Consider the following 57,671-nt stretch of genomic DNA (forward strand, 5'->3'; position numbering starts at 1 on the left):
TTTTTTTTTTTTTTTTTTTTTTTTTTTTTTTTTTGAGTATAATTGCTTATTAATCAGATAAATGGAACCAGGTTCAAAAGTTGGGGATTAACAAAAAAAAAAAAGATAATCTGAATAGAAAAAAATCAATTTTTCGGACTTCTCTAAACTGACTTCTAAAAGCTTTTATTAAACACCTCAATAGCGCTTTTCTTAAAAAATATTCACTAAATATATCAAAAGAAATCATTTTTCTTATATTCTGAAGGAGTCTGCCCTGTATGTTTTTTGAAAAATTTACTGAATACAGACTGATCTGAAAAGTTTAATTCCGATGCGGCATCACTAACTGAGGTATGGTAGTTACGCAATAAAATTTTGGCTTCTGTAATCAATACCTGATTGATAATTTCCCTACTTGTTTTAAACATAGTTTTTTTTATCATTTTGCTTAAATACTTTCTTGTTACAAAAAGACTGTCCGCATAAAACTGTACATCATGATGTTCCTTATAGTTTTCACGAAGTAGCAGGAAAAATTTTGTTGCAAGGTCTTCACCTCTTGGCGAAGTAGGCTGTACTGTTTCAATGCTCTTAAAATAATTGTCTAATTCATAAATAAGGAGGGAAAAAAAATGCCATATCAATTCATTGGAGTAGTAGTTGTCTTTTGTGGTATCATTAAGAGATTGTAATTCAGTAAGATAAAATTTTATTCTTTTGAAAAGATCTGCGTTACCACTTATAATCGAAATAGGATTGTTTGAAAAACTTTTTAGAATGTCATTTGATCTGTAATTAAATCCTGCTTTAGATATAAAGTCGGTGGTGAACACAATATATTTTGCTTTATAATCATCTGAAATACGATCAGTTGTGAAGGTTCCTGAGTTTGGACAAAAGAGGATATCATTGGCCGTAATTTTTGATTGATAATCATTTATAGTATATTCACAAATTCCCTTTTCCAGTATAATTAAGGAGAAAAAATCTGCTCTGTGCGGTATACTCAATTTTATATTGTAATTACTCTTATTAATATCGTTTACCACATATTCTTTCGTAATTAAATCGGTTTTAACCTGACTTATTAGTTCTTCCAGTGTCAGATTATAAATTTGTTTTACCATGTTGAGCAGAAAAAATTAAGTAATTTTAATATTAAATAAGGGTTCAATAAAAATGCTATTCATCAAAATACAAAATTAAAATAAAGCGACAAATAAACTAATCTTGGTAACTAATCAAACCTTTTTTATTAATATAATTTTTAAGCTAGCTAATATATTTTAGATTGGAAATTATTAAAGCTTGGCTTATAATCAACATTGGGTTAAACTACTGATGCATTCATAATTGTGAAGTATGTATAAAAACTGAAAAAAGTGGATTAAATCTAATTTGGATAATCCACTTTTAATTTTAAGTTCTATTATTTAAAATTTGTTTTTCTATGCAGGTAAGGATTAATTAGGAAGAGATAAAAGTGGTATTTCTAGTCCCGTAGCCATAGTTCTTGTTTTACTGATGTGTAAAAGTGAATCCCAAAAACCATATTTCTGAGGAACCATTACTAAAAGATCAGCTTTATAATTTTTGATTTCTAACTTAATTTCATTGACAACGTCACTTGATTTAATCTTTTTGTAAAGATGTTTAATATCGGTAAGATTTGGATCAATTGTAGAGTCGGCATTGTTTTGCTGAAGAAGTAATTTTTCGACTTTATGTTCAACGCTAAAAAATTCTATTTCTGACTTTAGTTTCAAAACTATTTTTGTAAACCATCTAAATCTTTTAACTGTTGACAAACTCGTATCGTCTAATGCAAAAAGTATTTTTTTAACTTGAGAAAAATGTGCTGCTTCAGGAACAGCCAGCACCGGAATATTAATGTTTTTAATTACAGATGTTGTTGAATTACCCATTAAATCTTGCTCTAAAGACTTATCTGCCATACCCATTACAACAAGTTCTATTTTTCTGTTTTCAATTAACTTGTTGAGTTCCTCTTCCAAAGGCGAGTAAATACAATAAATTTCTATTTCAATAGAAAATGTAGTAGAAAGCTCTGTCGCTAAGATTTTAAGTTTCCACAAGGATCTATTTAGTTCCTGATCTAGTCCGGCGCTGGAAACTCTTGAATTCGAACTATGAATAGAAAGTGAAAAGGAATGAAAGAGTAGAAGTTTTGATCCGGTTACTTCTGCTAATGCTGCCGCATAGAAAACGGCATTTTTTGCAATATCAGAAAAATTTGTGGCGGCAATTATTGTTGATTTTGAGCTCATGACTTAACTATTTACGTTATAAAGTTTAGATTAAATTAATTTTTTAAAGTATATTATTTATTATGTCTACAGGCCTGCAGGAAGTCAAATGAATACTGGTTTATTTGATTTTCAATCCGGCTGTTAAGGTGATTTTACTAATGTTTAAGTTTGAAGTGAACATTGCAAAATCAATAAGGGACTAGTATATGCAACAGCTTTCACTTCCGTTTTTTATTTCTTTAAAGAAGATTTATAATTTTTCTTTTCTCGATGTGTCTATGATTCCATGAAGGAATAACATATTGGTACAGTTCAAAATTTCACGTTTATCCGAAAATTCTTTCCTAGTATTTTCTATGATAGTATCAATTTGAAGCATATAAAGATCAACTAACAATTTAGGCTTTAGGGTTTCCCAATAAAAACCATCCTGTATACCACGAACTATATTTAGTAACAAAAAAGGCGTAAATTTATCCTTTTTCGATTTTATAACGATCTGATATACTTTAGGATAATATTCTATAATGTCATTAATAAACACCGATGTAAAAACAGAAATATTATTTTGTATAAAATTAAAAAAAATTAAAAGTTCATCGGGAGGATTGTTGTATTCACTAGCAAGGTTTTCGATATATTTTTCGACTTTAGTTAATTCAATTGTTGTTATTTTTTTTACAATATCTTCTTTATCAATGAAATACTGATAAAATGTTTTTTTAGAAATTCCACATTTTTTACTAATTAAGTCTATAGAAGTTTTTTTAATTCCATTGTTTGGAAATAGCAATAAAGCAGTTTTCATGATTTCTTGCTGTGTATTTTTCATTATTTTAAGTGATAATCATTTTTTGTACTTCATTATATATTTTCCCGGTCTCATGTATTTTAAAGATAGATAATCTCAAATTTTTGATTCAAATCATTGGTAGAATCAGTTCAATAAAAAAAAGCTATACTTACAAAGATATTTCACAAATTGGGCAAAAAAAAGGTTGATTAATCGCCAAGATTGGTTTATTTGTCGCCTTTTAAAGGTTTAAAAAAGTCAGGGTAAGCTGCGTTCTAAAAACGGAGTTCAAGTTTAAATAGTTTTCAAATATTTGTGTATAAGTGTCCGGTGTTGTATAATGCGACTTATAGACATATTTTAGCGACTTTTATTTTAACAGTGATCAGACAGAAAGCGCGAATTTTATAAAAAATTATCATAATTTAAAAAAGTAAAATTTCTAATGCATTCTGAAAAAAACTCCGCTCATACCGAACAGTATTTTAAAATAGTCCGCGAAAAATTACGCTTTAACTCTGTATTTTTTTTAACGGGTTTGCTAACTGTTTCAATGTGTGGCTTTTTCTGGCTTAATACAGATTCATTTTTATCACTTAATAGCATTCCGTTATTTGCAATTGTACTTATTATCAATGGAAGTAGTGAAACTTTTTTTTCAATTATAAATAAAAATAATTTTGAAAGTTGGGGACTGCTCCTTCAATCAGGAATATATGCTGTATTAGTAGGGGTCTTATTTTTACTTATTCCTTTTGAATCAATAAATGTACAGGTGGTTATACTTTTATATCTATTTTTGGCAGCTATTTTCAACTTAATTTTTACTGGGGCTTTAAAACAGTACGGTATGGTTAACTGGAATAGTTTTATAACTTTAAATAAAATAGTCGTTATAGTATCACTCTTTACGTTAATTTTTGAAATTAAAGATTTTGAAGAAACAGATTTATTACTTTACATCACATTAATTTGTTTTGGATTTAGTAAGGTATTACTAGGTCGCGGATTTTCTGAACTCAATACTTTTAATGAAAAAATAAGCTGGTCCATCTATCATAAAATTGATGTGATTAAGAATGAATATTTTAAATCCCTTGAAAGAAACTGGGATGCCGAAAGAGATTTATATATTTAAAAATGTGCACTAATTTTAGGTTTATCGATTTACTTTAAAATAGATTAAAATTCTCATTTTCATCAATTTAACTAAGATGTAAAAAGTTGTTGTCATTTCGTATTAATACATTAAAAAGGATACTCTATTTATAATAGCGTATCCTTTTGTCCTTAGATATTTGTAAATATATTAGTAGAAAAGTATAGTTAGTTGTTCACTGCTAAAGAAACTTCCTCTCGGTAAAGAATAGCCCCTATTTCGGGATGTATCTGAGTGTTTTTGGCAAAACTCTCAATAGGTTTTTTTACAGATTTCAGGAAAGAATTACTCAATAGGATGTAGGAGGGACGTTCGGCAAAACCATTTTTTAGAAGTTGATGTGCCTCCACAATTGTGGCTCCATACAGTTTGCTGAATTTTTTAATCTGGTATTTACTAAACTCTCCATAATGAACGATTAATTTAAGTGATAAGTCAATTTTAATGTTTAGCGATTTACTAAGTAGTATTACTTTATTTTCAAATGCTCGAAGCATATTACGTAAATTTTCCATTGTTTTTTCATAAGATGGTTTCTTGGAATACTTATAAAAAAGAATTGCATCTCCCTCAATTTCTGAAATATTGAAATTTTGGTTGTTGGATATTATGAGTTCAGTCAAAAGTTCTTTCACAATATACTCACCAGTGTAAATTTTAGTGTTGTAGACAAACTCAGTAAAGCCACTAAAATCCGGTATTAGTATTATTCCTTCTTTAATCGTAGTATTTTTCATAACATAGGCTTTGTATTGATTAGTAAAAATCTGTTGCCTGATACCAACAGGCAACAGATTAAATTATACTTATTGCCATCCTCCACCAAGGGAACGGTACAGCATGGTAATTGCATTAAGTTTTTGCGTTTTTATCGCAGCTAAATCCAACTCAGATTTTAATTTATTGGTCTGAGCAATAATTACATCAAGATAATTGGCCTCATTGTATTTGTATAAGGTGACAGAGTTTGTTACTATGGTTTTTGAGCGTTCCACTAAACCTTCAGCAATTTTTTGTTGTTGCTCTAATTTTTGGATTTGAACCATAGCATCAGATACTTCTGCAACAGCTGTTAAAACAGATTGTTTGAAATTAAGTTCAGCTTGTTCTGAACTAATTTTTGATTGTTCATATCTTGTTTTTAGCTGTTTCCCATTTAAAATAGGCTGTAGTAATGAACCTGCAGCAACACCAAATAAAGAGCCAGGTAACTCAAACCAGTTACTTGCTTTAAAAGAATTAATTCCTCCTTGTGCCGTTATGTTTAGTGAAGGATACATACTTGTTTTAGCAACATGTATACTCGCAATGCTTCTTCTAAAATCGAGCTCTCTACTTTTTACATCAGGTCTGAAGGACAGTATTTGAGAAGGATAACCGGTAGATAGTGCTTCGGGTACAATAACTTCATCCAGTCTAAGATTTCTTTCTATCTGATCAGGTAAACTGCCTGTTAATATACTCAGGGCGTTCTCCTGTACATTAATTGCACCTTCTATAACAGGGATATTTTTTAAAATTTGATCTTTAGTAATCTCTTGCTGTTGAACAGCCAAAGAGGTAATCATACCCAGTTCTTGTTGTTTATTTAAAATAGTAAGCGTGCTGTCTGCAAAAGTTAAATTGTTTTGGGTAATTTCCAATTGTTTATCCAACATCAGAAGGTTATAGTAACCGGTAACTACTTCGGAAACCAAGCGTGTTTTAACAGCTTTTGCAGCCTCTTGTGTTTTAAGATAGTCTGCTAAAACTTCTTCTTTTGCACCTTTAATTTTACCCCAGATATCAGCTTCCCAAGAAATATTGACGGAAGTACTATAATCTTCGATGTATTTTTGTCCCAAAAACTGTCCTAATGAAAGTCCGTTTAAACTATTGTCTGATGGACGTGATATGTTGGCAGCAGCGACAGTAGCATTAACAGTGGGCACATTTGCCCATTTTGATTGCTTGTATCCCAAAGAAGCAAATTCTATTTGCTTTAGAGCAATTTGCATATCATAATTGTTTTGTACTGCTTGGTCAATAAGATTGACCAAGACAGGATCTTTAAAAAACTCTTTATAATTAATTAGTGCAATGTTGCTTGCGCTGTCCTTTTGAACTGATGTATCATCATTTCTAAAGGTATCAGGAAGGTCAACTTCAGGTTGCTCGTACTTTTGAACAGAGCACGATAAAATAAATCCTGAAATTGTGGTGATGTATATTATTTTTTTAAATAAATTCATTTCTTAATTTTTGAATTAATATTCCCAATCGGATTCGGATATTTCTTTTCCACTCATTTTTTCCTGTAGGTATTGAAATACAACAAAGAGTACAGGAGTTATGAAAACACCCAATATTGTACCTACAAGCATACCAAAAATTGCGGCATATCCTATAGAATGATTACCCATTGCCGAAGGTCCTACTACGAATACCAGTGGTAATAATCCTGTAATAAATGCTAATGAAGTCATTAAAATTGGACGAAGCCTTGCTTTAGCTCCTTCGACAGCAGCTGCAATCAAACTCTTACCGGCTTGTCTTCTTTGAATAGCAAATTCAACAATCAAGATTCCATTTTTGGCAAGTAAGCCTATAAGCATTACCATTGCAATCTGAACATAAATATTGTTGGAAATGTCTGCCATTGAAATACCTATGAACACTCCGCTAAGTCCCACTGGGATAGCAGTAAGAACAGCTAAAGGCAGGATATAACTTTCGTATTGTGCAGCTAATAAGAAAAATACAAAAATAAAACACAATGCAAAAATGACAGTAGATTGTGAACTGGAAGCATTTTCCTCACGGCTCATGCCTTTATAATCATAGGTATATCCAGCAGGCAGGATTTGCTCACTTACCTCTTTAATTGCAGTCATTGCCTGACCCGAACTGTAACCTGGTTTAGGCATAACGGTTAGGTTAGAAGAATTAAATAAGTTAAATCGATCAACGACTTCAGCTCCGGAGGTATTTTTTAAATGAACAAGCGTATTTATAGGAACCATTTCACCAGCAAAGTTTTTTACAAAAATACTGTTGAGTGATTCTTTATCTTTTCTGTTTTCAGGATTTGCTTGAACCAAAACACGGTAATATTTTCCAAATCTTGTAAAATCAGAAGATTGAATGCTACCATAATACCCTTGCATTGCACTTAATACGTCTGCTACGGTAACCCCTAATTGAGCTGCTTTTGTCTCATCCACTAAAACTTCAAATTGTGGATATTCAACATTAAATGTGGTAAAAGCAACCTCAATTTCAGGACGCTGCATTAACGCACCCATCATACCATAGGAAATGCCTCCTAATTTTTTTAAATCTCCATTAGTACGATCCTGTAATACTAATTCGATACCACTGGTATTTCCAAATCCTTCTACAGTAGGTACATTAAGTACCAGGAAATTAGCTCTTTTGTCGTTAGATAATTCAGCTTGGATCTGTCCCATAACGTCACCTAATTTCTGAACATCACCTCTCTCTTGACTTTTCTTTAATTTAACAAATAAAGTACCTGAAGAAGAAGAAAGCGAACCACTAAAAAGATTTAATCCATCAACGGTAATCACTTTGTCTACAGCAGGATTTGCAATAAGTTTGTCTTGTACACTACCTAAAACTTGTCCCGTTCTATTTTGTGATGCCCCTGCAGAAAGATTTGCAGTTACAATGATAAAATTTTGATCCTCATCAGGAATAAAAGCTTTTGGAGTTGTCATAGACATCCAGGCAAATAGCCCTCCAAAGATTGCAATAAGTAAAAAGGCTACCCATTTTCTTTTTAATAAAAATAAAATTGATTTAGCATATTTAGAGGTCATTTTATCAAACGAAGCATTAAATCCTGCAAAAAAGCGTTCTTTAAATCCTGTTTTTTCATGACTGGGATCATGGGGTTTTAGTAATATGGCACAAAGTGCAGGACTTAGCGTCAATGCATTTACAGCAGAAATTACAATCGCGATGGCTAATGTTATAGCAAATTGCTTGTAGAATAAACCTGTTGAACCTTCCATAAAAGCAACCGGTACAAACACAGCAGACATAATAAGTGTTATCGAAATAATTGCTCCTGAAATCTCACTCATCGCCGACATAGTAGCGGCTTTAGCATTAAGCCCTCTTTTTTCCATTTTGGCATGGACGGCTTCCACAACTACTATGGCATCATCTACCACAATACCAATTGCAAGCACCAATGCAAATAAGGTTAATGTATTTATTGAAAAGCCAAAAAGTTGCATAAAGAAAAACGTACCCACAATAGATACAGGAACCGCAATTGCAGGAATAAGTGTAGATCGGAAATCCTGTAAAAAGATAAATACCACAATAAATACCAATATAAAGGCCTCGATTAGGGTATGAATTACCTGATCGACAGAGGTATCCAATGATTCTTTTGTTGCATAAGGAATGTCATACTTCATACCAGAAGGAAATGATTTTTCGAGTTCTCTCATGCGTTTCTCTATAGCAATTTGAACCTCGTTGGCATTAGATCCAGACATTTGGAAAATTGCCATTACAACTCCTGCATCCTTATTGTATTTAGCAGAAACAGCATAATTGTACGCACCAAATTCTACTTTAGCAACATCTTTCAATCGTAGGATGGAGCCATCATTTTTAGCTCTTATAACTATGTTTTCATATTGAGAAGGTTCTGTAAACTTACCTTTGTATCGCATTACATACTCCATAGATTCTCCAGTCCTTTCTCCGAATCTACCTGGGGCGGCTTCTAAATTTTGGGACTGAATGGCACGTGATATTTCAATAGGAGTAAGTTTATAAGCATTTAATTTAGCAGGATCCAGCCATACACGAATTGAATAATCTTTGTTACCATAAGCCATGGCATCTCCAACACCTTTAATCCTTTTAATTTCAGGAATGATATTTATTTTAGCATAATTTTCTAAAAATAAATCATCAATTTTAGGATCATCACTACTTAAAGTGATCATACCCATCATACTGTTTTGTTTTTTTAGAGTTGTAACTCCAGCTTGTACCACTTCAGCAGGGAGCTGATTGGTTACTTGCGACACTCTGTTTTGCACATTTATCGCAGCTTGATCAGGATCTGTTCCTAATTTAAAAATAACGGTGATTGTTAATGTACCATCATTACTGGATACGGAATTGATATAATCCATATTTTCCACCCCATTAATAGCATTCTCGAGAGGAGGCGCAACCGAACGTCCGATGGTTTCAGCATTTGCACCCGGATAAAGAGCCACAACAGTTACTGTAGGCGGTGCAATATCTGGAAATTTGGTTATAGGAAGTCCAAGCATTCCTACCACACCCAGTATCACTAGTAACAGTGAGATTACCGTTGCTAGAACAGGTCGTTTTATAATTGTTTTTAACATGTTTTTGTTTTTGAGAATAGTTAATTCTTATATTTTAGCAGTTTTTTGTGCAGTAACCGGTGTTCCTGATTGAAGTCTGTCAAATCCGGAAACGATGTAGGTGTCTCCTGGTTTTAAACCTTCCGATATAATGTATTTGGTTCCTGTTTTGCCTGATATTTTTACTTCAATTTGCTTGGCCTTACCTTGTTTGTCTACAATAAATGCGAAGATTTTATCTTGTACGCCCATAGTGGAAGCAATTGGCAGTAAAACAGCATTATTATTTACTTGTTTCATAATAATCTTACCAGTACTTCCACTTCTTAAGATTGTTTTTGGGTTATCAAATTTTGCTCGTAAAGTTATCGCTCCGGTATTTGAATCAAATTGTCCATTTACGGCATCAATTTGACCAGCAATTTCATATTCCTCTCCATTAGATAGCTGAAGATTAACTTTTAGACTATTTTTGAGGATGTTTTTTCCTGGATATTGACTCTGAAAAGTTTGAAAATCATTTTCGCTCATACTGAAATAAGCATTCACTTTGTGAATATCTGAAAGAATAGTTATGGGTGTAGGGTTTGAGGGAGCAATGAGACTTCCCAGACGGTAGCCCACTCGGCCGATGTAACCGCTAACAGGTGCTTTTATCGTGCAAAAATTAAGATTAATTCTTGCTGATCCTACTTGTGCTTGAGCTCCTTTATACGCAGCTTCTGCCTGATCCACCTGAAGACTGGAAACTATTTTACTTTTAGCAAGTTCTTTTTTTCTGTCTAACTCAATTTTTGCAGAACTTAGATTTGCTTGGGCTGTATTATATTGCTCTCTGTAGATGCTACTTTCAATAATGAAAAGCGTTTGACCTGCTTTAACGTAAGCACCGTCGTCAACAAGTATTTTTTGAAGGTATCCGGAGATTTGTGGACGAATTTCAACATCAGCAACACCTTCGATGCTAGTGCTGTATTCTTTTGAAATTGTCGACTGTTCGCTTACAATTGTTGCCATTGGAAGTTCTATTGCTCCTTGCTGCGTGCTTTGATTTTGATCTTTTTTACCGCATCCTTGCAAAAAAAGGAGTAGAGAAAAAAATACTGAAAACTTGAAAATGGAATATCGATTCATTGATCTTTTGTTATATGTTTAATAATCGGGAGCAAAATTCGATTAAAAAAGAGCAAATAAACAAAGCAGAAGTCGCCTATATTTGTTTAAAAGTCGCCTATATTTTTTATCAGCGGAGAGGTTATTATTACGGTTAAATCACAATTTTTTTAGAGAGTAAAAATGCGAATACGAAACCTTTAGGATATAAGAACAATGCTAAATGCAAGGTTTTTTTTTCAATGTTTTATCTACTATTTTGTACCGTTAGCATATTGACACTTTTATCAAATATTTAAAAAAAAATACGTCTTAGAAATGTTCTTAAGGACTTCTAATGAATTAACTAGTCTCCAAGATTTGAATTAGGAGGCTTTTTTGTGTTCGGTGAAAATAGATACAGAAGAAACTAATTTAAAACTGTTCTCTATATTGGGTAGGTGTAATGCCTATTTTTTTTTAATAAATCTTGAGAAATAGGGTGGTGTTCAAAACCTAATCATAGGCTGTTTCGGCTATGGTTTTGTCAGTATTCATCAAAATATTTTTGCTTCAATAATCCAAAGCAATATGAATATTTTCCAATACCGGTTTGCCGGTTTCTTGTTTTAATAAGTCACTTTAAATAAAACAGGTTCTTATCAAACACCAAAAAACTCCTTAAGCAATTAAAGAGTTTTTTTATTCCGAAGAAGTTGATAGAATAATTTAGATTACAATAAGTATGTTGGAAACAAGAGTATTTGCAGATTCTAATCAGCAATTAAACTTCGTTTTATAAATTATTGAGCTCTTCTGCTGCACTCTCGGTACTTCCGTCACCTCCGGATCTTTCATTTGGACTTTTTTCAAATTTATCAGGTGTATAACGTTTTGGGTTAGTTCCGGTTTCATCCGGTTTTTCGCTTTTGCCAGTATCATCATCTTTGTCTTCATTATTTTTTGGACTGCTGTACTGACTGTGAAAAGGACATTTCTGAAACTCGGGACTGCTGTAATATTGTAGATTTTCCATAACTATTTGTTTTAATTTGTTGTATTAAAAGTAAGCTTATAAATACATTGTATTTTATATGAAATCAAAGAATCATTATAAAATTTACATAAAAGTTATGACGGTAAATCTTTAAAAAGGTATTCCAAATGCCTGTATTTTTTTATTTCAAAAAAAAGATTCCTAAATAATCACTACTTTTTCAAATCGTCCATGATGGCTCACAGAGACAGCTTGTGCAGTATGGGAGTGTGTAGAAGTTAAAAAAGGAATACCATATTGATCCTTACTGATATTCTTTTTTTCAATTTCAATAACCTTTTTTAAGTGGTCAGGATGAGTAACTGCAATAGTATGAATGCAATCATTACTGATATTGGTTTCTGTATAATACTTATTATTTCCGCAACAAATTACTGTTCCTGAAATAAAATGGTCGTTTTGGAAAATGAAACTACACTTCAGTTTTTGTGGAATATAGGATCTTATTTTCGTTTGCCTGTTATATATTTTGTAAGCAGCTTCTTTCATACTCCAAAGCGACCAGACAATAATTTCAGGATGCAAAGCTTTATTTATGAGCAACTGTTCATCTGCAGTAAAAATTTTTTCCAGAAAACCTTTTCGCTGCCAGTTACTTTCATGACGGGATTGGACGATATCAATAATATCATTACCTATCATTTTGCAGCTAATTTGGTTTCAATAATAGCTATTGATGTTTTCACATCCAGCATGCGTTCCATATCAGTATTTTCAATTATGATGTTAAATTCTTCTTCTATATCCAGAATAATATCGACCAGATTAGCTGAATTGATATTGAGATCATGAATAAAATCAGTGTTTTCAGTAAGGTGTTCATAAGCATCCGTATTAGTGGTATACGGTTTAATAATTACTTTTAATTTAGCTGTAAGTTCTTCTTTATTCATAGTGTTATTTTTTGAAATTTTTTAAAGATTACACAGGCATTTACATCACCAAAACCAAAACTTGCTTTAGCTATAATATCTGGTTTGGTATTGATTGTTTTGAAAGGAACTCTGGACGGATGTATCATTGAAGTAATTTCAGCATGAAGATCCTCACAATTTGTATTTCCAAATATAAATCCTTCCTGAAGCTGGAGAATTGCAGCTACACTCTCAATGCTTCCTGCTGCACTTAAACAATGCCCTGTGATACTTTTTAAAGAGTTTATATAAGGGAAATTTTCCCCTTTTAATCCCAGGGCTTTAGTCCAGTTTTCAATTTCGAGACTGTCTTTTGTAGTTGCGGTAAGGTGTCCGTTTATGGCATCAATATCAGTTGGTGAAATTCCTGAATTATAAATAGCATCAGTAATACAGCGTTGCACCGCCTGACTGTTTGGCGCAGTCATACTTCCGTTTCCTCTCTGTCCTCCTGAGTTAACGTTCCCTCCCAGTATTTCTGCATAAATAGTGGCTCCACGCTCTATGGCACTTTCCAGCTCTTCTACAACTATTGCTCCGGCACCACTGCCGGGAACAAATCCGGCTGCAGAAGCACTCATAGGCCGGGAACCCTGATGAGGATTATCATTAAATTTTGAACTGCATACCCGTAAAGCATCAAATCCAGCCCATATATAAGGCCCGCTATCTCCTGTACTACCGGCTAATATACGTTTTGCCTGTCCGGATTGTATACGGTCATATGCCATTATAATCGCTTCAGTACCGGTAGAACAGGCCGAAGAATTAGTCGTTACCTGATTTCCCAAGCCTAATTTTCCTCCCAGGTAAGCACTTATACCACTATTCATGGTTTGGGCAACCACAGTACTTCCCAATCTTCGGGTCTGTAGTTCATCTATTTTATAAATACTTTCGCGAAACTTATCAATTCCGGATGTTCCTGATCCAAATATAGTTCCGCTATCCCAGTCAGGCTGGTCATTTATTTCTGTTGATAAGCCTGCATTTTTCCATGCTTCTGTACCTGCAATAACACCGTATAAAATACCGGTACTATTAAAACCTCGTAATTCGAGTTCTGTAAAATACGCTGCTTTTAGTTCCTCTGAAATTTGCGGCTTACCGGCTATCTGACAGGAAAATTGCAGCTCTTCTAATTGCGGATCATGTCGTATGCCTGAAATCCCGTTTTTTACAGCCTGTGTAAATGCCGGGATTCCGACTCCGTTTGGAGCCACTACACCAAGACCTGTTATGACCACTCTTTTTTTCATAATTTGGTAGTAATCATTCCGGCAACAATACCTTTACAAACTTCAATTCCGGCTTCGTTTTTCATAACGACATCACATTTAAGTTTACCAAAGCGGAAAAATGTTTTTTGAGACGTTACCGTTACTTTTTCATTTGGATACACGGGTTTTAAAAACTGCATATCAGCCGAAGTAAAAGCGACCACTGTATCTTTCTTTAAATCATTTCCCAGTAAATAAATACCAAGGCAAACCATGCCAATCTGAGCCATGGTTTCCGTTAAAATAACACCCGGAGTCACCGGATTATCTTTAAAATGACCTTTGTAGAAATCAAGATTTTCATTAAAAGTATAAGTTCCGGTAATGCCGTTTTCATCTGCATGAAGCAGTTCATCCACAAATAAAAAAGGTTTGCTGTAAGGCAGTTGCTTAATAATATCGTTTAAATTCATTTTTTTATATTAATTTACCATTGTAACAAAACACGTTGTGCTGAAAATCCCGGACCAAAACTGAGCATCAGTCCTTTTTCTCCTAATTTAGGTTTTTTATCCATAATACGCTCCAGTACATACAAAACAGTTGCACTTGACATATTTCCGTATTGTTTAAGTACTTCTTTTGTATCATCAATATTTTTGCCTAATCCGGAGAACAGTTCTTCTACAGTGGTTACAATTTTTTTACCACCGGGATGAAATATCATGTGATCCAGATCTTCAATTTGTAAATTGTTTTTTTTGAGAAACGGATGGATTATATCTCCAAAATGGGAGGCAATAGTATCAGGAACTTCAATATCCAGTACCATTTGTAAACCACTATTGGTTAACCTGAAGCCCATCATATGCTCCGCATCATAAAAATGATACATTTCTTCATCAATAATTTCAGGACCTTTGTCTTCCTCGCAGGAAGATAATAAACAGCAGGCAGCGCCATCGCCAAAAATAGCGGCACTTACAATATTAGGCATCGAAAAATCATTTAGCTGGAAAGTTGCAGTAGGTGATTCAACGGCTATAACAGCTGCTCGTTTTCCGGGATTAGCCTTCAGAAAATTTTTAGCATATATAATACCTGATATTCCGGCAGCACACCCCATTTCGGTTACAGGTAATCGTACGATATCCTGCCTGAGATTCATTTTGTTAATGAGATAAGCATCCAGAGACGGAATCATAATTCCTGTACAGCTTACTGTAATGATGTAATCCAGCGATTGTGAATCCCAGCCTGCATTAATAAGCGCTTTTTCTAATACCTGCTGACCTAATATAACAGCTTCCCGGGTATAAATATCATTTTTTTCTTCAAATGAAGTTGCTGTAAATACCTCTTCGGGATCCATGATGGAATACCGTTTGTCTACAGCTGCTCCTTCAAATATTTTTTTTACTTTTTTTATAAAACGCTCTTCCTGTCCGGACAACCAGCTATCTAAAAAAGGAAGTATTTCCTCTGTTGTACGCCAGTATTTTGGCAGCTGGTTAGCCACTGTTGTTATTTTTACACTCATTTTTTAGCAATTATCCATTGGTATCTGAAAGCCCATTTCCAATTTATGGTATAGTTCGATAAATTTATTTTTTTTGAGAAAGCTTCTAATTCTCTTTTTTTGAATCCTCTTAATATAGAAACCAGACCATCTTTACGACCCATGTGATTCAAATTGAAAACAAAACAAATAACTTTAAAAAGGCCGTATGCCAGTTTACTTCTGTGTAAATCATTTATCACAATACCTATTGTTGCATTCTTATTAAAGATAGTAATTATATCTATGATTGCTTCATCATTAAAATGGTGCAGTGTTAGCGTACACAAAACAATATCATAGTGAATGGCTGTAAATTCTTCACTAAAAATATCGATACACCGATATTCTATATTCTTAAAATCATTAGATAAAGCCCTTGCATGATTTATGGTAAAAGCATTGGCATCAATACCTATGAGTTTAAAATTGATGTTGTTTTTTTGTCCGTATCTGTCAAGCATTCTTAACATATCACCATTTCCACAACCAATATCTGCAATAACTATAGTTCCTGAATAATCAGTATTTTGCAGCAATTTTTGTACTCCCTCCAGTGTTAGCTTATTTCCTCCCAAGAATTGATTTATCCGGGCAATTTGATCCAGCGCAGATTGTAACTCTTCGCCCTGAAGTGAAAAATCATCCATTATTTCTGTTTCCTGAGTTCTGTATTGCGTGTGTATTGTCATTTAATTAAATAGCTATTGGTTTGCCATGCGTTTGTCTGATAATTAAAGGCAGCAGTTTAGGAAATGCAATTATTAATTTTAATAACGCATTTGAAATTTTTTTATGGATAAATATTTTTCCGAGAAGTCTGCCAATAAAGAGTCGTTTTCCAAAATTTTGTTTCCATTTTTTTTTATAATTTTTTTCCAGCTGTTTACGTGAGATTAAGCCCGAATGAAAATCCAGTACTAGTTCTGAAGCTATTTTTGCACTGTGTATTGCCATTGCCATTCCGTTTCCGCAAAGCGGATGAATCAGACCGGCTGTATCACCAATCATTATTATATGATTTTCAACAGTTTGTTTTCTGTCAAATGATATTTGGCTTATAGTAATTGGTTTGTCAAACAACAGAGTGCTTTTTTCAAAAACAGATTTGAGGTGCCTGTTTTGAAAAAGTACACTTTGTTGATAATGATCAATATTTTTATATTTTTTAAAAGTTTGATAATCTGCCAGATAACAAATATTTAAAATACCATTTTCAATTTTTGAAATTCCGCAATATCCTCCGTTAAAATTATGTAAAGCCACAATATCAGCATCAAAATTCCCAGAATAATGTCCCTTCACGGCCAGCCAGGGAGTCTTTTTTTTAATAAAATTACGGGACAATTGCTGATCAATGTTTGAACGTTTCCCAAAAGCACCCAATACTGTTTCTGAATATAAAGTTTGAGTCGGTGTTGTTACTGTAAAAACGTTTTTGCTGAAGGTAACATTCACAACATTTTCGATAATAACAGTACAGCCATTTCTGATGGCTTTTTGGTAAAGAAAATGCTCCAGCTTATAACGGCTGATTCCAAATCCGCCAAGCGGCAGTCTGGTATTTACTATTTTGCTGTTTTGTGTTGAAAATTCAAATTTCGAAATAGTAGTAGGATGTAATTGATTAATATTTATGCCAAGCCAGGATAAATAGGGGACAATTTCATTAGAAATATATTCTCCACAAACTTTATGACGCGGATAGGCGGATTTTTCAATCAGCGTAACTTGTAATCCTTGTTTGGATAAATGAATCGCAGCTGATAAACCTGCAAGTCCACCGCCAATAATAATTACGTCCGTCTTTGTTTTCATATCATCAAGTGGGATATCATATTTATTATGAGGTATATTCCTCAGGTGATTTATTAAATATAAACTTAAATTTAATAGAATAGTGAATGCTTATATTATTTTTGACAATTATTATAAAATTTGTTGTTCCGTTTATGGAGAAAATAACAGAAAAGTTTAGTCTCTTCATTACGTTTTGCTTTCCGCAATCTTAATTTCTTTCTATTTAACGTTCTATTAGTATTTGATATTCCCTGAAATATTTTACAATTCATACCTTTGTATATACAAATAAGGATGAATTATGAATACCGATACACTTTCTAAAATAAAAATTTCCGTTCTCGACTTGGCAATAGTCAGAGAAGGAGGAAATGCTGCGGATACTTTTAAAAAAAGTTTAGAGTTAGCTCAGCATGTAGAGAAATGGGGATTTACCCGTTTTTGGCTTGCTGAGCATCATAATATGCAAGGGGTTGCGAGTACTGCAACGGTGGTTTTAATAGGTCATATTGCAGGTGGAACATCAACATTGAGAGTAGGATCAGGAGGAATAATGCTTCCTAATCATGCTCCATTAATTGTGGCAGAACAGTTTGGAACCTTAGCAACACTATATCCTGACCGGATTGATTTAGGATTGGGTCGTGCTCCGGGAACGGATCAGTTTACAGCCGCAGCTTTAAAAAGAGATGAGCATGCAGCAATGGAATTTCCGGGAAATGTACAGGAATTACAAATGTATTTATCAGAAGGAAATAAAAACGGAAGAGTACGGGCTATTCCGGGTGAAGGGCTGGACATCCCAATCTGGATTTTAGGTTCGAGTACAGATAGTGCTTATCTTGCAGCTTCTTTAGGTTTGCCTTATGCTTTTGCCAGCCATTTTGCTCCTGCCCAACTCCATAAGGCATTAGCAATCTACAGGCAAAATTTTAAACCTTCGGCTCAGTTAAAGGAACCATATACAATTGCCTGTGTGAATGTTTTTGCTGCTGATACAGATTATGAGGCGAATCGATTGGCAACCTCATTTAAAAAAATGTTTCTTGGAATTATCACAGGAAATAGAAAACAACTACAACCGGCTGTTGAGCCTAATGAAGATTTTATGGATCCAATGGAAGAAGCTGCCTTACAACAAATGATACAATATACTTTTATTGGCGGTCCTGAAAAAATCAAAAAAGAATTAGAAAAATTTATTGATATAACTCAAGTTGATGAAATAATGGCTGCTTCAGCAATTTATGAGCATGAAGCAAGATTACATTCTTACGAAATTTTGGGAGCTTTGTATAAAAAGGAAAATTAATTTAAAGTCAAAGCTCCTAAAATTTCTTCAGACATAAACGGACCTCCGGGATATTTAGCAGTATAATCCAGATTGAGCCAGATTTGGTCTCTCTCATCAATATGATAATGAAGCTGTTTTCCGTAGCTTTCTTTTTCAAAAAGTTTGTTTTTTATCAAAAAATTGACTGCTTCCAAATCATTCATATTTCCTATCAAAATTTCAGGATAAATATGTCCTTTAGTATGAATTAATCGCGGAGTTCCGCCAATTGCTCTGACACAGGCTGCCATTAAAATAGAATGATCATCACAATCTCCTGATAAATAATTTAGTGATTCTGTTGCTGCGGCAATGTAGTCTCCATCTTTAGGGTCACTCACATAATTCCAGCGGCTATTAATTTCTTTAAAAACTGCAAAACACTGAATAATGGTGCGATAGTCTGAATATCCTTTGATGTTTTTGAAATTTTTATTTACAGCCATTACAGCAAAATTACGCACCTTGGGATTTTTATATTGTATGGCTTTAAGAATTTCTGATTTATTGGGAAAAGGAAGTAATTTGGAAATAATAATATCCTGAGGATAGGGATTGTCAGACATGGTGTAAATCATCGAATCATAATCTTCATAAACACTTTCAAATCCGTAATTTCCGGATAATGTTCCGTACAATAAAACCAATAAATAGACCAGAATGCAAATAATAATAATGGTTCGCAGTAATCTTAAAAGTAACTGGATTGCTACTATAATAAAAATAAATAACAGAATCCGGTCTATGTTCAGAGGCCAGTTTAATTCAACTAAATTTTGATGTGCAATGAGAAATGTGGGAATACTAATCAAAATATTCAGCACAAAAATAATTACTTCATCCCAGGGCTTTCTGACCTGAAGTTTTTGCTTTATATTTTGAAAAGTAATATTTTTAAAGTTTATCATGCAAAGGAAAAAAGTAAAACTACACTGTTTTAACTATTTCATCAAAAGTACCTATTTTATCAATAATTTTCAGTTCTAATAGCTGATTTTGAATATTGTTTAACATTTCTTTGGATAATTGTCGTTGGGACCATTCCGTAAGTGAAAGCCAATCCTGAATATCGTTTATTTTTTGATGGTATTCAAAAGCCAGAATACTGTCAATTCCGCTAATGGATTTGAATGAAGTGGTCATTTTGTTAATTATTTGTAGTATCTGACGGATTGTTTCCGGATTTTTTTCCAGTATCTCATCACGAACAGCTATCACAAAACACGGCCATGGAGTAGGGCAGTCGGCTATTTTTCTAAAAATACCTTTATCGACTAACGGTTTAGTCATAAAACGTTCCCACATAAAATAATCGGCAGTTTCATTGGTTAAAGCTTCTACAGCACCGTCAATTGTATTGACAATTTCAAACTGAAGGTGTTCTGTTTTCCAATTTTGATTGTTTGCGTTTACATAAGCCATTAATTGAGAACCTGAACCAAGTCTTGAAATAGCTGCTTTAGTATTTTCAAGATCAGATAGTGTTTCATATTTTGATTTTGAAGCTACATGAATCCCCCATATTAAAGGCGAATCTACATAAATCTGAACAATCTTAGACGGATTCCCGGCTACAATATCTTTTACAATTCCTTCAGTCAGGATCACCGCAATATCGGTTTCACCTTCACGTAACATCTGACACATTTTTCCTGTGCCTTCAGGAACATCGGTCCATTGTAAATCGATTCCTTGCGCTTCAAATTCTTTGTTTTCTATGGTTAAATGCCAAGGGAGATTAAAGTGTTCCGGTACTCCGGCTATTTTTATTGTTTTCATTAAATTATTTTTATTACAGATATTAATTACTTTATGGTTGCTAAATCAATTTATATAAAGCATAACGAATTAATTTATCAATAGTTTCATGTGGATTTTCGCTAAATGTCCCATCGGCACGATTAGCTACAATGGCGTTGAGCGAAATAGCATGATGTCCTAAAAGCGCTGCTAATCCGTAAATAGCAGCAGTTTCCATTTCGAGATTGGTAATTTGCATTCCGTTGAAACTAAATTGATCCATTTTTCTGTTCAAATCAGGATCCTGAATTTTTAAACGTAAAACACGTCCCTGCGGACCGTAAAATCCCCCGGAAGTAGCGGTAAAACCTTTTTGGAATTCAATGGAACAAAATTGGTCTTCCAGCGCTTTGCAGCAGCGAATTACATAAGGTTTTCCTTTTTGTAAATCCCAGTTTGTCTGTTCGATAAAAGCAGATTCGATTTCAGTATTTGAAATACTGTCAATACAATAGGAGTGAAGCATATTGTCCAGACCTACAGCATATTGACTCATCACAAAACTGTCAACAGGAACAGATGACTGCAAAGAACCCGATGTTCCTATTCGGATAATATTTAAGGGATACAGTTTTTCTTTTGTTTTTCGGGTGGCAAAATCGATATTGACTAAGGCATCCAGTTCGTTCATAACAATATCAATATTATCAGGACCAATTCCGGTTGAAATTACCGATATTCTTTTGCCTTTATAAATTCCCGTCTGTGTTTTAAATTCTCTTTTTTGAGTGGAAAATTCAATGGATTCAAAATACGCTGTGACTTTCTCCACCCGATCCTGATCACCTACAAAAATAATATCCTGTGCGATATTCTCAGGTTTGAGATTGAGGTGGTAAATACTTCCATCGGGATTTAGAATTAATTCTGATGCTGCTATCATTCTTTTTTGAGTTGCTGAGTTACTAAGATGCTAAGTTCTGTTTAACTGAATATTGTTTAGCCTCCAACACGTTTAGTTTTAAACCCTTTTTCCTGTAAAATTTTCATGATTTTATCACGATAATCTCCCTGAATAATGATAGCTCCTTCTTTGAAAGTTCCGCCCACACTTAATTTGGTTTTGATTTCTTTAGCTAAAATTTTAAAATCCTCATCATCACCTTCGTAACCTTCTATTATAGTTGTAACTTTTCCTTTTCTTTTTTCAAATTTACAAATCAAAGGTTCTTTTTGAACGAATAATTTGTGTGGCGTATCCTCATTTTTTTCAGGCTCATTGGTTGGAACATGGTCTGGAAATAAGTTTTTTAACTGGTCTTGTAAGTCCATAATTTTTTATGTTAAATCAATTTATCGGAGTTATTTTTTAATCAATCCTAAGTCGACTAATCGTTCGTACAGAAAATCTCCTGCTGTTATATTTTCAAATTGTTTTGGATTTTGTGCGTCAATACAATTCTCAAGACAATCCAGCGGCATATCACTTACAGGATGCATAAAAAAGGGCACTGAATAGCGGGAAGTACCCCATAATTCTTTTGGGGGATTAACAACCTGATGTATGGTCGATTTTAATTGATTATTAGTATGTCTTGACAACATATCGCCCACATTTATGACTAATTCATCGGGTTTGGCTATAGCATCAATCCATTCTCCATCGTGGTTTTGAACCTGAAGTCCTTTGCCCTGAGCCCCCATTAAAAGTGTAATCAGATTAATATCACCATGAGGAGCTGCTCGAATTGCATTCTCCGGCTCTGAAGTAATGGGCGGATAGTGAATAGGTCTTAAGATGGAATTTCCTTCTTTGACATAATTATCAAAATAAAATTCGTTAAGCCCCAATCGTAAAGCCAATGCACGAAGGACATAAATTCCTGTTTTTTCAAGCATCTGGTATGCTTCTTTTCCTATTGAGTTAAATAGGGGTAATTCTGTTACATTTATATTTTCAGGATATTCAGAAGCATATTTTGAATCTTTGGATACATATTGACCAAAGTGCCAAAATTCTTTTAAATCCCCTTCTTTTCTGCCTTTGGCATGTTCTTTTCCAAAAGAAACATAGCCTCGTTGGCCCCCATTTTCCGGAAATTCATATTTTTTTTTAGTCTCCAATGGCAGGCTGAAAAAAGCTTTAATCTGCTGGTATAATTCTTCTACTAATTGCTGATCCAGAAAGTGACCTTTTAAAGCAACAAAACCAATATTTTCAAAAGCATTTCCTATTTCGTCAACGAATTTTTGTTTGCGTACAGGATTTTCTGAAAGAAAATCATTTAAATCAACGCTGGGGATATTTTGCATATTATTTTATTTTGATAGCATTTTAAGAGTTTTGACTTCTCCTTACAAATGTATTTAATAAATATATAAACTAAAATCATCCGAAGAAAAATAAGCTTGTAAATTTAAAGATATTCACTCGCGGAATTTTTTAAAATCACACTTTAATTTATGTAAGTTAATATATCTATATGTTAAAAATATATGTTTTTTATCGTATTTTTGGTTTATTATGTCGATTATGTTTGGTTTTTAAATATTTTTGTTGCAAATAAAGAATCCGGTGAAGCATCTTAGTTTTAAAGATTTTAATCTTATCGTTTTAATCCTGCTTTTTTCTTACAAGGGTATGACCCAAAATACTGTCACGGATTCTAATCGCAGGATGGAATCATTTAGTACCACAGGAAGTAATATAACAACAAGTAGTGGCAGTGTTTCTTATTCTGTGGGGCAGTTATTTTATGCCGGCATTGAAACAGCTGATTTTAATGTAGCTCAGGGAGTTCAGCAAGCAGAAGTTAAAGAAACTCTAAGTACTAAAAATGAGAGTATTCTGCCTAAGACACTAATGTTTGTTTTTCCCAATCCAGCAAAGGATTTTATTTATTTAACTACAGTAGAACTTGCTTTAGAAAAAGAATTAATAAGTTATAAAATTTTTAATCTCCACGGGATGCTTTTAAAGCAAAGTAACATCAGTCAGGAAGTAAGTAAAATATATTTAAATGATTTAATGCCTTCACTTTATCTGCTTCAGGTTTATCAGAATAATAAACTTTTAAAAACGTTCAAAATAATTAAAAAATAAAGTAATGAAATTTATAATTAACCTATTGTTTTTTTTAATTTTTGCAGTTAATATATGGGCTCAGTCACCGGAAAAAATAAGCTATCAGGCGATTATAAGGGGGCAGGATAATAGTCTGATTGTTAATTCTAAAATAAGTCTTTCAATTATTATTCATCAAAATTCATCAAAAGGTACTACTGTGTTTCAGGAAACACATACTGTGTATACCAATAATAATGGACTTATTTCTGTTGAAATAGGAACCGGGAACAATATTAGCGGGAGTTTTGCAAATATACCCTGGGAAAGAGGACCCTTTTTTATAGAAACACAGGTAGATGCAAGCGGTGGAACTAATTATAACCTCATAGGAGTTACACAACTGTTGAGTGTTCCTTATGCATTACATGCTAAAACGGCGGAAAGGTTAATATCTACGGATAACATTAACCCTTATAAAGCTAAAATTGTTATATTTAACTCTTCCAGAAACGTTGCTGATTCAGATATAAACAATACCATTGAATGTACTTCATCTGCTACATTAACTTTGACCAACGGATTTGAAAATATGCTGAATGGCGATACCATTAATTTAGAAGCTCACAATGGTGCTGTTTTAACCATACAGGCATCTCCGGGAGTTCAGATAAACTATAATGAAAATGGAAAAGCAGTATTTAGTAGTAGTACAGGAAATGTACGATTTGGTTTTCTGAGAAAAACAGATTCGAATTCCTATATAATATCAGGACAATGAAAAAATTAATTTTCTTTTTATTCTTTTCAACGGCAGTTTTTTCACAAAATTATCAGTATGCTATAGATGAGGTTCCGAATAAAACTCCGGCTTCATCAGAAATGAGTACTAATCAACGTGAAGAAATTGAATATTTTAATGCCTTTTTACTACCTGTCACACAAAAAATGAGTATTCAGGCAGCTTTAGACAGATATGGTTCTGTACGATTAGAAAAAGGAGATTATTCGGGAGTAAATATAGTTTTACACAGCAATCAAAGGCTTTACGGACATCTTTCATTGACGAAAGTTTCTAATATAACTATTGCATCGGGGACTACTAATGTAAAAATCCATAATATTATTTCATCAGGCGGAATTAATTTTCAGGCAGGATCAGCAATAAGCAATTCGGAATTCAAAAACATAGAATCTTCTGTAATACGTTCAGTGGGAGGTATTATTGAAAATAATATTTTTATTAACCTTTCAAGATGTGTTTTAAACTGGGATATGAGTAATTCCGGATATTTTAGAAACAATAAAATAATTAAGCACCGTATTCATGCGTATTATCCGCAAATAATAATGAAGGGCAATAGCAGTACTCCCAGTTATGGAAATGTACAATTGTGGATAAACATGCTCACTCCCGGCGGTAATGGAGCTGAAATTGATAATCTCAAAACTTTAACCTGGGTTGGAGTGGATTCAGAGAGCTGGAACTGGTATAATTACAGTAATAAACCGTTAATAGAAATGAAAAATATGGGAGACGTTAAAATTGCTTCTATTTCAGGAGGAAATTTAACTGCTACGCCAACACCTGTTTTTGATATTGCAGCTGAGAATGTCTCCATTTCAAGAAAATATATCAGTTCTAAAGCAGCTAAAAAAAGTATTTTACGGGGAAATACGAATATGTTTCTGATAGACAGTAATTCAGAAGATTATGATACCGACGAAACAAATGCAAGATTTGATTTTAAAGCTTATTTTAATTCTAAAAATATTTCTTTAAACGGTCTGGATATCAGCGGGCCTGTAACCGATATTTCTACAATAAATAAACTCAGCAATACTATTTCAGGAACTCAGAAAAAACCTTGGGAAAGGCCTGTTTTTGAAGCCGTTCCCAACCCTGCAGGTGACAACTGGAAGGCAAACAGAGCCGGAAAAACAGATCAGGCGGCATATATCCAGAATCTGATCAACACTAATAACATTGCTGAATTAGAAGAAGGTATTTATTATATAGGTTCTACATTAACTATCAGGAGTAATCAGGGAATTATAGGTAAAGGAACCGGTAAAACCGCCATTGTAGGTTTAAAAGATGATTTTCCGCTTATTACAGGAGAAAATACCAAAGGTGAGGTTAAGTTCTATCTGTCAAATTTGACTCTTCAGGGTGGTAGTACAGGTCTTAGAATACATCCTTTAAACGGCTCTCAGATTTCAGTGAGTGCCTGTATCTTTAGACATTTAGTTTTTAGAAACCAGAATTATGGTATTCATTTAGATAAGTTTTATGGATTTGATAACAATTTTATAGAACACGTGAGTTTTGTAAACACAGCTATTGGTTTCTTTCAGGAGGTTGATCCGCTTTATAAAGGAGTAGGAGAAGCAGCAACAATGATGTTTATGGATAAGGTTGTTTTTTACAAATGCCAATGGATTAATAATACGAAAGCACTGAGTTTACTATCATTCAGAGGATCCAATTTAAATGCGTGGATAGATTGCAGTTTTGATAATAATAAAATTGTTGCCGAAATGAGAAATTATGTTTCACCACTATTTGCCAATTGTAATTTTACAAACAGCAGTGGAGATTATGTAATAGGCGGAGAATCAAAAGTTGAATTTTATTCCTGCTTGTTTGATAAGAATACTACCAATGCTACTTTTAAATTATATGGAGCCTATTTAGAAGGCTGTAAACTACTGGATCATTCTAATTTATTTAAGACTTTTTCATCCACTGCCTTTATCAGTAATTCCACAATAACAGGAGAGGTAGGAACTTTTAATTCTGGTATGATCATTAATAGCAATATGCTTTCCAACTCAGGTTTTAATAAGACTCTGGTAAATGTTAATTCTGGAAAACCAACTGTAATTATTGACTCTAAACCAAATCCTTATCCTCAGCTCTTAGTGACTCATTAAAACAATAAATACTTTTAAAGAAAACACCAGTTTTGGTGACTTATGAATTATTGTTTTAATTATCTAATTTAAAAATTTCACTTTTTTTGATTCCTAAAATCTTAACTAGTTTATCCAGTTTTGATAATTTCAGATCATCAATTCCTCTTTCGATATTATTATATTTTTTTACACTTATTTCCATTTGAATGGCTATATATTCCTGAGTATGATTATTCATTAACCGATACTCTTTAATCTTTGAATAGTAATTTTTCATGGCCTTAATTTTTTAATACTAAATTTTATTTAGTTATTAACTGAACAATTTTATGTATTGAATAATTTAAAAACTAACCGTTCTAGGCATTTTCAGAATCTATTTTGTATCATCAAAAAATAGCGATACATCAAATTTGAATATAAATTCTGTTGAAACATCCAGAACTTTTGAAATTTCCATTAGTTTAGAAACGGTTAAATCGACATCACCTCTTTCAATTTTACCATACCCACTGGGACTCATTTTCAGTTCTGCTGCTACATACTCTCGGGTTAAGTTTTTTAATTCTCTTATTTTTCTAATATTTTCGTATACTTTCCTATTCATAAAAAACAATTTATTAGCTGCAATTACTGCTTGATATATAAATTAATTTTAAAACAAAAAAACTGCTGCTTTTATTTTATAAATTCAGCTCTTTATACTCTTTACTATAAAAATATTTTATTGACGTTTGTAAATTTTACGTTAAAACATTATTAATATTAATTTTGCATAAAAAACATCTATATAACGGTTTGTTTTGGGAAATATTGTAAAAAAAGCCAATAACGCTACATTATTATCATCAATATTAATTTTTAATAAAATTATTCTAATTGTATGAAAAGTAATTAATTTATCGACAACAAACATAAAAAAACGATAAACTGCATTTTTTTGCTCTGATAATCAGACAAATAAATTTTTGTTTTAAATCCACAAAAAGCAATCTTTTTAGAATTGTTTTTTTAAACATGTTTTACTTTTAAAACATATCCTAAAGATTCTAAAATCAGAACATAATGTGTTTTTGTTATATCTTTCACAACAGCATTCTGTTTGCAAAAAGGACCTGAATTCAGATGTATTTTGTCACCTATCTGATATTGCATAACCGATATTTCTTTGGCGGTATCTCCGTGCTTAAGCCATTCTTTAATAGTTTCAATTTCTTTATCTTTAACTACTGCATGCTTACCGAGCCAAAATAAATACCGGACTATACCGGGAGAATTAAATACCAGATTTCTGTCTTTTTCTGCCAGCTGTACAAATATATAATGATCAAAAAGAGGAACTTCAACCTTAATTTTTCTGTCTGATCTTTGTTTTACTTTTTTAATAGTGGGACAATAACAATTTACTCCGAATTTAGTTAATTGCTCAGAAGCTCTCTTTTCCCATTTGGGTTTTGTGTAAACTACATACCATTTCATACTGTTATATTTATAAGTTCTGTTTCATTTTATTTAGCCTGGTGAAGGATATTTATACAATGATGTCTGTTGGTAACAGATGGTTTAATATGTTGACTGTCAATGTATTTTTAACCGAAAACACTAGGATTAGACATTGCTAAAATAAATTTACCGTCCGAAATTAGCTTATTGCTTTTCTATTTTTTTTTCCTGATTAAGGATTTATAACCACTAAATATTTACTTTAAATATTTCTTATCAGTCTAATTTTACCCTTGTTATCATACTATAATTTTTAGAGGATAACAACGATTTAAATTTCTGTTTTTATATCAGTAAGATTTAAATCTTTAGTAATAATTAAAAAGTAAATTTTTAATTTTTTACAACTTTTAATTCTTTTTTGGATAGTTAAAATGTAACTATTCACGGGGTACCCTTATTCAATTTCCAAAAATAACATCATATAAAACCGGAACAGGTTTTATTCTCACAGTCTAAGTACCAAAAATGATTTTTTAATTTTTAAAAAACGAAAAGATGAAAACCGGAATAACATTTAGTGCCTTTGATTTATTACATGCGGGTCATGTTAAGATGCTTGAAGAAGCAAAACAGCATTGTGATTATTTAATAGTGGGTTTACAAACTGATCCGACTATAGACCGTCCTACAAAAAATAAACCAACTCAGTCAGTAGTTGAGCGTTACATACAACTTAAAGCCTGCAAGTTTGTTGACGAAATTGTACCTTATGCAACAGAGCAGGATTTAGAAGATATTTTAAAGTCTTTTACTCTTCATTTACGTATTGTAGGAGATGAATATAAAGACAGAGATTTTACCGGAAGAAGTTATTGTGAAAAAAAAGGAATCGAATTGTATTTTAATACGCGGGATCATCGTTTTTCCAGCACTTCTTTGCGTCAGGAAGTATATCAAAATGAACTCTTAAAAGTTATATAATGAAAGCAAATACTATAACTAACGTAATTTTGACCGGGGGAGTTGGTAGCCGACTATGGCCTCTTTCGAGAAAAAGCCTGCCCAAGCAGTATCTGGATCTCTTTGACGGAGAATCACTTTTTGAAAAAACAGTCACCCGGAATCAAAGCTTTGCAACTAAGACTATAGTTGTGGGGAATATTGAAAATCATAAAATGACCGATGCAATTATGGCAAAATTCGATACCACTTTTACTCATATTGTCGAAGCTGTTCCCCGCAATACTGCTGCTGCAATTGCTTTTGCCGCTTTTGCTTCCAATCCGGAAGATATTTTACTGATTTCACCATCTGACCATATTATAGAAGACGGTAAATTTTATAATGAAGCTCTTGAAAAAGCAATTGAATTGGCTAATGAGAATTATCTGGTCACATTTGGTATCAAACCTACTAAACCCGAAACAGGATATGGTTATATTGAATTTGAAAATGAAAATGTAATTGCATTCCATGAAAAGCCAAATTATAAAATAGCGACAAAATACTTAAAAAAAGGAAATTACTTTTGGAACAGCGGACTTTTTTGTTTTAAAGCCGGAAAATTTTTAGAAGAGCTTCAAAAACAGGAACCCGAAGTTTATCAGGCATCAAGAAAAGCCTGGGAATCCAGTAAAAAAGGATTCTTAGATTATAAACTGTCGTTAGAAATTCCATCAATAAGTATAGATTATGCTGTCATGGAAAGAAGTAAAGATATAAAAGTAGTGCCGGCTCATTTTGCCTGGTCTGATTTGGGTTCCTTTGAATCTGTCTACGATTATTTAGTTCAGAGAAATTATCCGATGGATACCAATAAAAATATAGTAATAGGTACCTTAATGCATACCACATTTATAGGTGTTAAAAACTGTATTCTGGTTTATACTGCTGATGCTTTAATGGTTTTACAAAAAGAAAATTCTCAGGAAGTAAAACAAGTGTACCAACAATTAGAATCTATTGCCTCGCCATTGTTATAAGTATTCCGGAATTGTTAAAAAATCCAGTACCTTTATAATGAAGATGTTGTAATTGCATTTCTAAATTAATTTTAAATAAAATAGTCTTAAAATGATTGATAAGAATTCTGTAATATATATTGCCGGACATAAAGGGATGGTAGGTAGTGCCATTTGGAGAAAACTGACTAGTGAGGGCTATGTTAATCTTAATGGGATCTCAAGCAGAAAATTGGATTTAAGAGACCAGAAAGCAGTTCGTAAATACCTTCAAAAGACAAATCCTGATGTTATCATTGATGCTGCAGCAAAAGTAGGAGGTATTTTGGCCAATAATAATTTTCCCTATGAATTTCTAATGGAAAATATGCAAATTCAAAATAACCTTATCAGCGAAGCCCATTATCTGGGAGTAAAAAAATTCATTTTTTTAGGGAGTTCCTGTATTTATCCAAAATTAGCACCACAACCATTAAAAGAAGAGTATCTACTAACGGCTCCTTTGGAAGCTACTAATGAATGGTACGCTTTAGCAAAAATTACCGGTGTGAAATTATGTGAAGCTATACGTCAACAATACGAAAAAGATTTTGTGAGTCTGATGCCTACAAATTTATATGGAACTCATGATAATTTTGACTTAACAAGTTCGCATGTTTTACCTGCAATGATTCGTAAATTTCATGAAGCTAAAGAAAATAATAATGCCGTAGTAGTGCTTTGGGGAACCGGAACACCCATGCGGGAATTTCTTTTTGTAGATGACATGGCAGCGGCAGTAGTTTTTGCATTAGAAAATAAATTACCTGATTATCTCTACAATGTAGGTACAGGAGAGGATTTAACCATCAGTGAATTAGCACTGATGATTCAAAAGATTGTAGGTCACACTGGCGATATTGTCTGGGACAGCACTAAGCCGGACGGAACTCCCCGCAAATTAATGGATGTTTCCAAAATGCACAGTATCGGATGGAAACATCGGGTCAATTTAGAAAGCGGTATTCAGAAAACCTATGACTGGTTTTTGGAAAATATCGAAAATTTCAAAATAAAAGAATTTTAAATTCCCGGAGTTCCGGTTATAATTTTCCTTTTTAAAATTACAATACAACTTTAAACTTTAACACTTTTGCGATTATTCGCCTAAATGCCTTGTGCCTTATATTAAAGATATGAATCAGATAAAAAAAACAGCTTTCATTACGGGAGTAACAGGTCAGGACGGAGCTTATTTAAGTGAATTTTTACTTAAAAAAGGCTATATCGTTCACGGATTAAAAAGACGTTCTTCATTATTTAACACGGACAGAATTGATCATTTGTATCAGGATCCGCATGTTGAAAACCGAAATTTCATTTTGCATTATGGCGATATGACTGACAGTACAAATCTAACGCGACTGATTCAGGAAATTCAGCCTGATGAAATTTATAATTTGGCAGCTATGAGTCACGTAGCCGTATCATTTGAAACTCCGGAATATACCGGAAATGCTGACGGTTTAGGAACTTTAAGACTCTTAGATGCAGTTCGTTTGTTAGGGTTAGAAAAGAAAACACGCATTTATCAGGCGTCAACTTCTGAATTGTACGGAAAAGTACAGGAAGTACCGCAGTCTGAAACAACACCATTTTATCCACGCTCTCCTTATGCAGTAGCTAAAATGTATGCTTTCTGGATTACGGTAAATTACCGAGAAGCTTATGGAATGTATGCCTGCAACGGAATTTTATTTAATCATGAATCCCCTATTCGTGGAGAAACCTTTGTAACACGTAAAATTACAAGAGCGACCTCAAGAATTGCTTTAGGATTACAGGACAAATTGTATTTAGGAAACCTGGATGCAAAACGGGACTGGGGGCATGCTAAAGATTATGTACGAATGATGTGGATGATTCTGCAGGCTGAAGAACCGGAAGACTGGGTAATAGCTACGGGAACAACCACTCCTGTTCGCGAATTTGTACGCATGAGTTTTGCTCAGGTAGGGATTGAATTAGAATTTAAAGGAGAAGGTATTGATGAAAAAGGCTATGTGAAATCCTGTAGTGATCCTGATTATCAGGTAGAAATAGGCAAAGAAGTTCTGGCGGTTGACCCGGAATATTTCAGACCTACCGAAGTAGATTTACTAATAGGTGATGCCACAAAAGCACAAACTAAACTAGGCTGGAAATGCAAATATGATTTGGCAGAACTGGTAAAAGACATGATGCAATCAGATTTAAAACTGATGAGAAAAGACCAATATCTGAAAGAAGGAGGTTATACAATCTTAAATTATTTTGAATAAAAAATGCTAAAAAAAATTGTAAATATTTCTCCGGGAACTTTCAGACTTATTTTAGCTTTAACAGTTGTGGTATTTCATGCTGTTTCCTTTATATCTTTTGGTCACGCCGTGGTATATATGTTTTTTGTACTAAGCGGTTATTGGATTTTTAAGATGTATTCAGAAAAATATTTAAAATTTAATGATTCTTATTGGGTGTACCTGAGAAGCAGATTTTTAAGATTATATCCTGTGTATTGGGTGATTTTATTTTTCACATTAAGCTGTTACATCATTCTGCCGGGAGTTTGGGAAGTGGTTTTAGAAAATTCTAAAGATAGCGTAATTTCTAATTTTGTTTCTAATTTCTTTGTTGTAGGCAACGGAATAAAAAACAAGTACTGGTTTATACTTCCTGCCTGGTCTCTGGCAGTTGAATTACAATTTTACATTATAGCTCCAATTTTAGTTTGGCTGCAAAAAAGTAAAAAAACACTTTTTACCTTTTTTATAATAAGCAGTTTAGTCGTAGTAATTTTAGTTTATTTCAAAGCAAAAGTTACGGGATATGATTCTGTTTTATTGTATTTGCCTTATTTTTTACTTGGTGGTTTAGTCTATTTCTGGGATTTGAAGGTGAATTATAAATGGGCAAAAATAGCTTTGCTGCTGGTTGTCAGCTTAATTGTAGTAAGTCATTTTTTTACAGATTTTCGCATGATTTTGTTAGATAAAGAAGAACGCTATATCTTCTTAGGCTATTCTGTTTCTGAAGTTTTTAACTGCGTACTCACAGTAGTTATTTTACCTTTTATTATTTATAACATCAGACAGCCGGTTAAAGATTTTAAAAAAGATTCTTTGCTTTCTTCTATGTCATTTGTAGTTTATCTGCTGCACTGGCCATTATTACAAATTTATTCTCTGGCGGTTCAGACTGCTGCCTCTGGCGGTATTAAAATCATTTATGCATTCCTGTACTTTACAGGTTGTATAGGTTTTTCTTATCTTTTAAGTAAATATGTAGACATGGAATTGGAAGATAAACGAAGAGTCTGGATGAAAAAATTTATGCAAAAAAGAGCCATAATTTAAAACAGTTTTGATAAAAAATCTAAATATTAAGTTCCGGCAACCCTTTGTAGGCTATCGATTTTGTATAAATAATTATAGAAAACAAAATACCCAAATGTTACAAAAAATTAAATCCCATAAATATTATGATAAAACACTTCAATGGGGAAAAAAATTAAGCATTACCGGATCAGCTCAGATAATTATTCAGGCGGTAGGTTTTGCAAGCGGAATTTTAATCATCAGACTTTTGTCTACTCAGGAATATGCGCTGTATACATTAGCTAATACCATGCTGGGAACAATGCTTATGCTGGCAAACGGAGGAATCTCGACAGGAATAATGTCTATTGGAGCAAAAGTTTGGGAGGACAAAGAAAAGTTAGGTGTCGTTTTAGAAACAGGACTGGAATTAAGACGGAAATTTGCAATAGTGAGTTTATTAGTTGCCACTCCAATTTTAGTTTATTTATTAGTACATAACGGAGCCTCCTGGGTAACTACCCTGCTAATTGTAGCCGCACTTATACCCGCATTTCTGGCCGCTTTGTCTGATTCCCTTTTAGAGGTTGTACCTAAATTGCATCAGGATATCCATCCGTTACAAAAGAATCAGGTTATCGTAGCTATGGGACGGCTTTTGCTCAATGTGTTGTTAGTATTTTTATTTCCGGTAACCTTTATAGCGTTATTAGCCAATGGAATTCCGCGTATTTATGGAAATATTCATTTAAAAAAAATTGCTTACAATAATGCCGATTCAACACAAAAAACAGATGAAAAAGTAAAAAAAGAAATCCTGTTTTTTGTAAAAAGAATGCTTCCGGAAACCATATTTTTCTGTATTTCAGGTCAGATAACAATCTGGCTTCTGTCAATTTTCGGTTCAACAAATTCTCTGGCAAGTATTGGTGCAATAGGCAAACTTAGTATGGCTTTTAATTTGTTTTCGGTAATCTTTGGTATGCTGATAGTTCCCAATTTTGCTAAGTTAAAAGAGGATAGCGGCTTACTTTTAAAAAAAATCTTCTATGTTAGTATTGGATGCATTATTTTGTCTCTTTTCGCTATTTCTTTTACTGATTTTTTTTCGAAAGAACTGCTTTCTATATTAGGTAAAGATTATAAAAATCTGAATTTTGAATTAGTACTCAGTATCATAGGTGGATGTATCACTTTTTTTCAGGGATGTATTTTTGGTTTAAACAACAGCCGGGGATGGATTATAAATCCACTTATTTACATCTCCATTATGATTGTAGTGCTTATAGTGGCAGTGCAGTTAATAGATGTTTCTACTTTATCAGGAGTACTTTATTTAAATATTGTTGTGGCGTCCTCACAAGCTCTAATGCTGCTTTATTACACTTTTTTCAGAATTTTTAAGATTAAAAATCAAGTGGTTTGATTATGCAGCCATTAAATAAGAAATAAATGCAAAACAGTTATTTTTTCCAGCAATCTCTTTTTGTAATCAGATATCGTTATTTGATGAAAATGAGTAGTTTTTTTAGAAAAAATTACTATCGCTTACAGGGAATGAGAATTGGAAAAGGAACAGTAATCCCTAAACTTTACACTACCTGGCCTCATCAGGTTGCTATAGGGAATAATTGCATACTGGAACACCATATCTATTTTAAATATGATGGTATCTGGAAAGAAGGTTTTTCAATTGAAATTGCTGATGATGTTTTTATAGGATCGGGTTGTGAATTTAATTGTACAAGCAAAATTGTAATAGGCAAAGATGCTTTGATTGCATCAGGTTCCAGATTTATAGATCACAACCATGGCACTTCTGTAGAACATATCATGCGTAATCAGCAATCTTCACAACAAGCCATAGAAATACAGGAGGATGTCTGGATTGGTTGTAATGCAGTGGTACTTAAAGGCGTAATTATAGGAAAAGGAGCGATAGTTGCTGCCGGATCAGTGGTTACAAAATCAGTGCCTTCTTATGAAATCTGGGCTGGAGTTCCCGCAAAAAAAATTGGTTACAGAAAATGACATTCTGCAAAACTGAAGAGACAAACAAGTAACAGTGTAAAGAATGATAAAAATACTTTTTTTATGCGGATCTGCGGCTCCGGGCAAAGATGGAGTGGGGGATTATACCCGCCGTTTTTGTGCAAGATTAATTCAATTAGGACATGAAGCTCAGCTTTTATCTTTGTGTGATCTGCAGGCGGAAGCTTATATCAGTGAAAATCAAATTGTCGAAAAAACAGCTGTATTGGCACACCGAATACCCAGGTCTGTAGAAAATATGCAGCGGTTGTTGTGGGTACAGTATATTATAAACGACTTTCAGCCTGATTGTATTTCTTTGCAATATGTACCCTATAGTTTTAATCGTAAAGGATTGCCTTTCTGGCTGCCTTCTTTTTTTAAAAAAATAAAAGGGAATCATCAATGGCATATTATGTTTCATGAACTATGGATTGGAATGGATGTAAATGCTTCATTGAAAAACAGGATTATTGGTTTTTTACAGAAACTTTTAATTCTGAAAATGTTGAGGACTAACTCCGGCATAACAATTAGTACCCAAACACATTTATATCAATCTAAACTGGCATCTTTAGGATATGATGCAATGATACTGCCTTTGTTCAGCAATATTATTAAAAAGTCAGTTACAGTTAAAGAATCCGCTGAAGAGGCTGAAGAGCTGAGGTTCTGTATTTTTGGAACAATTCATTACGGCGCACCGGTAACGAAATTTATTGAGGAGTTAAAGCAGGTTCTTACTACAACAAAAAATAAGAAATCATTAAATTTTATTTTTATAGGTCACTGCGGCACCGCTATTGAAGAATGGAAAAAAGTCCTCCAAAAACACCAGATTAATTTTGAAATTACAGGATTTGTTACTGATCAGGAAATCAGTTATTTTTTGTCACATTCTCATTATGGTATTTCTACAACTCCCTATATCTTAAATCAGAAAAGCGGCAGTCTCATGGCTATGTTTGATCATCATATACCTGTTTTATGTGTAGCCAGAAACTGGGATGTGAAAGGGTTTAATCAGCAAAGTTTCTCAAATCTGATTAATTATAAGAATCAGGAGTCAGTAAAAGAATTTCTGGATAAAAAGTTTATCGCATCTACTGAAAACAAACTGGAATCAGTTGTATCACAATTTTTAAAAGGATTAAGAAAATAAGGAATCAGTTTATGGCGAGTATAAAATATTTGTGGAATAACAGAGTACAGTTTGATCTATTTAGTAAACCTTTTTTTATTTGCTGGGCTAAACGGCTACTAACTTTTCCCGAATTAGTTAAAAGCAGCAGCAGAAGAAAAAAGCTCATAAAAAAGGGTGCAAAAATAGCTGAAACAGCCGAAATAGGAATTGCAAAAATCGAAGGCAAAAAGGAATATTTGTCCATTGATGCCTTTACGACACTAGGCAGAGTAGAAATTGCTCTTCATGAAAAAGTGAGTATCGGTAAATATGTTTGTATAAATGACGGAACAGTAATTCTGAGCGCCTCACATGATGTTTCAGATCCCTTATGGCGCCATAAAAAAGTTCCCGTTCTTATTAAAGATTATGCATGGATAGCCACTAATGCAATTATTCTGCCTGGTGTTACTATTGGTAAAGGGGCAATCGTGGGAGCCGGAGCTGTTGTAAGTAAAAATGTCAGTGATTATGCAATTGTAACAGGAAATCCTGCGAAAGAAATTGAAAAAAAAAGAACTAATGTGCTGGATTATAATCCGTGTGATTTTCTTGCAGCAAATAACGCCTGGCTAAAATGATACTATTTTCACATCCAACCTTAAATGCAAATGCAAAAGCATTAATTAATGGTTTATTAAAAAATAAGATTTTATATAAACTATTCACATGCATCGCCATTTTTGAGGAACAGTTCTTATTTAAATTGGGAGAGAATCCTAAACTGAAAGATTTAAAAAGAAGAAGATTAGCGGCTTCATGGAAACCTTATACACTATCTAAATCTTTTTTGGAATTTGGACGTTTACTAGCTTCAAAATTGAAATTAAATTATCTGATCAAACATGAAAAAGGAGTTTTTTGCATTGATAAGGTATATAAAAATCAGGATAAATGGGTAGCCAGAAGTTTAGCAAAATCAAAAAAACAAGGATTAAAGGCTGTTTATGCTTATGAGGACGGAGCGTTAAAAACTTTTACAAAAGCAAAAGAGTTAGGCATTAGCTGCATTTATGATTTGCCTATCGGATATTGGAAAAGTGCCCGCTTATTGATGGAAAAAGAATTCGAAATTAATCCTGATTGGTCAGATACGCTGACAGGGTTTACCGATTCAAAGGCAAAGCTGAATCAAAAAGATCAGGAACTGGCCTTAGCAGATGTCATTTATGTTGCCAGTAGTTTTACTAAAAAAACATTAGAAGATTATTCCGGTAGTTTAGCAGAAATAAAGGTAATTCCGTATGGTTTTCCTGAAGTCAGTATTAAGAAAGAATATACCGCTCTTGAAGGACGAAAACTCAGAGTTTTATTTGTAGGAGGGCTGTCTCAACGAAAAGGAATTTCTTACTTGTTTGATGCGGTCAACGGATTGCAGGATAAAATAACGTTGACTGTTGTGGGACACAAAGCAATTCCTGATTGTGTGGCTTTGAATGATGCTTTAGAATCCCACAACTGGATTCCTTCGTTATCCCACGATCAGGTATTAGCCTGTATGCGTGAGCATGATATTTTTGTTTTTCCTTCTCTTTTCGAAGGCTTTGGACTGGTTATTACAGAGGCAATGTCTCAGGGAGTTCCGGTCATTACAACAGATCGCACCGCCGGACCTGATTTGATTAATAACGGTGTCGATGGATGGATTGTTCCTGCAGCTTCATCAGTGGCTATAAAAGAAGTATTTCTTCAGATACTAGAAACCCCGGAAATACTAAAACAATTTGGACTGGCAGCTCAAAGTAAAGCTAAAACAAGACCTTGGTCTGTTTATGGACAGGAAATGGTTGAGTCACTTTCGTCATTACAGGCAATAAAAAATCAGAATACATGCATCTAACAAAAGAAACCACTGCGCCATCCCACAATTATCTCAAAGGAGCTATCTGGCTTTACTTTATACTTTGGATATTTGAAGGAGCTTTACGCAAATGGATTTTACCCGGACTAGCTACACCATTATTGGTGGTAAGAGATCCTGTTGCCATCTATATTATTGTGCAGGCTTTTTATTCAGGTGTAAAATTTCTTAATCCGTATGTTGTTTTAGGTTCAGTATTTACCCTGTTGAGTTTAGCCATTACGTTAACTTTTGGGCACGCTAATTTATTTGTTAGTTTATACGGAGCCCGAATTATGCTGCTTCATTTTCCATTAATTTTTATAATTGGTGCTGTTTTTAGTAAAGAAGACGTACTCCGGACAGGTTACTTTTTTATGTGGACAAACATATTAATGGCCGTAATTGTTTACTTTCAATTTATCAGTCCGCAAACAGCTTATATAAATGTAGGTCTGGGAGGCGAGGGAAGTTCCGGTTTTTCGGGAGCAATGGGATATAGCCGGCCTTCGGGAACTTTTTCCTTCATTACCGGTTTGTCCTGTTTTTATATTGCAACCGCTGTTTACATCTTTTACTTTTGGTTGTCTAAAGAAAAATGCTCCAAATTTTTATTGATTAGCAGTACACTGGCTTTAATTTTTGTGATGCCGCTTACTATTAGCCGTGGTGCAGTTATGGGAGTTCTTGTAGTAGGCTTTTTCTCAATAATGGGTTCCAGTACGAGTGTAACCAGACTATTTAAAATTCTTTCGATTATTATAGTTTTTGTCGGAATCGTTATTATCCTTAACAGTACAACATCTATTTTTAGTTTGGGAACTGAAGTTTTTTTAACCCGTGTAGATAATGCCAATCAGGGGGGAACAATCAAAGAATCAATTTTCTTAAGAATGTATGATAGTTTCAAGGATCCCATCATGGATTTGTTTGATAAACCGTTGTTTTTAGGCAACCTGGGAATGGGGACAAATGCTGGAGCCCAAATGCTGAATGGAAACAGGCATTTTATAATTTCTGAAGGAGAAATAGGCAGGCTGGCGGGGGAGCAAGGCTTAATTTTTGGAGGTTTACTCATTGGTTTACGGTTATTTTTATCCATTGATTTGTTTTTAGCTTCTATCAAAGTTTTAAAAAAAAACAATGATATCCTCCCTGTAATTTTTTGTGGTACTGTCTTGTTAGCCATCACTCAGGGGCAATGGGCACAACCTAGTATTCTGGGAGCAGCCATAATAGTTTCAGGACTTTTACTAGCGAGTATAAACAGCGATAAGGAAATAAATTAGATGAAAATTATACTTTTTACTCATCCGGATTTTTTAGCTCACCAAAGTATGCCCCGATTTGCCCGGATGATAAGTGAGGGCATGGTTCAAAAAGGACACGAAGTGATTGTATGGAGTCCTAAAGCATTTTTTTTTAAACTGGCTTTAAGAAAACCATTTTTGCAAAAATGGCTGGGTTATCTGGATCAGTATATTGTATTTCCCCTGATAACCAAACTAAAAGTAGTTGGTTGTACAAGCGATACTTTATTTGTTTTTGCCGACAATGCTTTAGGGCCCTGGATACCGTTAGTTCATAAAAGAAAGCATGTGGTACATTGTCATGATTTTTTGGCACAGCAATCTGCTTATGGATCGTTAGCAGAAAATAAGATTGGGATAACAGGCAGGTATTATCAAAAATTTATTCATTGGGGATACAGTAAGGCTGAAAATTTTATTAGTATTTCAATTAAAACACAAACTGATTTACACTCTTTTTTAACAAAGTCTCCTAAATTTTCAAAAGTTGTTTACAATGGTTTAAATCAAAAAATTGAACCTGCAAAAAATAAAGCAGTGATACGCCAGTTATTAACGGCTAAATTTGGGATTGATTTATCGCAAGGATATATTCTGCATGTAGGAGGAAATGCTTTCTATAAAAATAAATTAGGAGTACTCGAAATTTATGATCAGTGGGCTCAGGAATACAATACACAAGTACCTCTGGTTTTAGTGGGCGAATCTCCTTCTCCGGAATTAGTTGTATTTAAAGAAAAATCTAAATTTTCAAAATCGATTTATTTTATCACCAATATTGATGATTTTCAGTTGCAACATTTTTACCAGGGCGCTACTGTAATGCTTTTTCCTTCGTTATATGAAGGTTTTGGATGGCCAATAGTAGAAGCAATGGCAGCGGGTACTCCGGTAATTACTACTGATGAAAATCCGATGAAAGAAGTAGCTGGAAATGCAGGTTTTTATATACCTAAAAAAGTATTTCAGGCAGAAGAATTTATACAATGGAAAGCCATTGCTGCCAGAGAATTAGAAAAGGTTATGCAGTTAACTCCGGAGCAAAATAGATTAGCGATTGAGAAATCGATTTTGCGTTCAAAGGAATTCTCATCTCAGGGTTTTGTGAATGCCATAGAAAAAATATACAAACAAATTTTGCTGAATTAAAAACAGGTTTCAGTATTAAAATGATTTTTCCAATCAGTCAGTAACATCCAAAATCATCCAGCATGCAACTACTCCATGTAATAAACTCCATGAGTCCTCTTTCAGGCGGAACATCCCAGGCTATTCGTAATATCATTCCTAATCTTGAGTCTTTGAATGTAAAGAATGATGTTGTTTGCCTTGATGCCGCAGGACAGGATTATGGAGTAAGAGACAATTTTAATATATATAAAATAGGCAAAGGTAAAACCAGTTACCAGTATAGCCCCGTATTAGTAGACTGGTTTCAAAAGAAATTACAGTACTATGATGTTGTCGTTGTTCATGGTATCTGGCAATATGCAAATTACGGAATGTATAAGGCTATAAAAAAGATAAAAAAATCACAAGCTAAACTGCCTAAAGTAATTATTATGCCTCATGGAATGCTGGATCCGTATTTTCAAAAAGCTGCAGACCGGAAATGGAAAGCATTACGAAATGAAATAGTATGGAGACTGACAGAAAAAAAAGCAATTAATGCTGCCGATGCTGTCTTTTTTACCTGTGAGGAAGAGTTAAATCTGGCGCGTACCACTTTTAGAGGTTATAAGCCAAAATTAGCAATTAACGTAGGAATCGGAATTCCTAATCCTCCTGAAGAGACTGCTGAGATGAGGACCGCATTTAAACAGCTTAGCCCGTCTGTTCCAAATAATTATTGGCTTTTTCTAAGCCGGATACATCCTAAAAAAGGAATAGATCTTTTAATCGCTGCTTACAATAATCTATGCCTGAAAACAAGAAATATTCCCGATTTAGTTATAGCCGGTCCTGCTAATTCAGCGTATGCTGAAGAAATGATTGCAATGGCCAGAGATAACTCTAAAATTCATTTCATAGGAATGTTGTCCGGTAAGGCCAAATGGGGTGCTTTTTACGGTTGTCAGGCTTATTTATTACCCAGTCATCAGGAGAATTTCGGGATTGCAATTGTTGAAGCAATGGCATGTAAAAAACCGGTATTGATAACTAAAAATATTAATATCTGGAAAGAAATTAAAGCAGATAACTGCGGATGGGTTTTAGAAGAATTAACGGTTACAGCTGTAGAACAACAACTTCAGGAAATAGCAGCCTTGCCTGTTGCAAAACTGAAACAAAAAGGTGTTCAGGCCAAGCAGACTTTTGAAGATAAATTTAATGTCCGGAATCAGTCTAAGGTATTTGTTTCAACCTTAAATAATATAATCAAAGCCTAATGCTGAGCAGAGTAAGATTAGATGAATTTGATGCATCAAAAGGACTAAATCGCGGAACAGGAAAATTAAAAGAGATTTTATGGTATGCCGTTAAAGTGCTTTTTTTTCTTAGCCCTGTTCCTTACCCATCCGGTTTTAAACGCAGCTTGTTAATACTTTTTGGAGCAAAAATAGGAAAAGGTGTTATTATCAAACCGCGTGTAAACATACATTTTCCCTGGAAACTTAAGGTAGGCAATCACGTTTGGATTGGGGAAGAAGCATTTTTATTAAACTTCGAATTATTAACTATCGGTGATCATGTTTGTATAAGTCAAAGAACTTTCCTGTGTGGTGGAAATCATGATTACAAAATTCCTTCGATGCCCTATAGAAACGGACCTATTGTTTTAAATAACGGTTGCTGGGTGGGAGCAAATGTTTTTATAGGACCTAATGTCAGTATTGGGACAGATACTATCATATGTGCCGGATCAACGATTACTCAGAGCTTAGCAGAAAATGGGATTTACAAAGGAAATCCGGCAGTATATCTGAAAAACAGATGGTAGGTTTTAAAAAATTATAAGCGGTGGAAGCTCATTAAAAACATCTTGCTTTTTGCAGGAATTCTAAAACAAACAAATGGAAAAATTAATTAAAAGAAACAGTACAATTGATGCGTTTAGAGTGTTTGCAATATTTGGTGTAATTGCTATCCATGTTCAAAGTAATACGGATAGTGCTGAAATGGTAGGACGTTTATTTGCCGGTTTCAGAGTCCCTTATTTTTATATCGTTTCCCTTTTTTATTTAATTATTGGTTTAAAAAAGAGAAAAGATGATGATGTAAATAATATTGTAAACAAAATTTTTTACAGATTAGTAGTCCCTTATCTGGCCTGGACCATCATTTATGTTAGTCTGCGTTTGATTAAAGCCGCTTTTTTTGGAGAACCATCTAATGTAGTGTTCTGGAGAGTATTATTTTATGGAGATGGCGCGGTACAACTTTATTTTATTCCCAATCTGCTTTCGATGCAGGCCATCATTATTTCAATCTATTTATTGCTAAAAGGTAAACTTAAAAATAAGCTTTGGGCAATTGTTATTTTGTCATGTGTAGTTGCTTTTTTGACAATTGGAATTTTGAAAAACTCTTTTGCTATTTCTACGGGATTTATATTTGTTGGTATTCCGTTGTTCATCTCACTTGCATTTTCAGCGACATTTTTTAATGCCAATGAAAGAAACGCTGTAAATATATACATGGGGTCACTCATTATAGTGGTGACAACAATTTTTAATATCATTCCTTTCTCATTTAGCTTTTTCGGGTATAATTATATTTCTCCTTTTATGGCATTTGGAATATTAATATTATGCATTGGTTTATTTGATCAGTTTCGTTTACCCTCAGCATTAACTTCGGCTACTTTTGGAATCTATCTGAGTCATGTGTTGTTTCTGGAGATATTCGAATTTATCATTAGTCAGGGCCACATTATTTTATATTATGATTTAACCGTGAAATTACTGGTAACATTTTTCATCTTTCTTTTTTCATTGACAGGCGTATTTATTATGAGGAAAAGCAGGATTTTAAGGTTTTATTTATTAGGTGAAAAAGCAACTGATAGCCAAAAAGTTACTTCTGATTTGGATTATATTGTTTCCTGTTGCAGAAAAATTCAATATTTAGCAGTGCCTAAAAAAAATCAAAAAAACTAACAAGTTCTCTGTTTGTGAATAATGGTTAGTAAACCAACAAACATTTTCATTACAACTTATTATTACAACTACTCTTCTCTGTTTTTCAATTGAGGAATCCACTTTTTTTTGCTAAAATTTAAAATTAATTATCATGAAAATAACTGTCATAACCGTGTGTTACAATAGGAAAGCTACTATTGAACAAGCCATCAAAAGTGTATTGGAACAAGATTATCATGATATAGAATACATTATTATCGATGGTAATTCTTCAGATGGGACTAAAGAAATTATTGAATCTTACAGAGATAAAATAAGCGTATATCTATCAGAACCAGACAAAGGAATGTATGATGCCATAAATAAAGGAATCAATTTAGCAAGCGGAGAAGTAATCGGGCTGATGCACTCTGACGATGAATTTTATGACTCGAAAACGATTAGTAAAATAGCGGCAGGTTTTGAAAAATACCATTCTGCTGACGGGATTTACGGCAATGGAATTTATGTATCTAATGATACCCAGGAGCGGCTTATAAGAAATAGAATAGGTGGCATTTTTAGCCTAAATAAAATAAAAAGAGGCTGGCTGCCTTTGCATCCCACCGTGTATTTAAAAAAAACGGTAATAGATCGATACGGACTTTATAATCTTGATTTTAAAATAGCTTCGGATACAGAATTTTTACTTCGCTATTTGTATAAATACAAAATAAACATGATGTATGTTGATAACTACATTGTTAAAATGAGAATGGGAGGGATGAGTACAAATGCTAAACGTGCTGTTGAGGTTTTATATGAAGATTATAAAATATACAAGTATCATGGATTAATGGCTTTTCAAACTGTTTTCCTAAAAAAAACCATTGCCTTAAGACAGTATCTGGGCGGATTTATAAACATTTCTTAGAATAAAACGAACTCTTATTTTATTCTGTAGAGCGAACTAAAATCACTACTAAACATTAATAAACATGAAAAAAAGCCACTTACCAATAATTTTATTGTTTTTATTGCTATTACAGTCCTGTACTACAAGAAAACAGACCTTGTATTTACAGAATTTAGATGAATATTCGAATTCAGCAATAAAGTATCCAATGACTCCTATACAGCCTAACGACATTTTAAAAATTGATGTAGGCGATGTGAATCCCTTGGTTGCAGCTCCTTTTAACAGAACTTCAGCAAACAATAACGCAGACAGTTCTGTAGAAATGATGAAACTTAAAGGCTATTTAGTTACACCTGAAGGAACGATTACCATGCCTGTTTTAAACGAAATAAAAGCAGCAGGTATAACACCTTCACAGTTAGAAAACAACATAAAAGATCGTTTAGTAAGCGAAGGTTATCTGGTAAGCCCTACTGTATCTGTACGGGTTCTTAATAATAAATTTACCATTTTGGGAGAGGTAAAATCACCGGGTGTCATCAATTTCAGCGAAGAGTCTGTTAGCCTTCTGGATGCCATTGGGTTAGCGGGAGATCTTACTTATTTTGCTGTTCGAAAAGATGTAAAACTTATCAGGGAATTAGATGGAAAACGTATTGTTTATCACATTGATTTAACCAGTGCTTCCTGGATGTCCGACCCCAACTACCGTATCAGACAAAATGACGTGATAGTCGTATCACCCAATAAAGTTAAAGCAAACAGCGGTGGTTTAATTAAAGACCCGTTACAGCTTTTTAGTGTAGCAGCCTCTTTACTTACAATTTTCTTATTACTGAGATAAATACCTTAAAAATAAGATTCCCAGATTTTAATGCTGAATAGGATTTCACATTATAAAATAAACTGTAAATAATAAATTAAATATTATGGATGTAAAAAAGCAATTTTTAAAATATGTTCAGTACTGGCCCTGGTTTTTGGCAAGCTTTATTTTGTTTACAGCTGCCGCCTACTATTATTTAGGAGCCGTTTCGCCTACTTATGAGACTTCAGCTTTAATCAATATTGATAAAATGAGTGAAAAAGACAGTGAAATAATAAGTACTGATAAAGTGAAAACGGATAAAGAGGAAGATTTAGAAAAAGAGAAAGTGTTCATCACCTCTAATGATTTTTTATCTAAGCTTGTATCTGATTTAAAACTCAATATCAATTATTATGAAAAAGGCTTCATAGACAACAAAGTAATACTTGATATTCCGTTTGTATTTAAGACCCACATTTCGAATGATTCTCTTTCAAAAATAACCTATAATATCAAGGTTACAGAGGATGGATTTTTTGTAAATGAATCAGTGAGTGACGGACTTTCTTTAGTTCGGAATAAAACAGTTTATGATATTTCAGGTGTTCCGTTTTCGATTGAACTGACTTCAAAAGCTAAAAAAAATCTCTCCAATTATCTGGATAAAGAATATGTAGTGACTGTTGAACCTACTGAGTTGGCTGTAAAAAAATTAAAACTCAACTTAGAGATAGCTTCAGATGAAAACTTAAAAACCAACTTAAGTTTAAAACATACCGGAACTAATCCGATGCAGTCCAAAAGAATTCTTAACAAGCTTATCGAATCTCTTGATGAGGATATTTTTGCTGAAAAACAAAAAAAGCTGGGAAAAACTGTGGCATATCTGAATCAGCGAATAGCCGCTTTTACAAAGGAAAAAGATTCTATTGAAAGTATTAAAGAAAGTTACCTGCGTAATAATAACATTTATGTTTTAGACCAGTATATTGCTACTAAAACAAACGAGAAAACTGCCAAAACAGCAAATTCTGCATTGAATGACAGACAAATATCATTGACCACTTTTGCTATTAATGATATTAAAAGAGCAGGAAATTCTCCTCTAGGGACAGATTATAATCTGGATCTTCCCTCATTGAGTCAAATGCTTATCAATTACAATTCAAGTCTTGCAGAGAGTGAATTAATTTTGCAGAGAGCACAAAAAAATAATCCCGCATATCTGAGTTTAGCAGCACAGTTACAGGTTCAGAAACAGTCTATTTTAAGTACATTAGGCGATTATTTAAATCAGCTAAAACAAACCAGAATAGTTAACAGAATAGAACAAAGTAATGCTATTTCCGAAGCAAAAAGTATTCCTACTAAGAACAAAGAATTAGGTAATATTGATAATGATTTAAGTCTGAAAGAAGAAACCTATCTGGCTTTATTACAAAAAAGAGAAGAGGCCGTTTTAAATGGAGCTGTTTTAGATTCTAACTTAAGTGTTCTTGATTTTCCGCAAACCAACTATTCGGCTATTTCTCCAAAGCCAAAGCCTTTCATGCTTGGAACCATTTTATTTAGTCTTTTACTGCCTTTTGGTATTGTATATGTTAAACTTAAAATGGATTCCAGAATTCATACTCAGGAAGATCTTAACGGTCAACTGGCAGACATTCCTTTTCTGGGTAACATTCCCGAAATAGATGCAAATGAAAAACTGGACAATACGGCCACTTCCAGATCAGTAATCGCAGAAGCTACACGAACATTATTTTCCAATATCACTTATTTACTGCCTCATAGTAAAGATCAGCTGGGAAAAGTGCTATTGTTCACTTCATCCATTCAGGGCGAAGGAAAATCTTTTTGCGCTTTTCATAATGCTGTTACAATCAGTAATTTAAATAAAAAAGTACTGCTTATTGGGGCTGATTTGAGAAATCCTCAATTGCATGATTATTATAATGTACAAAAAAGCATTCCCGGACTCTCAGATTTCTTATACAACAGTAGTCAGAGTTGGAAAAATTTCTTAGTAAAAAAATCTGATTTTTCTGAAAATCTGGACGTTTTGTTTTCAGGAGAAATTCCTCCCAATCCGTCTCAATTATTAACTAATTCTAATTTTGAGATTTTACTTCAGGAAGCTAAATCATTCTACGATTTTATTATCATCGATTCGGCTCCTGTACAGATTGTGTCTGATACGCTTAATTTCAGCTATCTGGCTGATGTTACTATATATGTGGCCAAATCTAACTTCTCTGAAAAAAGTAACCTTTTACAATTAAATGATTTTATAAAAAAAGGACAATTAAAAAATGTAGGTGTCATTATTAACGGAATCAGTAAAAAAAGTGCTTACGGCTACAGCTATAATTATAGTTACCAGGAAAAAAAGGTAAAAGCACCATGGTTTAAAAGAAGCATGGCTTTTAATAATTAAAAACATTTAATATGGAAAAAAAAGCGATCCTTTTTACACTGTTGGTAGTGAGTTTGTTAGTTTTTTATTATTCCTGGTTACCGGATCCTAATATGAAATCTGAGGCTTATTTGCCCAAATGGCTTTTGGACTGGAGTAATAGAAATTACAATCTGCGTACCGGTGTTCCGTTTATTCCTTTCGGGTATTTTCTGGCGGCTTATTCACAGATAACGAACTTTAACAAAACAGATTTAAACGCCAATTTTATTTTTATACAAAACCTTGGTGTTGCTGGAATTGTAGCTTTTATTGCCGAAGGAGGGCAATTTTTAATCCAAAGCAGAAATCCTGATTTGATGGATATTTATTTTGCAATTATAGGAAGTTCAGTAGGAGCTTTTACTTATAATTTATTTAACAAAATACGATTTAAAAATGCGAAATAGACACAAATTTACGTTTGTAATTTCCTGTGCCATTGCAGATATGTCGGCAATGATATTTTCAACTTTGATTTTTTTAAAGTTTGCCACAGAAGAAAGCCTGGGTTGGGATACTTTATTTCTGAATAAAATGATTCCAATAACGGTTTTGAGCTGGTTATTTTCAGTATCTTATTTTAAACTGTATAAAATTGATGTTCTTTTTAGTCTGGAACACTTTTTCCGTAACAGCTGGCGTGCTTTTCTGACCCAGCGAATTTTATGGCACATTTACATTTATATTTTTCAGGATGATATCTCTTATTTTTTTGAAAGTAAAGCCAATTTAATTCAGCTGAGTTTTTTATTATTTTACTTTTTATTATCCAGAACGATATTTACCCTGATTATCAGAAAAATTAAAGAATGGGTTTTTAAACGCTTTACCGTTGCCATTTGGGGATTTAATCTTACCAGTATTCAACTGGCTTCCTATTTAGAAACCAATTCCTTTTTTATTCATTTTGTAGGCATACTTAACGAAAATAATCCGGTTACTTATTCTTCTAAGGAAGAGTTTACTCAGGCACTTACTGAAGCTATTGATAACGCTTCTAAAGATAATATCAATGAACTGTACATTGTATGCAAGCCAGATTTTATATCTGATCTGAATAGTTTTTTTGAGCTGGGTGACAAGCATTGTATGCGATTAAAGTTTATTCCTGATTTTTCATCCATTTCAAAAAAACATTTCAGCTCAACGAACTTAAATAATTTTCATGTTATAAAGCCTCGTTATGAACCGCTTCAGGATGCTTATAACCGCCTGGCTAAAAGAATATTTGATATCGTATTTAGTCTGATGGTGATTATTTTCATCTTATCATGGCTGTATCCATTATTAGCTTTTCTTATCAAAAGAGAAAGTAAAGGTCCTGTGTTGTTTAAACAAATGCGGACAGGGAAAAAGAATGAACCTTTTTGGTGTTACAAATTCAGGAGTATGTATACCGATATGGGAGATGAAGCGCAACAGGCTAAAAGAGGCGATTCCCGAATCACTCCTATAGGAAGATTTATTCGTCGCACCAGTTTAGATGAAATGCCTCAGTTTTTTAATGTATTGATGGGTAAAATGAGTGTCGTAGGACCCCGGCCCCATATGATTAAACATACTACAGATTATAATAGTCATATTAATAATTTCATGGTTCGCCATTTTGTAAAACCCGGAATCACAGGGTTGGCGCAGGTTACCGGTCTTAGAGGAGAAACTAAAAAAGTATCTGATATGAAACGACGTGTCAATACAGACATCGATTATGTACAACGATGGAGTATTATTACTGATATTAAAATATGCATTTTAACGGTTGTTGTAACGTTAAAAGGTGATGAAAACGCTTTTTAAACTTAAAACTTAAAATTATGAACACTACTTATTTTTTCATTGGTTTACTTACAGGAGTTTCTGTAAGTGCCTTTTTTATTGGTAAAGAATTGTACAAATACTACACAAAATATACAATTCAAAAAAAACAACTGGACAGGATTTTAAAATTGAATGACAGAATTAAAAAATTCAAAGTTGCATAAAAGGCTATTGCAATTATGGTACCCGTTTCAATTTTAATTTGTCTCTGCCACATTCAATATCAGCTGCTTCAGAAAAAAAATAAGTTTAAAATCCTTTACACCTAACATTCATTAGGCTACTTAAAACTAAACTAAATATGGAAAGTAATAAAACATTAGGTGAGTTTATCATAGAAAATCAACAGGAATTCAAGTATTCTTCCGGAGAACTGTCCCGACTTTTTAACTCCATAAAATTAGCTGCAAAAGTTGTTAGTCATAAAGTTAATAAAGCTGGTTTAGTAGATATTGTAGGAGGTGTAGGAGGTAAAAATATTCAGGGGGAAGACCAGCAAAAATTAGATGTGTATGCAAATGATATTTTTATTGAAACATTAATTAACCGACAGATTGTTTGTGGTATTACTTCTGAAGAAAATGATGATTTTATAAGCGTTCAGGGAAGTGATAACAGTAACACGAATAAATATATCCTGCTAATGGATCCTTTAGACGGTTCCTCTAATATTGATGTAAATGTTTCTGTAGGGACGATTTTTTCTGTTTACAGAAGGATATCTGAGATAGGAACTCCGGTAGTATTAGAAGATTTTCTGCAGCCTGGTATCAATCAGGTTGCAGCAGGATATGTTATTTACGGAACTTCGACAATGCTTGTTTACACTACAGGTCATGGCGTTAACGGATTTACGCTGAATCCCGCCATTGGAACCTTTTACCTTTCTCATCCTAAAATTAAATTCCCTGAAAAAAGCACTATATATTCTGTAAACGACGGAAATTATACTCATTTCCCCGAAGGAATTAAGGATTTTATCAGGTATTGCAGGCAAGAAGGAGAAGACAGGCCATATACTTCAAGATATATAGGAAGTCTGGTTTCAGACATGCACAGAAACATGCTTAAAGGTGGTGTTTATTTGTATCCCAATACCAGATCCAATAACGGCAAACTGCGGCTTTTATATGAATGCAATCCTATGGCGTTTATAACTGAACAAGCCGGAGGCAAAGCATCTGACGGAAAGTCCAGAATAATGGAGATAGAACCTCAAAGTTTACATCAAAGGGTACCCTTTTATAGCGGAAGTATCAAGATGGTGGAAAAAGTTGAAGAATTTATAGCTAAATCTAAACTTCATAAAGTTTGATTTATTAAAAACTATTGCGTCTGACTAATGGACTAAATTATTAACCAATACTGTAGCTTATGAAAAAACTATTACCCGAAGCGAATACAATTGAATTGGATTTGCTTTCCAACGAAATTGAAAGCGTAATACAAACAACAAATACTCAATTAGAAATCTGGACCGATTGTTTAATTGGAGGTGATGATGCAAATAAAGCAAACAACCTCTCTTATTCCATTAAATTTGATGGTAAATTGGTGGTAGAAGCTTTAGAATATGCCTTAGATACTTTAGTTCAGCGACATGAATCGTTGAGAGCTACTTTTAGTTCTGATGGAATAGGTATGAATATTTACAAGAATCTAAAAATAGAAATAGCTCATGCAGATATTTCTTATTTTACTGAAAATGATAAAGAAACTGCAAAGTCAGATATCATTTCAGATGAAGTAAATACTCTTTTTGATCTTGTAAAAGGTCCTTTATTCAAACTGAAATTAGTTAAAATTGACGAATTAGAAAATATGCTGGTTTTGACCTATCATCATATCATTGGCGACGGTTTAAGTATTAAAATCATGCTGGAAGAACTCAGCATTCTTTACTCGGCATTCATTGAAAAAACAATTCCCAAACTCACTGCTCCGGAACGGTTTAGTGCTTATGCACGAATAGTAAATTCGTTAGCTCAGGATAAGGATTATAAGCAAACAGAAGATTTTTGGTTAAATACCTATAAAGATTCTGTTCCTCAAGTCGAATTACCTCTGGATTATACCAGACCCGCTTTAAGGACTTATAACAGTAAACGTTTTGATTATTCTGTTGATATAAAACTGATTAATTCTTTAAAACAATTGGGAAACAGTGCCGGCTGCAGCCTGGCGACTACTTTTCTTATCGCTTTTGAAGTTTTTCTTTGTAAACATACCGGTCAAAAAGATTTAATAATTGGCTTTCCCGTTTCAGGAAACAGGAGGTATGATATGAAAAATTTGATAGGAGATTGTGCAAATCTGCTTCCTGTGCGTAGTCAGGTAGACGGTAACGTGAGCTTTTTACAATACTTAAAACAGCGGTATCCTCAGATAATAAAAGCTTACATAAACAACCAGCATAGTTTTGGACATTTACTTCAAAAACTTTCAATTGCCCGCGACTCTTCAAGAATTCCTATGATACCGGTTACATTAACGGTTGATTTAATCAGGGATATGGAAACAGAGTTTTCATTTATAGGGCTGAATTATGAGTTTGAAATTAACCCTGCTGCTTACTCCTCATTTGAAATTAATCTGCATGCCTGCATGTCTGACAATAAACCTACACTGCAATGTTCTTATAATACTTCATTATTTAAAAAAGAAACAATAAACAAAATGATGGTGTCATTTGAAAAAATATTAACCAAATTAGTATCCAGTCACGAAAGTCCAATAAATGATCTTTTAAAAGAAGATTATTTGGAAGATTATAAAGTACTGAATGATACCGAAGCTCCCTATCCTTACGTTTCATTATCTGAATTGTTAAGTCAGCAGGCGGAAATTTCACCTGATAATATAGCCATTGAATTTAATAAAACGGCAATAACTTATAAGGATTTACATATAAAAGTAAATCAGTTTGCGCATTTTTTAGTGGCACATGGTGTACAATCCGGAGATTATATAGCCGTTTCCTATCCGAGAAGCCCTGAATTAGTATATGCTATTTTAGCCATTATTCAATGTGGAGCGGCCTATTTACCTTTAGATCATGAATATCCAATTAAACGTGTGGAGTACATGATGGAGGATTCTGAAGCTAAATTTTTGCTGACCAGTGAAGTTTTGTCATTATCACTGCCCAAATGTTCTAATACAATTTTGATTGATGATGCGATGCAATCCTTACATCAATATCCGTCAACAAAACTGGAAACTAGTGTTGACCCTGAAAATATTTTATATCTTCTGTATACTTCGGGATCAACAGGAAAGCCAAAAGGTGCTAAGATATCGAACAGAAATGTAGTAAACCTGTTTTTTTCTTTACAAATTGAGCCTGGGATAAAAGAAACAGACCGACTTCCTTTTATTTCTACTATTTCTTTTGATATTGCAAGTTTTGAATTGTTTTTCCCTTTGTTTAAAGGAGCTACTCTGGTTATTCCGGAACACGAAACGGCAAGTGATGGCAGGTTATTCCATGAAATGCTGGACAAAGAAAAAATTTCACTTGTTGTTGCTACGCCTACTACTTATCAAATGCTTTTAGATGCGGGATGGACAAAAAAATTACCTTTAAAAATATTATGCTGTGGAGAACCTCTGCCTCATAAACTGGCGCAGGAACTGATAAAAAGAAGTGATGAATTGTGGACATTATATGGTCCTACCGAAGTAACTATTTTTTCATCGTGCAAGCATATAAAAAATGAAGAAACGATAATTTCTGTGGGGGCTCCAATTGCTAATATGCAATATTATATTGTAGATGAACAAGGAAAACTGTTACCGCCTAATACTATTGGAGAGATAGCTATCGGAGGAGACGGAGTAGGAAAGGGATATTTAGGAAAACCGGAATTAACTGCGGCAAAGTATATTCCTAATGTTTTTTCAGATAAAAAAGATGCTGTCATGTATCTTTCGGGAGATTTAGGCAAATTGCTGCCCAGCAATGAAGTAATGTGTCTGGGACGTATTGATCATCAGGTTAAAGTACGCGGACACCGTATTGAAATTGGCGAAATAGAACATGTCCTGATGGCTATTAAAGGAATTAAATCAGCCATTGTGCTAGCGAAAGAAGATATTCTTGTTGCTTTTATTGTACCGGAATATAAAATTTTAAAAGAAACAGAGGAAATCAGGTCATGGAGAAACGAATTATCTTCACAATTACCCGGTTTTATGGTACCGCATGTTTTTCATATTCTGGACAAAATGCCCAGAACGCTTAATGACAAAGTGGATCGTAAAGGCTTATTAGAATATAAATCAGATGCGGAGATCAATGAAAATTATACAGCACCACGTACTGATGAAGAAAAAATGGTAGCCGAAATTTGGCAGGAAAGTTTAAAAAAAGAGCGTATCGATATTTTTAGTAATTTTTTTGAAATGGGAGGCCACTCCATCATGGCTGTAAATGTAATGGTCGAAATAGAAAAAAAGACCGGTATACGGATTCCTCTTTCTGCTTTGTTCCAACATTCGACTGTTGAAAAATTTGCTAAACTGATAAACTTAGAAAGTCAGATTTCCTCAGATTATCTGGTGCCTCTAAAACCAAACGGAACCAAAACACCATTGTTTATAGTGCATGGCTCCGGACTTAATATTTTAAATTTTGCACATGTTATTAACCATTTTGATGAGGATCAGCCGGTGTATGGCTTTCAGGGAGTAAGTTCTAATGGATATAATAATTGGTTTGAATCCATTGAGGATATGGCGTCCAGATATATAGAATCAATTATGGAAGTCAATCCTAAAGGTCCTTATGCTATTGCCGGATTTTCGTTTGGAGGTATTGTAGCTTTTGAAATTGCCCGTCAGCTTAAAAATCAGGGTAAAACAGTCAGTCTTATTGCTGCATTAGACACATATGTAGATTCTTCCTATTATTATGCTTCTCCTGTACAAAAAAAGATGATCAGGTATTATGACCGTACTTACAGGCGTCTGGATTATTTAAAGCAAATGCTGACCAGCTGGGAAGCTTTAAAAGTGCGTGTCAATACTAAAAAAACATATTTGCAAAAAAAATATTTAGGACTAAAAGATAATATGACTCAACAAGAGCAATTAGCCCTTGAACATTTTATTGAAGCCGATAAAATGGTTGACAAAATTGTAAATCGCTATCATCTGATTCCTCAGTCTTTTGAAGTAGATTTATTTAGAGCAAAAGACGATGAAAATTATAAATTAGATCCCAATCATTTAGGATGGAAAAAAGCTGCATTAAGTGGTGTGAAAATTCATAATATTACAGGAAATCATCTGGGTATTACGGCACCTCCAAATGATAAAGTTCTGGCAAGAATGCTGCAACAGATTTTAGATGAAAAACACACAAACTGCTAAACTGCTCATTTCTTTTTTAAAGATAAAAAAGCTTGCCTTAATTCCTGAAAAGTTTTATTTAGATGAAAATGCTATTCACATTTATTCCATTTATCTGCCTGATTTTACAGATTTAAAATCTGATTTGGCTGAATACCTGAATTCAAAGGAACTGTACAGACCTAATAATTTATATTTAGAATCAGATTATAAATTCATTGTTTACAGATCAATATTAAAAATTATTCTTGCCGCTTATACTAAATCAGATGCAAAAAAAATGGAGTTTGATTATCATTTGTACAAAAAACCATATCTGGCATCGACTCCATGGCTGCATTTTAATATTTCCCATTCTGAAGACTATGTAGTGATTGCAGTTTCTCGAAGAAATCTCGGAATTGATATTGAGTACATATCGCAGGACTTTCCCTTTACAAATCTTATTTCGGAAATTTTTGAAGATAAGGAAGTAACAGCAATTCATAATTCTAAGGATAAGAAAAAAATGTTTTACAGCTATTGGACAAGAAAAGAAGCCCTTGTAAAAGGGTTGGGAACAGGAATCAATGATAATTTTAAATATATTCCGTGTTCTGATGGTGAGCATATTATTAATGCAGAAATAGCAAGTACCACTACTAACTGGCACATATGTAATTTTAATATTTCTGATCATTACATGGGAGCAATAGCTTGTGAATTTTCTGCGTCATTTTCTAAAGATGTAGTTATTTATACTGTACCAAATGATATGAATCTTTTACGGAAAATGATCAATAATTAAAGCTTGGTCTGAATGACTGCAGGAATCTGTTGACTCTGAATTAAAAAATCTCCATAACGGAGATTTTTTTGTTTTTATACAATATTCTTTTTCTGAAATGGTTTTAATGTATTGTTACATAGTTTTTTATATTTTTATATAGAGAAAAAAGGATAAAGAAAATCGCATAAGTTTTTATAACTTTCTGAGAAACAATTTAATTTATAAAAGTATGACTGATATTGCCCGTCGTTTTCCTGAAAATCCGCTGCTAAAGCCAAAAGATTTGCAATCCGATAACAGGAAGCTGCAAATCATTAGTCTTTTAAATCCCGGTGTTTTTGAGTATATGAATAAGGTTTGGCTGCTGGTACGTGTAGCTGAAGGAATAATACAAAAAGAAGGAATGGTGTCTTTTCCTGTTTTAACGTTACAGGGAAAAACAGAAATTACTGAGATTCCGTTTAATGATCCTGATTTAGTTGCGACTGATCCCCGGGTAATTCAGTATAAAGAAGTGGATTATCTCACCACACTTTCGCATTTACGATTACTTTACAGTGATGATGGAATCCATTTCAGGAACCTGCCGATAATGCTGTATTGACAGGTTTAGGTCTGCTGGAGCGATATGGAATAGAAGATTGCAGAGTAAGTAAAATAAAAGAAACTTACTATTTAACTTATACGGCAGTTTCTGAAAATGGAGTGGGAGTAGGATTGCGTACTACGACAGACTGGAAAAATTTTGATAACAAAGGAATGATTTTACCTCCGCATAATAAGGACTGTGCTATTTTTGAAGAATTGATCGATGACAAATTCTATGCACTGCATCGTCCTTCAAGTCCGCAAATTGGGGGCAATTATATCTGGCTTGCTGAATCTTTGGACGGGATTCACTGGGGCAATCATAAATGTATTTTGAAAACCCGCAACAAAATGTGGGACAGTGCAAGGGTAGGAGCCGGTGCAGCTCCAATTAAAACAGAACAGGGCTGGCTCGAAATTTATCATGGTGCAAATGCCGAAAATCAATACTGTCTGGGAGCTTTTCTGATGGATCTTAGTGATCCTTCAAAAGTTATTGCGCGAACAACTGATCCCATAATGGTTCCCACGCAGGAATATGAACTTCAGGGTTTTTTTGGTCAGGTAGTTTTTACCAATGGTCATATTGTAAACGGGGATATTCTTACCATTTATTATGGTGCCGCCGATGAATTTGTTTGCGGGGCTCATTTTTCTATTGCCCAAATCCTGTCGGTATTGCATTTTGATGAAACTTAAATAGTACATTATATTTTTCGCTTTACTCTTCTGAAAGTTAAATTAATCCGTGGCAATACCTCTCTGGATGTTTTAGGAACATGATGCTGCCAGAAACTGTTAGTAGTTCCTGCCATAAGCAGGAAAGTACCATGATGTAACGGAATTTCAAGCGGTGCAATATCTTTTCGAAATTTATGGCGCAATTTGAACATTCTTGTTTCTCCAAAAGTGACCGAAGCAATAACAGGGTTGGGACCTGAATTAGCTTCTTTATCACTATGCCAGGCAACACTGTCATTGCCGTTTCTGTATAAATTTAGCAACACGCTATTAAAATCAAGGGCAGTTTCTTTTTCTACCTTTTTTCTGATTGTTAAAAGTTCTGGTGTCCAGTCCGGATCATTTTCATTAGAAGCTGTATTTTCTTTGTCTTCGTACCAGGCAATCATTCTGGGAGCTTTGACTGTTTTATCAAAAATTTCCATTTCGTATTCTCTCCATGTTGTTTCATGAAGTAATAGATTATAATAACGGTCTGATTCTTCTTTAGAGAAAAAATTATCAATCAGAATCAATTCTGTATCCGGTAAATCATAAACAATTTTACCACGCTGTCCTGAGAAGAATAAATCAGTATCATTAAAAAGTTTCATTATAAGTAAATTTATTTTTTAGTTAAAAACAAAATTAATACAGATTGTAACAAAAATCATTATATTTGATGTTACAAATTATAACAATTTCACGATGTCTTTATTTTCAGATAATATCAGAGCGCTTCGAACAAAAGATAAAATTTCTCAGGAAAAAATCGCACAGAGTTTACAAATTACCAGAGGCAGGTATG

56 protein-coding genes (1 of these 56 running past the window's edge) are annotated in these 57,671 nt (G+C 33.5%); 32 read left to right on the forward strand and 24 right to left on the reverse strand.

Going from position 1 to position 57,671, the window contains the following annotated elements; all coding sequences use genetic code 11:
- Positions 1 to 215: 215 nt before the first annotated feature.
- The 3 genes from ACSV4D_RS16475 to ACSV4D_RS16485 form a co-directional block, all read right to left on the reverse strand.
- The gene (locus ACSV4D_RS16475; protein ID WP_408082275.1) at positions 216 to 1,109 is read right to left on the reverse strand and encodes a helix-turn-helix domain-containing protein; all 894 of its coding nucleotides are present in this window, start codon (positions 1,107 to 1,109) and stop codon (positions 216 to 218) included.
- Positions 1,110 to 1,445: 336 nt separating this feature from the next.
- Positions 1,446 to 2,270, reverse strand: a complete 825-nt coding sequence (locus tag ACSV4D_RS16480; protein ID WP_408082274.1) for a universal stress protein — start codon at positions 2,268 to 2,270, stop codon at positions 1,446 to 1,448.
- 232 nt (positions 2,271 to 2,502) lie between these two features.
- Positions 2,503 to 3,084, reverse strand: coding sequence for a TetR/AcrR family transcriptional regulator (locus ACSV4D_RS16485; protein ID WP_439229126.1), 582 nt, complete (start codon positions 3,082 to 3,084; stop codon positions 2,503 to 2,505).
- Between the two features lie 406 nt (positions 3,085 to 3,490).
- On the opposite strand from ACSV4D_RS16485, the gene ACSV4D_RS16490 reads away from it, so the two are divergent.
- Complete coding sequence (locus ACSV4D_RS16490) at positions 3,491 to 4,183, forward strand: hypothetical protein (protein WP_439229127.1); 693 nt, start codon at positions 3,491 to 3,493, stop codon at positions 4,181 to 4,183.
- Positions 4,184 to 4,371: 188 nt separating this feature from the next.
- Here ACSV4D_RS16490 and ACSV4D_RS16495 read toward each other — a convergent pair whose 3' ends face one another.
- From ACSV4D_RS16495 to ACSV4D_RS16550, 12 genes are all read right to left on the reverse strand, one after another.
- Entirely contained in the window at positions 4,372 to 4,941 is a 570-nt protein-coding gene (locus ACSV4D_RS16495) for a DUF2652 domain-containing protein (protein WP_408082271.1), read from the reverse strand.
- Positions 4,942 to 5,010: 69 nt separating this feature from the next.
- Complete coding sequence (locus ACSV4D_RS16500; RefSeq protein ID WP_439229128.1) at positions 5,011 to 6,435, reverse strand: TolC family protein; 1,425 nt, start codon at positions 6,433 to 6,435, stop codon at positions 5,011 to 5,013.
- 15 nt (positions 6,436 to 6,450) lie between these two features.
- A complete protein-coding gene (locus ACSV4D_RS16505) occupies positions 6,451 to 9,588 on the reverse strand; it encodes an efflux RND transporter permease subunit (protein ID WP_439229129.1) in 3,138 nt (1,045 codons plus the stop codon).
- 27 nt (positions 9,589 to 9,615) lie between these two features.
- Positions 9,616 to 10,584: an efflux RND transporter periplasmic adaptor subunit gene (locus ACSV4D_RS16510; protein ID WP_439229130.1), complete on the reverse strand. Its 969-nt coding sequence runs from the start codon at positions 10,582 to 10,584 to the stop codon at positions 9,616 to 9,618.
- Between the two features lie 871 nt (positions 10,585 to 11,455).
- Positions 11,456 to 11,695, reverse strand: a complete 240-nt coding sequence (locus tag ACSV4D_RS16515; RefSeq protein WP_439229131.1) for a hypothetical protein — start codon at positions 11,693 to 11,695, stop codon at positions 11,456 to 11,458.
- A 162-nt stretch (positions 11,696 to 11,857) separates the two neighbouring features.
- Entirely contained in the window at positions 11,858 to 12,358 is a 501-nt protein-coding gene (locus ACSV4D_RS16520; protein ID WP_439229132.1) for a 4'-phosphopantetheinyl transferase family protein, read from the reverse strand.
- Entirely contained in the window at positions 12,355 to 12,609 is a 255-nt protein-coding gene (locus ACSV4D_RS16525; RefSeq protein WP_439229133.1) for an acyl carrier protein, read from the reverse strand. Before ACSV4D_RS16525 ends, ACSV4D_RS16520 begins: the two co-directional genes overlap by 4 nt.
- A complete protein-coding gene (locus tag ACSV4D_RS16530; protein WP_439229134.1) occupies positions 12,606 to 13,889 on the reverse strand; it encodes a beta-ketoacyl-[acyl-carrier-protein] synthase family protein in 1,284 nt (427 codons plus the stop codon). Before ACSV4D_RS16530 ends, ACSV4D_RS16525 begins: the two co-directional genes overlap by 4 nt.
- Positions 13,886 to 14,323, reverse strand: coding sequence for a 3-hydroxyacyl-ACP dehydratase FabZ family protein (locus ACSV4D_RS16535; RefSeq protein ID WP_439229135.1), 438 nt, complete (start codon positions 14,321 to 14,323; stop codon positions 13,886 to 13,888). The genes ACSV4D_RS16530 and ACSV4D_RS16535 overlap by 4 nt, the downstream gene beginning before the upstream one ends.
- A 14-nt stretch (positions 14,324 to 14,337) precedes the next feature.
- Complete coding sequence (locus ACSV4D_RS16540; RefSeq protein WP_439229136.1) at positions 14,338 to 15,390, reverse strand: type III polyketide synthase; 1,053 nt, start codon at positions 15,388 to 15,390, stop codon at positions 14,338 to 14,340.
- A complete protein-coding gene (locus ACSV4D_RS16545) occupies positions 15,387 to 16,100 on the reverse strand; it encodes a methyltransferase domain-containing protein (RefSeq protein ID WP_439229137.1) in 714 nt (237 codons plus the stop codon). The genes ACSV4D_RS16540 and ACSV4D_RS16545 overlap by 4 nt, the downstream gene beginning before the upstream one ends.
- Before the next feature lie 4 nt (positions 16,101 to 16,104).
- Entirely contained in the window at positions 16,105 to 17,226 is a 1,122-nt protein-coding gene (locus ACSV4D_RS16550; protein WP_439229138.1) for an NAD(P)/FAD-dependent oxidoreductase, read from the reverse strand.
- A 283-nt stretch (positions 17,227 to 17,509) separates the two neighbouring features.
- Between ACSV4D_RS16550 and ACSV4D_RS16555 the strand changes: the two genes are divergently transcribed.
- Positions 17,510 to 18,520: an LLM class flavin-dependent oxidoreductase gene (locus ACSV4D_RS16555; RefSeq protein ID WP_439229139.1), complete on the forward strand. Its 1,011-nt coding sequence runs from the start codon at positions 17,510 to 17,512 to the stop codon at positions 18,518 to 18,520.
- Here the strand turns inward: ACSV4D_RS16555 and ACSV4D_RS16560 are convergent.
- From ACSV4D_RS16560 to ACSV4D_RS16580, 5 genes are read right to left on the reverse strand one after another with little or no spacing between them, the layout of a single operon-like run.
- Positions 18,517 to 19,449, reverse strand: coding sequence for a transglutaminase (locus tag ACSV4D_RS16560; protein ID WP_439229140.1), 933 nt, complete (start codon positions 19,447 to 19,449; stop codon positions 18,517 to 18,519). The two genes, ACSV4D_RS16555 and ACSV4D_RS16560, sit on opposite strands and share 4 nt — an antisense overlap.
- A gap of 19 nt (positions 19,450 to 19,468) precedes the next feature.
- Positions 19,469 to 20,320 (reverse strand): substrate-binding domain-containing protein, encoded by an 852-nt coding sequence (locus ACSV4D_RS16565; RefSeq protein ID WP_439229141.1) that lies wholly within the window; start codon positions 20,318 to 20,320, stop codon positions 19,469 to 19,471.
- 40 nt (positions 20,321 to 20,360) lie between these two features.
- Entirely contained in the window at positions 20,361 to 21,224 is an 864-nt protein-coding gene (locus ACSV4D_RS16570) for a nucleoside phosphorylase (protein ID WP_439229142.1), read from the reverse strand.
- Positions 21,225 to 21,280: 56 nt separating this feature from the next.
- Positions 21,281 to 21,613, reverse strand: a complete 333-nt coding sequence (locus tag ACSV4D_RS16575) for a translation initiation factor (protein ID WP_439229143.1) — start codon at positions 21,611 to 21,613, stop codon at positions 21,281 to 21,283.
- A 30-nt stretch (positions 21,614 to 21,643) separates the two neighbouring features.
- A complete protein-coding gene (locus ACSV4D_RS16580) occupies positions 21,644 to 22,594 on the reverse strand; it encodes an isopenicillin N synthase family dioxygenase (protein ID WP_439229144.1) in 951 nt (316 codons plus the stop codon).
- Positions 22,595 to 22,922: 328 nt separating this feature from the next.
- Between ACSV4D_RS16580 and ACSV4D_RS16585 the strand changes: the two genes are divergently transcribed.
- The 3 genes from ACSV4D_RS16585 to ACSV4D_RS16595 are packed head-to-tail and all read left to right on the forward strand — an operon-like array spanning position 22,923 to position 26,282.
- Positions 22,923 to 23,384, forward strand: coding sequence for a T9SS type A sorting domain-containing protein (locus tag ACSV4D_RS16585; RefSeq protein WP_439229145.1), 462 nt, complete (start codon positions 22,923 to 22,925; stop codon positions 23,382 to 23,384).
- A 4-nt stretch (positions 23,385 to 23,388) separates the two neighbouring features.
- Positions 23,389 to 24,126, forward strand: a complete 738-nt coding sequence (locus tag ACSV4D_RS16590; RefSeq protein ID WP_439229146.1) for a hypothetical protein — start codon at positions 23,389 to 23,391, stop codon at positions 24,124 to 24,126.
- On the forward strand, positions 24,123 to 26,282 hold the full coding sequence (locus tag ACSV4D_RS16595) for a hypothetical protein (protein ID WP_439229147.1): 2,160 nt from the start codon (positions 24,123 to 24,125) through the stop codon (positions 26,280 to 26,282). The genes ACSV4D_RS16590 and ACSV4D_RS16595 overlap by 4 nt, the downstream gene beginning before the upstream one ends.
- A gap of 55 nt (positions 26,283 to 26,337) precedes the next feature.
- Here the strand turns inward: ACSV4D_RS16595 and ACSV4D_RS16600 are convergent, their stop codons facing one another.
- From ACSV4D_RS16600 to ACSV4D_RS16610, 3 genes are all read right to left on the reverse strand, one after another.
- Complete coding sequence (locus ACSV4D_RS16600) at positions 26,338 to 26,541, reverse strand: helix-turn-helix transcriptional regulator (protein ID WP_408082249.1); 204 nt, start codon at positions 26,539 to 26,541, stop codon at positions 26,338 to 26,340.
- A 99-nt stretch (positions 26,542 to 26,640) separates the two neighbouring features.
- Positions 26,641 to 26,871 (reverse strand): helix-turn-helix transcriptional regulator, encoded by a 231-nt coding sequence (locus ACSV4D_RS16605; protein WP_408082248.1) that lies wholly within the window; start codon positions 26,869 to 26,871, stop codon positions 26,641 to 26,643.
- Positions 26,872 to 27,275: 404 nt separating this feature from the next.
- The gene (locus ACSV4D_RS16610) at positions 27,276 to 27,743 is read right to left on the reverse strand and encodes a UpxY family transcription antiterminator (protein ID WP_439229148.1); all 468 of its coding nucleotides are present in this window, start codon (positions 27,741 to 27,743) and stop codon (positions 27,276 to 27,278) included.
- A gap of 522 nt (positions 27,744 to 28,265) precedes the next feature.
- Here ACSV4D_RS16610 and ACSV4D_RS16615 point away from each other — a divergent pair.
- The 26 genes from ACSV4D_RS16615 (at position 28,266) to ACSV4D_RS16740 (ending at position 56,842) form a co-directional block, all read left to right on the forward strand.
- Positions 28,266 to 28,691 (forward strand): adenylyltransferase/cytidyltransferase family protein, encoded by a 426-nt coding sequence (locus tag ACSV4D_RS16615; protein WP_439229149.1) that lies wholly within the window; start codon positions 28,266 to 28,268, stop codon positions 28,689 to 28,691.
- A complete protein-coding gene (locus tag ACSV4D_RS16620) occupies positions 28,691 to 29,692 on the forward strand; it encodes a mannose-1-phosphate guanylyltransferase (protein ID WP_439229150.1) in 1,002 nt (333 codons plus the stop codon). The genes ACSV4D_RS16615 and ACSV4D_RS16620 overlap by 1 nt, the downstream gene beginning before the upstream one ends.
- Before the next feature lie 91 nt (positions 29,693 to 29,783).
- Positions 29,784 to 30,737 (forward strand): GDP-L-fucose synthase family protein, encoded by a 954-nt coding sequence (locus ACSV4D_RS16625; RefSeq protein WP_408082244.1) that lies wholly within the window; start codon positions 29,784 to 29,786, stop codon positions 30,735 to 30,737.
- 109 nt (positions 30,738 to 30,846) lie between these two features.
- Entirely contained in the window at positions 30,847 to 31,971 is a 1,125-nt protein-coding gene (gene gmd / locus ACSV4D_RS16630; protein WP_073246672.1) for a GDP-mannose 4,6-dehydratase, read from the forward strand.
- Positions 31,972 to 31,974: 3 nt separating this feature from the next.
- Positions 31,975 to 33,045, forward strand: coding sequence for an acyltransferase family protein (locus ACSV4D_RS16635; protein WP_439229151.1), 1,071 nt, complete (start codon positions 31,975 to 31,977; stop codon positions 33,043 to 33,045).
- A 94-nt stretch (positions 33,046 to 33,139) separates the two neighbouring features.
- Entirely contained in the window at positions 33,140 to 34,432 is a 1,293-nt protein-coding gene (locus tag ACSV4D_RS16640; protein ID WP_439229152.1) for a polysaccharide biosynthesis protein, read from the forward strand.
- A gap of 26 nt (positions 34,433 to 34,458) precedes the next feature.
- Positions 34,459 to 35,037: an acyltransferase gene (locus ACSV4D_RS16645; protein ID WP_439229153.1), complete on the forward strand. Its 579-nt coding sequence runs from the start codon at positions 34,459 to 34,461 to the stop codon at positions 35,035 to 35,037.
- A 43-nt stretch (positions 35,038 to 35,080) separates the two neighbouring features.
- Positions 35,081 to 36,199 carry a hypothetical protein gene (locus ACSV4D_RS16650; protein ID WP_439229154.1) on the forward strand — a complete coding sequence of 373 codons (1,119 nt, stop codon included), beginning with the start codon at positions 35,081 to 35,083 and terminating at the stop codon, positions 36,197 to 36,199.
- Between the two features lie 11 nt (positions 36,200 to 36,210).
- Positions 36,211 to 36,801: an acyltransferase gene (locus ACSV4D_RS16655; RefSeq protein ID WP_439229156.1), complete on the forward strand. Its 591-nt coding sequence runs from the start codon at positions 36,211 to 36,213 to the stop codon at positions 36,799 to 36,801.
- Positions 36,798 to 38,060 carry a glycosyltransferase family 4 protein gene (locus tag ACSV4D_RS16660; RefSeq protein WP_439229157.1) on the forward strand — a complete coding sequence of 421 codons (1,263 nt, stop codon included), beginning with the start codon at positions 36,798 to 36,800 and terminating at the stop codon, positions 38,058 to 38,060. The genes ACSV4D_RS16655 and ACSV4D_RS16660 overlap by 4 nt, the downstream gene beginning before the upstream one ends.
- Entirely contained in the window at positions 38,051 to 39,349 is a 1,299-nt protein-coding gene (locus tag ACSV4D_RS16665; protein ID WP_439229158.1) for a hypothetical protein, read from the forward strand. The genes ACSV4D_RS16660 and ACSV4D_RS16665 overlap by 10 nt, the downstream gene beginning before the upstream one ends.
- Positions 39,350 to 40,519 carry a glycosyltransferase gene (locus ACSV4D_RS16670; protein ID WP_439229159.1) on the forward strand — a complete coding sequence of 390 codons (1,170 nt, stop codon included), beginning with the start codon at positions 39,350 to 39,352 and terminating at the stop codon, positions 40,517 to 40,519.
- 62 nt (positions 40,520 to 40,581) lie between these two features.
- Positions 40,582 to 41,760: a glycosyltransferase gene (locus ACSV4D_RS16675; RefSeq protein WP_439229160.1), complete on the forward strand. Its 1,179-nt coding sequence runs from the start codon at positions 40,582 to 40,584 to the stop codon at positions 41,758 to 41,760.
- Entirely contained in the window at positions 41,760 to 42,311 is a 552-nt protein-coding gene (locus tag ACSV4D_RS16680; protein WP_439229161.1) for a WcaF family extracellular polysaccharide biosynthesis acetyltransferase, read from the forward strand. The genes ACSV4D_RS16675 and ACSV4D_RS16680 overlap by 1 nt, the downstream gene beginning before the upstream one ends.
- Before the next feature lie 73 nt (positions 42,312 to 42,384).
- Complete coding sequence (locus ACSV4D_RS16685; RefSeq protein ID WP_439229162.1) at positions 42,385 to 43,470, forward strand: acyltransferase family protein; 1,086 nt, start codon at positions 42,385 to 42,387, stop codon at positions 43,468 to 43,470.
- Between the two features lie 133 nt (positions 43,471 to 43,603).
- Positions 43,604 to 44,365, forward strand: a complete 762-nt coding sequence (locus ACSV4D_RS16690; RefSeq protein WP_439229163.1) for a glycosyltransferase family 2 protein — start codon at positions 43,604 to 43,606, stop codon at positions 44,363 to 44,365.
- Between the two features lie 64 nt (positions 44,366 to 44,429).
- A complete protein-coding gene (locus ACSV4D_RS16695; protein WP_408082231.1) occupies positions 44,430 to 45,194 on the forward strand; it encodes a polysaccharide biosynthesis/export family protein in 765 nt (254 codons plus the stop codon).
- A gap of 85 nt (positions 45,195 to 45,279) precedes the next feature.
- Positions 45,280 to 47,595 carry a GumC family protein gene (locus ACSV4D_RS16700; protein ID WP_439229164.1) on the forward strand — a complete coding sequence of 772 codons (2,316 nt, stop codon included), beginning with the start codon at positions 45,280 to 45,282 and terminating at the stop codon, positions 47,593 to 47,595.
- 11 nt (positions 47,596 to 47,606) lie between these two features.
- Complete coding sequence (locus ACSV4D_RS16705; protein ID WP_408082229.1) at positions 47,607 to 48,023, forward strand: hypothetical protein; 417 nt, start codon at positions 47,607 to 47,609, stop codon at positions 48,021 to 48,023.
- Positions 48,013 to 49,413 (forward strand): exopolysaccharide biosynthesis polyprenyl glycosylphosphotransferase, encoded by a 1,401-nt coding sequence (locus ACSV4D_RS16710; RefSeq protein ID WP_408082228.1) that lies wholly within the window; start codon positions 48,013 to 48,015, stop codon positions 49,411 to 49,413. The genes ACSV4D_RS16705 and ACSV4D_RS16710 overlap by 11 nt, the downstream gene beginning before the upstream one ends.
- 17 nt (positions 49,414 to 49,430) lie before the next feature.
- Positions 49,431 to 49,598, forward strand: coding sequence for a hypothetical protein (locus ACSV4D_RS16715; protein ID WP_408082227.1), 168 nt, complete (start codon positions 49,431 to 49,433; stop codon positions 49,596 to 49,598).
- 137 nt (positions 49,599 to 49,735) lie between these two features.
- Positions 49,736 to 50,749, forward strand: a complete 1,014-nt coding sequence (fbp, locus tag ACSV4D_RS16720) for a class 1 fructose-bisphosphatase (protein WP_408082226.1) — start codon at positions 49,736 to 49,738, stop codon at positions 50,747 to 50,749.
- A gap of 59 nt (positions 50,750 to 50,808) precedes the next feature.
- Complete coding sequence (locus tag ACSV4D_RS16725; RefSeq protein WP_439229165.1) at positions 50,809 to 54,807, forward strand: non-ribosomal peptide synthetase; 3,999 nt, start codon at positions 50,809 to 50,811, stop codon at positions 54,805 to 54,807.
- Positions 54,785 to 55,573 carry a 4'-phosphopantetheinyl transferase family protein gene (locus ACSV4D_RS16730; RefSeq protein ID WP_439229166.1) on the forward strand — a complete coding sequence of 263 codons (789 nt, stop codon included), beginning with the start codon at positions 54,785 to 54,787 and terminating at the stop codon, positions 55,571 to 55,573. Before ACSV4D_RS16725 ends, ACSV4D_RS16730 begins: the two co-directional genes overlap by 23 nt.
- 211 nt (positions 55,574 to 55,784) lie before the next feature.
- A complete protein-coding gene (locus ACSV4D_RS16735) occupies positions 55,785 to 56,159 on the forward strand; it encodes a hypothetical protein (RefSeq protein WP_439229167.1) in 375 nt (124 codons plus the stop codon).
- Positions 56,156 to 56,842, forward strand: a complete 687-nt coding sequence (locus tag ACSV4D_RS16740) for a glycoside hydrolase family 130 protein (RefSeq protein ID WP_439229168.1) — start codon at positions 56,156 to 56,158, stop codon at positions 56,840 to 56,842. Before ACSV4D_RS16735 ends, ACSV4D_RS16740 begins: the two co-directional genes overlap by 4 nt.
- A gap of 8 nt (positions 56,843 to 56,850) precedes the next feature.
- Here the strand turns inward: ACSV4D_RS16740 and ACSV4D_RS16745 are convergent, their stop codons facing one another.
- Positions 56,851 to 57,477, reverse strand: coding sequence for an alpha-ketoglutarate-dependent dioxygenase AlkB family protein (locus ACSV4D_RS16745; RefSeq protein ID WP_408082222.1), 627 nt, complete (start codon positions 57,475 to 57,477; stop codon positions 56,851 to 56,853).
- 94 nt (positions 57,478 to 57,571) lie between these two features.
- Here ACSV4D_RS16745 and ACSV4D_RS16750 point away from each other — a divergent pair, with 94 nt between their 5' ends.
- On the forward strand, positions 57,572 to 57,671 hold the 5' end (the start) of the coding sequence (locus tag ACSV4D_RS16750; RefSeq protein WP_408082221.1) for an XRE family transcriptional regulator. The gene runs 665 nt beyond the window's last position; the window shows 100 of its 765 coding nt (coding positions 1-100); it begins with the start codon at positions 57,572 to 57,574; the stop codon falls past the right edge of the window.

Source organism: Flavobacterium sp. ARAG 55.4 (genome assembly GCF_051846875.1).
Taxonomy (GTDB): Bacteria; Bacteroidota; Bacteroidia; order Flavobacteriales; family Flavobacteriaceae; genus Flavobacterium; species Flavobacterium plantiphilum.

Coding starts and splice junctions, on each gene's coding strand:
- ACSV4D_RS16475 (WP_408082275.1), bottom strand. CDS start 1,109: ATGGTAAAACAAATTTATAATCTGACACTGGAAGAACTAATAAGTCAG.
- ACSV4D_RS16480 (WP_408082274.1), bottom strand. CDS start 2,270: ATGAGCTCAAAATCAACAATAATTGCCGCCACAAATTTTTCTGATATT.
- ACSV4D_RS16485 (WP_439229126.1), bottom strand. CDS start 3,084: ATGAAAAATACACAGCAAGAAATCATGAAAACTGCTTTATTGCTATTT.
- ACSV4D_RS16490 (WP_439229127.1), top strand. CDS start 3,491: ATGCATTCTGAAAAAAACTCCGCTCATACCGAACAGTATTTTAAAATA.
- ACSV4D_RS16495 (WP_408082271.1), bottom strand. CDS start 4,941: ATGAAAAATACTACGATTAAAGAAGGAATAATACTAATACCGGATTTT.
- ACSV4D_RS16500 (WP_439229128.1), bottom strand. CDS start 6,435: ATGAATTTATTTAAAAAAATAATATACATCACCACAATTTCAGGATTT.
- ACSV4D_RS16505 (WP_439229129.1), bottom strand. CDS start 9,588: ATGTTAAAAACAATTATAAAACGACCTGTTCTAGCAACGGTAATCTCA.
- ACSV4D_RS16510 (WP_439229130.1), bottom strand. CDS start 10,584: ATGGCAACAATTGTAAGCGAACAGTCGACAATTTCAAAAGAATACAGC.
- ACSV4D_RS16515 (WP_439229131.1), bottom strand. CDS start 11,695: ATGGAAAATCTACAATATTACAGCAGTCCCGAGTTTCAGAAATGTCCT.
- ACSV4D_RS16520 (WP_439229132.1), bottom strand. CDS start 12,358: ATGATAGGTAATGATATTATTGATATCGTCCAATCCCGTCATGAAAGT.
- ACSV4D_RS16525 (WP_439229133.1), bottom strand. CDS start 12,609: ATGAATAAAGAAGAACTTACAGCTAAATTAAAAGTAATTATTAAACCG.
- ACSV4D_RS16530 (WP_439229134.1), bottom strand. CDS start 13,889: ATGAAAAAAAGAGTGGTCATAACAGGTCTTGGTGTAGTGGCTCCAAAC.
- ACSV4D_RS16535 (WP_439229135.1), bottom strand. CDS start 14,323: ATGAATTTAAACGATATTATTAAGCAACTGCCTTACAGCAAACCTTTT.
- ACSV4D_RS16540 (WP_439229136.1), bottom strand. CDS start 15,390: ATGAGTGTAAAAATAACAACAGTGGCTAACCAGCTGCCAAAATACTGG.
- ACSV4D_RS16545 (WP_439229137.1), bottom strand. CDS start 16,100: ATGACAATACACACGCAATACAGAACTCAGGAAACAGAAATAATGGAT.
- ACSV4D_RS16550 (WP_439229138.1), bottom strand. CDS start 17,226: ATGAAAACAAAGACGGACGTAATTATTATTGGCGGTGGACTTGCAGGT.
- ACSV4D_RS16555 (WP_439229139.1), top strand. CDS start 17,510: ATGAATACCGATACACTTTCTAAAATAAAAATTTCCGTTCTCGACTTG.
- ACSV4D_RS16560 (WP_439229140.1), bottom strand. CDS start 19,449: ATGATAAACTTTAAAAATATTACTTTTCAAAATATAAAGCAAAAACTT.
- ACSV4D_RS16565 (WP_439229141.1), bottom strand. CDS start 20,320: ATGAAAACAATAAAAATAGCCGGAGTACCGGAACACTTTAATCTCCCT.
- ACSV4D_RS16570 (WP_439229142.1), bottom strand. CDS start 21,224: ATGATAGCAGCATCAGAATTAATTCTAAATCCCGATGGAAGTATTTAC.
- ACSV4D_RS16575 (WP_439229143.1), bottom strand. CDS start 21,613: ATGGACTTACAAGACCAGTTAAAAAACTTATTTCCAGACCATGTTCCA.
- ACSV4D_RS16580 (WP_439229144.1), bottom strand. CDS start 22,594: ATGCAAAATATCCCCAGCGTTGATTTAAATGATTTTCTTTCAGAAAAT.
- ACSV4D_RS16585 (WP_439229145.1), top strand. CDS start 22,923: ATGACCCAAAATACTGTCACGGATTCTAATCGCAGGATGGAATCATTT.
- ACSV4D_RS16590 (WP_439229146.1), top strand. CDS start 23,389: ATGAAATTTATAATTAACCTATTGTTTTTTTTAATTTTTGCAGTTAAT.
- ACSV4D_RS16595 (WP_439229147.1), top strand. CDS start 24,123: ATGAAAAAATTAATTTTCTTTTTATTCTTTTCAACGGCAGTTTTTTCA.
- ACSV4D_RS16600 (WP_408082249.1), bottom strand. CDS start 26,541: ATGAAAAATTACTATTCAAAGATTAAAGAGTATCGGTTAATGAATAAT.
- ACSV4D_RS16605 (WP_408082248.1), bottom strand. CDS start 26,871: ATGAATAGGAAAGTATACGAAAATATTAGAAAAATAAGAGAATTAAAA.
- ACSV4D_RS16610 (WP_439229148.1), bottom strand. CDS start 27,743: ATGAAATGGTATGTAGTTTACACAAAACCCAAATGGGAAAAGAGAGCT.
- ACSV4D_RS16615 (WP_439229149.1), top strand. CDS start 28,266: ATGAAAACCGGAATAACATTTAGTGCCTTTGATTTATTACATGCGGGT.
- ACSV4D_RS16620 (WP_439229150.1), top strand. CDS start 28,691: ATGAAAGCAAATACTATAACTAACGTAATTTTGACCGGGGGAGTTGGT.
- ACSV4D_RS16625 (WP_408082244.1), top strand. CDS start 29,784: ATGATTGATAAGAATTCTGTAATATATATTGCCGGACATAAAGGGATG.
- gmd (WP_073246672.1), top strand. CDS start 30,847: ATGAATCAGATAAAAAAAACAGCTTTCATTACGGGAGTAACAGGTCAG.
- ACSV4D_RS16635 (WP_439229151.1), top strand. CDS start 31,975: ATGCTAAAAAAAATTGTAAATATTTCTCCGGGAACTTTCAGACTTATT.
- ACSV4D_RS16640 (WP_439229152.1), top strand. CDS start 33,140: ATGTTACAAAAAATTAAATCCCATAAATATTATGATAAAACACTTCAA.
- ACSV4D_RS16645 (WP_439229153.1), top strand. CDS start 34,459: ATGCAAAACAGTTATTTTTTCCAGCAATCTCTTTTTGTAATCAGATAT.
- ACSV4D_RS16650 (WP_439229154.1), top strand. CDS start 35,081: ATGATAAAAATACTTTTTTTATGCGGATCTGCGGCTCCGGGCAAAGAT.
- ACSV4D_RS16655 (WP_439229156.1), top strand. CDS start 36,211: ATGGCGAGTATAAAATATTTGTGGAATAACAGAGTACAGTTTGATCTA.
- ACSV4D_RS16660 (WP_439229157.1), top strand. CDS start 36,798: ATGATACTATTTTCACATCCAACCTTAAATGCAAATGCAAAAGCATTA.
- ACSV4D_RS16665 (WP_439229158.1), top strand. CDS start 38,051: ATGCATCTAACAAAAGAAACCACTGCGCCATCCCACAATTATCTCAAA.
- ACSV4D_RS16670 (WP_439229159.1), top strand. CDS start 39,350: ATGAAAATTATACTTTTTACTCATCCGGATTTTTTAGCTCACCAAAGT.
- ACSV4D_RS16675 (WP_439229160.1), top strand. CDS start 40,582: ATGCAACTACTCCATGTAATAAACTCCATGAGTCCTCTTTCAGGCGGA.
- ACSV4D_RS16680 (WP_439229161.1), top strand. CDS start 41,760: ATGCTGAGCAGAGTAAGATTAGATGAATTTGATGCATCAAAAGGACTA.
- ACSV4D_RS16685 (WP_439229162.1), top strand. CDS start 42,385: ATGGAAAAATTAATTAAAAGAAACAGTACAATTGATGCGTTTAGAGTG.
- ACSV4D_RS16690 (WP_439229163.1), top strand. CDS start 43,604: ATGAAAATAACTGTCATAACCGTGTGTTACAATAGGAAAGCTACTATT.
- ACSV4D_RS16695 (WP_408082231.1), top strand. CDS start 44,430: ATGAAAAAAAGCCACTTACCAATAATTTTATTGTTTTTATTGCTATTA.
- ACSV4D_RS16700 (WP_439229164.1), top strand. CDS start 45,280: ATGGATGTAAAAAAGCAATTTTTAAAATATGTTCAGTACTGGCCCTGG.
- ACSV4D_RS16705 (WP_408082229.1), top strand. CDS start 47,607: ATGGAAAAAAAAGCGATCCTTTTTACACTGTTGGTAGTGAGTTTGTTA.
- ACSV4D_RS16710 (WP_408082228.1), top strand. CDS start 48,013: ATGCGAAATAGACACAAATTTACGTTTGTAATTTCCTGTGCCATTGCA.
- ACSV4D_RS16715 (WP_408082227.1), top strand. CDS start 49,431: ATGAACACTACTTATTTTTTCATTGGTTTACTTACAGGAGTTTCTGTA.
- fbp (WP_408082226.1), top strand. CDS start 49,736: ATGGAAAGTAATAAAACATTAGGTGAGTTTATCATAGAAAATCAACAG.
- ACSV4D_RS16725 (WP_439229165.1), top strand. CDS start 50,809: ATGAAAAAACTATTACCCGAAGCGAATACAATTGAATTGGATTTGCTT.
- ACSV4D_RS16730 (WP_439229166.1), top strand. CDS start 54,785: ATGAAAAACACACAAACTGCTAAACTGCTCATTTCTTTTTTAAAGATA.
- ACSV4D_RS16735 (WP_439229167.1), top strand. CDS start 55,785: ATGACTGATATTGCCCGTCGTTTTCCTGAAAATCCGCTGCTAAAGCCA.
- ACSV4D_RS16745 (WP_408082222.1), bottom strand. CDS start 57,477: ATGAAACTTTTTAATGATACTGATTTATTCTTCTCAGGACAGCGTGGT.